This window comes from Bradyrhizobium betae (assembly GCF_004123905.1).
Lineage (GTDB): Bacteria > Pseudomonadota > Alphaproteobacteria > Rhizobiales > Xanthobacteraceae > Bradyrhizobium > Bradyrhizobium betae_A.
In genome coordinates this window covers 1-56,985 of sequence record NZ_MZXW01000015.1, presented here as the reverse complement: position 1 = coordinate 56,985, position 56,985 = coordinate 1, and the positions used below count along the sequence as shown (strand labels likewise).

Sequence of the window (56,985 nt, the reverse complement as noted above, 5' to 3'; positions counted from 1 at the left end):
CTGAGCCTCGGCGGTGAATATGGCGCCAGCGCCACTTATCTGAGCGAGGTCGCCGATCCCAAGCACCGCGGCTTCTATTCAAGCTTCCAATACGTCACGCTGATCGGCGGCCAGCTCACCGCCATCATCGTGCTGCTGCTCCTGCAAAAGGTCTTCCTGACGCCCGAGGAGCTGAAGGCCTGGGGCTGGCGCATCCCGTTTGCGATCGGCGCGGCTCTCGCGATCTTTGCCGCGGTGATGCGGCGCAATCTGCACGAGACCGAGGCTTTCGAAGAAGCCAAGAAGGTGGTGAAGCCGACCGGCTCGATCACCAATTTGCTGCGCTATCCACGTGAGCTGCTCCTGGTCGTGGGTCTCACCGCCGGCGGCACCGCGGCATTCTACACCTTCACCACCTACATGCAGACGTTTGTGAAACTCTCGGTCGGGCTGACCGAGGACCAGACCACCTTCGTCATCTTCGGCACGCTGATTTTCGCGACCGTCCTCCAGCCGATCTATGGCGCCATCTCCGACAGGATCGGCCGCAAGCCGCTGCTGATCTTCTTCGGCGTGGCCGGCACGCTTGCGACCGTGCCGCTGCTGATGACGCTGAAGGAGACGAAGTCGCCGTTCATGGCCTTCATCCTGATCTGCTGCGCGTGGCTGTTCGTCGCGGGCTACACCTCGATCAACGCGGTGGTGAAAGCCGAGCTGTTCCCGACCAATGTCCGTGCGCTCGGCGTCGGCCTGCCCTACGCGATTACGGTCTCGATCTTCGGCGGCACGGCGCCGGCGATCGCGCTCTATTTCAAGAGCATCGGGCACGAGGAATGGTTCTACTATTATCTTGCCGGCGTCATCTGCCTGTCACTGATCATCTATTCCACCATGCGCGACACCAAGCACGCCTCCGCGATGCATCGCCACGAGTAGCTTCATGGTTGACGAAACGCCGTCCGACAGCAAACTGACACGCTCCAAGGAAAAGTGGGCGCGCGAGGGCCGCTTTCTCACCGGCAAGATCGCACGCGCAGAGGACCAGCGCCTCCCGCCGGGCCAGCACCTGACCAAGGATTGGCCAGTGCTCGACCTCGGGGTCATGCCGCCGGTCTCGCACGAGCGCTGGAGGCTCGACGTCTACGGTGCGATCGAAAATCCCGTGTTCTGGACTTTTGCCGAGTTCACCGCGCAGAAGCAGTCGCAGTTCACCTCCGACATTCATTGCGTGACGACCTGGTCGCGCTACGACAATCAGTGGGAAGGACTCGCGACGCGCGAGCTGCTCGCGGCCTGCCAGCCGCGCGAGGATGCGCGCTTCGTGGTGCTGCATTCGTATGATGGCTACACCACCAACCTCGCGCTGGAAGACTTTGCCGCCGAGGACGCGCTGCTCGCCCATAGCTGGTCGGGCCAGCCGCTGACGGAAGAGCACGGCGGCCCGGTGCGGCTCGTCGTGCCGCATCTGTACTTCTGGAAGAGCGCCAAATGGCTTCAGGCCATCGAGTTCCTGACCGAAGACGCGCCGGGGTTCTGGGAAGTCCGCGGCTACCATAACCGCGGCGATCCCTGGGCCGAGCAGCGCTATTCGGACGATTAGATTCAAACACGAAACGGGGGAGCCCATGCCGACGGAACGCTTTCAATTCACAGGCGAAGGCGGCCATCAACTCGCGGCGGCGCTGGAACTGCCGGACAGCGAGCCCGCGGCCTACGCGCTGTTCGCGCATTGCTTCACTTGCGGCAAGGACACCCTGGCGGCCAAGCGTATCTCGGTCGCGCTCGCCGCCAAAGGCATCGCGGTGCTGCGCTTCGATTTCACTGGGCTAGGTTCCAGCGAGGGTGATTTCGCCAATTCGACGTTCTCCTCCAACGTCGCCGATCTCGTGCGCGCGGCCGATCATCTGCGCACGACACGCAAGGCGCCGTCGCTGCTGATCGGCCACAGCCTCGGTGGCGCCGCGATCCTCGCGGCAGCGGGACGAATCCCCGAGGCCAAGGCGGTCGCGACCATCGCGGCACCGTCCGATCCAGCTCACGTCACGGGTCTCTTCAAGGAGCATATCGACACCATCCGCGCTCAGGGTGAGGTCGAAGTCTCGCTCGCGGGACGCCCGTTCCGGATCAAGCGCGAATTCCTCGATGACATCGCCGAGCACGAGTTGATGAACGACATCACCGCGCTGCACAAGGCGCTGCTGGTGATGCAGTCGCCGGTCGACGACACCGTCGGCATCGACAATGCGACGAAGATTTTCGTGGCGGCGAAGCACCCCAAGAGCTTCGTCTCGCTCGACCACGCCGACCACCTGCTGAGCAAGCCGGCCGATGCACTCTACGCAGCCGAAATGATCGTCGCCTGGGCGGGCCGCTACATCGACACCGCAAAGTCAGCGAAAGTCTCGGATGTCGTAGAGGAGCCGCGCAGGGTCGTGGTGCAGGAGACCCGCAAGAGCAAGTTCAACCAGATCATCACCGTCGGGCCGCATCATCTGGTGGCGGACGAGCCGGTCGCGGCCGGCGGCGAAGATGCCGGTTCCGGCCCCTATGACTTCCTGCTCGCAGGGCTCGGCGCCTGCACCTCCATGACCATGCGCCTTTATGCCGACCGAAAATCGCTGCCGCTCGACCGCGTCACCGTCACGCTGAAGCATTCAAAAATCTACGCCAAGGACTGCGCGGAATGCGAGACGCGCGATGGCATGCTCGACCAAATCGAGCGCGACATCGCGATGGACGGCGCACTCGACGCCGAGCAGCGCAAGAGGCTCATGGAGATCGCCGACAAGTGCCCGGTGCACCGGACACTGACCTCCGAGATCCGGATCGTGACGAAGGCGGCGGACTGAACGCGCGGTCGCTAGAAGCAGGATGCCATCGTCCGCAGGGCCGCGCTGATCTCGTTCTCGCGCCACGCCGCAAAGCCGAGCAGCAGGCCGTGATCGCGCGGCCGTTCCAGCGCCAGGCCGGACAGCGCGCGAGTCACAACGCCCGCCTCGCCCAGCCGCTTGACCGCCGCCTGATCGGCGCGACCACGTTTGAGACGAGCCACGAGCTGGATGCCGCCCGAGGGCACTTCCACCGCGAGCACCTCGCCGAGATGGCGCTCCAGTCCCTCGACGAGATGATCGCGGCGCGCGTGATAGAGCCGGCGCATCCGGCGCAGATGCGCGAGAAAATGCCCGTCGGCAATGAACTCGGCCAACGCTTCCTGGATGTGGGCGGCGGCGATCAGCCCGATATGCCGTTGCGCAATCTCCAAAGCGCCGACCAGCGCCGGCGGCACGACGAGATAGCCTAGCCGGATGTCCGAGGTCATCGCCTTCGCGAAGGTGCCGACATAGAACACGCGGCCATGGGCGTCCAACCCCTGCAAGGCCGGCACCGGCCGGCTGTCGTAGTGAAATTCGCCGTCGTAATCGTCCTCCACGATCCAGGTCTTGCCCGGCTTGCCCAGCCTGAGAAATTCGATGCGGCGGGTCAGCGACATCAGCCGCCCGGTCGGGTGCTGGTGCGATGGCGTCATGAAGATCAGTTTTGGGGCCGCGACACCCGGCATCCGCTGCATGCCCTCCTCGTCCAGCCTGATGCCGCCCACGCGCGCACCGGAGGCGCGGAACGCAGCCGCCGCGCCCGGATAGCCGGGATCCTCGACCCAGACCTCCTCACCGGGTGTGATGAGCACGGCTGCAATGAGTGTCAGTGCGGCCTGCGCGCTCGGCAGGATCAGGATCTGGTCCGCCGTGGCGCGAACGCCTCTGCTGGCCGCGAGATATTGTGCGAGCGCCTCGCGCAGGCGTGGCCGGTTGACGGGGCCGAGCTCGCGCTTGGCTGCGCGCACAGCGCTGCGGCGCAGGCAGCGGGCCCAGATCTCGTTCGGAAACTCCCTTGCATCGCCATGTCCCGGACGCAACGGCTTCATCGGCGCCTGATAGGACATCGGCCAGTCCGCCTGCTTGAGCCTCGAAGCCCAGGGGGAGAGCCGCGGCGTGCCCGAGCGCACATGCGGCGTAGCGACGCCTGCTGCTTCGATGCGCTCATCGCCGTCGACCGTCACGACCGGGCGCCGCCCGTGCGACGCAGCCAGATATCCTTCGGCGGCAAGCTGCTCGAATGCGTAGGTGACGGTGTTGCGGGAGACACCGAGCTCGCTCGCGAGCCGACGGCTCGACGGCAACGCACGGCCCCTGCCGATGCGGCCGCTTCCAATCAGCTCCCTGAGCTGGCTCGCCAATTGGGCCACGAGCCCTTCCTCGCCGGTTCGCTTCAGCTCGATCAGCGCGGCGATCATGTCATCCGAAACTGGCACCCTATTCCTTCTCGATCTGGTTCTTTTTTAAGTACCAGGACGGATGCTATCCCGCCGAACTGGACTGCTTCAAGGATTTTGCGATGAACTCCCTGTCCTCCCGCACGGCCGTCGGCCTGTTCCTGATCGTCGTGCTGGCCTGGGGCGTGAACTGGTCGGTGACCAAGCAGCTCGTGCAGTTCCTCCCGCCGCTGTGGACGTCAGCGATCCGGAGCTGGATCGCGCTGGCTGCTTTGTTCGTGATCCTCGGATCGAGCAAAAATCTGGTGATCCCGGAGCGGCGCGACATTCCGGTGATCCTCAGCGTCGCGCTGCTGCACATGACGATATTCTCGGTCCTCGTTGCGGCCGGTGTGCGCTTCCTGCCCGCGAGCAAGGCCATCGTGCTCGGCTACACCACGCCGCTCTGGGTCGCGATCGCCGCGCCCCTGCTCGGGAAAGACACGTTGACCGCGCCAAAGCTCGCCGGTGCCCTGCTCGGGCTGGTCGGCCTCGCCGTGATCCTGAACCCGACGTCGATCGACTGGACCAATGGCAACGTCGTGCTCGGCGCCGGCATGGTCATCCTCGCCGCGATGTCCTGGGCTGCGAACATCATCTATATCAGCGCGCATCGCTGGATCGCATCTCCGCTTCAGCTGCTGATCTGGCAGGTGCTCGTGGCGAGCATCGTGCTGACGGGATCGGCTGTTATCACGGAGGGCCCGCCGCACACGGAATGGTCGTGGAAGCTCGTGCTGCTGTTCCTGTATTCCGGCCTGATCGGAACGGCGCTTGCCTATTGGGCGATGTCGATGGTCAACAAAAGCATCTCGGCGCTAACGACCTCGCTCGGCACCACCGGCACGCCGCTCGTCGGCATCGCCAGCGCTGCGATCCTGCTGGGCGAGCCGATCGACAAGAGCCTTGCTGTCGCAGCCGGACTGATCGTCGCCGGCATCGGCCTTGCGACGCTGGGCGATCGGCTGCTGCGCGGTCAGGCCACCGCGAGCGGCTGAACCCGCAAGCTGCCGCGCAAGCCCGCCGTCGTGCCAAGCAGGATGCCGGCGAACGCAACGAACGAGCCCAGCGCGAGCGTCGAGACCCCCGTGAGCCCCTGCCCGATCGAGCAGCCGAACGCCATCACGCCGCCGATCCCCATCAGCGCCGCGCCGGCGCCTGAGCGCAGCATGTGGCGCGGCGAGGAATACCCTTCGAGATGGAAGCGGCCCGTCGCGAGCGCGGTGACCAGGCTACCTGTGAGGACGCCGGCCACCGTCGCGATACCGAAGTTGAGCGTCAGGCCGGTCGAGAGCATGGCGTATTGCAGGGCATCGGCGATCGGCGCGACGAAGGTGAGCGAGGTCACCGGGACGGGGTTGAAGTCGTCGGCGCCGAGATAGCCGGTGACGTACCAGCCACCCGCAACGAGAAGACCGACGATCACGCCTGCCGCGATCTGGCCCGGCGAACGGCGGAAGGCCGGATGCGCGAACGCAAACAGGATCAGCGCAACGACGATTGCGGCCGCGGCCAGCACGCGCGATATCGCCTCGGTGGCACCGAGTGTCGCCAGCAGTGACGGCAGTGAATTGGCGCTGGCGGTGGTTTGCGAGGCCTGGACCAGTGCGATACGCGCCGGCGCGATCAGGCCCTTGAGCGTCATCTGCGCGGCGATGGCGAGCACGATCACGACGACGAAGGAGCGGAGATTGCCGCGGCCGAGCAGCACCAGCGAGCGCGAGCCGCAGCCGTTCGACAGCACCATACCGTAGCCGAACAGCAGGCCGCCAAGGAAGAGCACCGGCACTGAAAAGGATTGTTGCAGGTAGATCGACTTGCCGAGATCAACGACACCGTTGCCCGCGAGGAACTGGCTGGCGGCAATCGCTACGGCAATCGCCAGCGCGTAGGACCGCACCAGCCGCCCGTCTCCCTCCGCCAGAAAACCGCGCATGCTGCTCATCAGGCAGAAGCCGCTGAGCAGGCCGACAGAGCCGTAGATGAGACCGATGACAAGGCCGGCGAGAATGACGAGTTGGGCGGACGATTCCATTTGTTGTTCTCAAGCCTCTCGCCATTCTCCGTCATTGTGAGAGCAGCGAAGCAATACAGCCTGTCTCCGCGGATGCATTTCTGGATTGCTTCGCTGCGCTCGCAATGACGGTGTGTTACGGCTTCAGGATCACGCGGTCGCGCGACGAGCCGGCGACGGCGACATAAGCCTCCTTGGCCCGTTCCAGCGGATAGATCGCGTTTGCCTTGATCGGAAACGGCTTCAGATGTCCACTCGCAAAGCCCGGGCCGAGCTCGCGCAGCACCGCGCCTGTTGCGGCCGACGACAGCCCGAGCGTGTCGATGCCGACATAAGTGTGCTGTCCGCGATAGAATTCGAGGATGTTGAACTGCACGATGCGGTCGATCGCGGCGATCAGGATCTGGCGGCCGCGCAAGCCGAGCGATTTATGCGCCGCCTGGAAGTAGGGATCGCCCACGGTGTTGAAAACGATGTCGACACCCTTGCCGCCGGTCAATTCGCGCACGCGCGTGGCGACATCGGTCGTGGAAGCGTCGATCACCTCGATGGGCGCATTGCTATGGCCCTCATAGGCTTCCGCCTTGCGCACCACGCCAATCACGCGCGCGCCCTGCCACGTCGCAATCTGCACCGCTGCCTGGCCGACCTTGCCGTTGACGCCGAACACCAGGACGGTCTCGCCGCTCTTCGGCACACCGGCGCGCCGAAAACCTTCCATCGCGGTGACGAAGGGCACGCCGATGCCGGCGGCCTCCTCCCAAGACACCGTCGTCGGCTTCTCCACGACCGCATCGGCCTCCACGACGAGATGGCTCGCGTGCGTGCCGTCGCGGCGGATACCGAGATCGCCGGAGGAACCGAACACGTCGCGGCCGATCGTGCCGGCCGGCCCGTCGATCACCACGCCGGCGTAGTCGCGGCCGGGCGTGCGCGGAAACACAGCATAGGGCATCAGCCCGGTCGCGGCCTTGACGTCGGAGGGATTGACGGCGGCGGCCTTCATCTCGATCAGAAGATCGTTCGGACCGCGCGTGAGGCTATGATGCTCGACCACCGGCGCAATCGCGGCAGCGTTCTCGGCCTTGGCATTGAGGCGCACGCAGCGCGCTTCGACGGTTCTGCTATCGGCTGGTGACATGGAAAAGACCCGCGATTTCTCGCGGGCCTTGTCGCCTTTGAGGGCGGCCGAGTCAATCCGTCAAGTCAATCCGTCAAGTCAGTCCTTGGGCCGCTTGTCGTAGAGCCGCTTGGCCTTGCCGAGCGAGCGCTCGAGCGTGGCCGGCGCCACCACCCGCACGTTGGAGCTGATCCCGATCGTGTTCTTGATATGGGTCGAGATCCGGTCCGCATGATCGACGAGCCCCCTTCCGTCCCAGCTTTCGGGGCGCGCCTCGGCGATGATGGTCAGCTCGTCCATGCGGCCTTCGCGGGTCAGCTCCAGGATGAAGTGGCCGCCGCACCAGTCGGTCGCGAGCAGCACCTCCTCGATCTGGGTCGGGAACAGATTGACGCCGCGCAGGATGATCATGTCGTCCGAGCGTCCCGTCACCTTCTCCATCCGCCGCATGCCCGGCCGCGCCGTGCCCGGCAGCAGCCTTGTCAGGTCGCGGGTGCGATAGCGGATCACCGGGAACGCTTCCTTGGTGAGCGAGGTGAAGACCAGTTCGCCCTTCTCGCCGTCGGGCAGCACCGCGCCGGTCTGGGGATCGATCACTTCAGGATAAAAATGGTCCTCCCAGATGTGCAGGCCGTCCTTGGTCTCGATGCATTCCTGCGCGACGCCGGGCCCGATCACTTCGGATAGACCATAGATGTCGGTCGCATCCATGTCGAAGGCGTCCTCGATCTCGCCGCGCATCGCATTGGTCCAGGGCTCGGCGCCGAAAATGCCGACCTTGAGCGAGCATTGCCGCGGATCGAGTTTTTGCTTTTTGAACTCGTCGAGAATCGCGAGCATGTAGCTCGGCGTTACTGTGATAATATCAGGGCGAAAGTCGTTGATGAGCTGCACCTGCCGCTCGGTCATGCCGCCGGAGATTGGCACCACCGTGCAGCCGAGTTTCTCGGCGCCGTAATGCACGCCAAGTCCGCCCGTGAAGAGACCGTAGCCATAGGCATTGTGAATGATCATACCGGTGCGGCCACCGGCGGCACGGATCGAGCGCGCCATCACCTCCGACCAGGTGTCGATATCGCGTTGCGTATAGCCCACGACGATCGGCTTGCCCGTCGTACCGGACGAGGCATGCACGCGCACCAGCTTTTCACGCGGCACGGCAAACATGTTGAAGGGATAATTGTCGCGCAAATCCGTCTTCACGGTGAATGGAAATTTCGCGAGATCGGAGAGTTCGCGAAAGTCGGACGGATGCACGCCGGCCTTGTCGAAGGCCTTGCGATAATGCGCGACGTTCTCGTAGGCGTGCTTCAGCGACCAGGCCAGCCGCTGCGTCTGCAACGCCATGATCTCGTCGCGTGACGCGCGCTCGTGCGCGTCCATCTCGGCCCTATAGGCGTAACCGCCTTCCTTCAGCTTCGTCGAAGCCATTCTCGTTTCCCCACATTGACTCGTTCTTCTCTTTATTGCTCTTGCGTCGACAGCCACGTGCCCGGAATGACACGCGAATGCCCGCGGAATTCCGCAATGACGGTGTCGCCCGCCGTGACCCGCACGTCGTAGATACCGGAGCGACCGCTGCGGGTGACCTCCCGCGCTTTCGCAACGAGACGATCGCCGAGCTTGCCCGGCTTGATGAAGGTGATCTGGCCCTGCGCCGCCACCACGCGCTCGTTGTGCGAATTGCAGGCAAAGGCGAAAGCGGAATCGGCGAGCGTGAAGATGAAGCCGCCATGCGCGATGCGCTGGCCATTGACCATGTCAGGCCGCACCGTCATTGCCAACGTCGCAAAACCGGGGCCGACCTCGACGATCTCCATGCCGAGACCCTTTGAAGCATCATCCTCCGCCCACATCGCATCGGCGCAGGCGCGGGCAACATCTTCAGGCGACAGAGCAGCTTTGACGTTCACGCGCTTCTCCCGGCAAAATCCTTGCTCATGATGTTCTGCTGGTTGGCCAAAGCTGTCAAACATGGTCGTAATCGACCACGACGCGCTCGGAGGACGGCTTGGCCTGGCACGTCAGCACAAAACCGGCCTTCAGCTCCCAGGGCTCCAGCGAATAATTGATGTCCATAGGCGCCTCGCCCTCGACCAGTTTTGCGCGACAGGTCGAGCACATGCCGCCCTTGCAGGCGAAGGGCAGATCGACGCCGGCGCGCAGCGCAGCATCGAGGATCGCCTCGTCCTCGGCAACCGGCACATCGCGGCGCTTGCCGTCGATGATCAACGAGGCGATCGCCTTCGGCGGCGCGTCGGGCGCAACGACCTTCTTCGGCCGCGGCTTGCCGCCGAATTCCGAGACAAAGCGCTCGACATGGATGCGCTCATCCGCGATGCCGAGATCGCGGCAAGTCGCCTCGATGTCCTCGCTCATGCCGGTGGGACCGCAGATGAAGACGTGGTCGACGCTCTCGGCCGGCACCAGCGAGCGCAACAGCACCCTCACCTTGTCACCGTCGAGCCGGCCATGCAGGATCGGAATGTCCTGCTCCTCGCCGGAGATGACGTGGAAGATCGAGAGGCGATCGATGAAGCGATCCTTCAGCTCCTCGAGCGGTTCGAGGAACATGATGTTGTCGCTCGACCGGTTGCCGTAGAACAGGAAGAAGCGGCTGTCCGGCTCGCGCGCGAGGATGCCCTTGACGATCGACAGGATCGGCGTGATGCCGGAGCCGGCGGCAAAGCCGACATGGATACGCCCGGTCTCGGCTGGTGCGACCACGCCGAAGCGTCCGGTCGGCGTCATCACGTCGAGCTCGTCACCGCATTTCAGTTCATCCGCCGCCCAGCTCGAAAACGCGCCGCCGTCGACTTTCTTCACGGCGATACGGATCTCGCCGTCATCAGGGCCGGAGCAGATCGAATAGGAGCGCCGCACCTCTTCTCCGTCGAGCATGGCACGGAGCGTGAGGTACTGGCCGGGCGTGAAAGCGTAGTCGCCGGCGAGTTCTGCGGGGATGGTGAAGGTCATCGACAGGGCGTCGGACGCTTCGCGGCGGAGATCGTTGACGGCCAGGCGATGGAAGCGCGGTGCGGCTGCTGACATCAAGAACACTCTAAGTTTGGCTCACAGCCGTCATTGCGAGGAGCTCTTGCGACGAAGCAATCCAGACTGTCACTGCGGAGGCAGTCTGGATTGCTTCGCTTCGCTCGCAATGACGATGGGGTTGGCATTGCATATCCTCAATGACACTTGAAATAATCGAAGGGTTCGCGGCAGGCCTTGCAGCGCCACAGTGCCTTGCAGGAGGTTGAGCCGAATTCCGACAAAAGCTCGGTCTTGCCGGAGCCGCATTGCGGGCATGCGACGGCTTGCCCGCCGAACAGCGCGCGGCGGGAGCCTGAGGCTTGCGGCGGCGCGATGCCGTAGGCACGCAGCTTGCGGCGGCCCTCCTCGCTCATCCAGTCGGTGGTCCAGGCCGGCGACAGCACGGTGCGGACCTTTGGACCGCGGAAACCGGCGCGCTCCAGTGCGACCTCGATTTCGAACGCGATCATGTTCATGGCCGGGCAGCCCGAATAGGTCGGCGTGATCGCGACCTCGACATGATCGCCGTCAAGAACGACATCGCGGAGCACGCCGAGATCGGCGATGGTCAGCACCGGGATTTCGGGGTCCACGACGCTCGCCGCGGCGTCCCAGGCACGCTGGCGCAGGTCGCTATCGCGCTCCAGCACCGTCACCATGTCTGCCCCGGAAACGTGCGCTGCATCGATTGCAGCTCGGACAGGAGGTGACCGAGATGCTCACTGTGGCGGCCGGCGCGACCGCCCTGCTGCATCCAGTCGTTCTGCGGCAGCGTGAGCGTCGCTTCACCGACGACATCGGAGAGCGTCGTCAGCCAGCGCCCGCGCAAGGTGCCGGGATCGATGGCGATGCCAGCATGGATCAGGGCGCGTTCGCCGTCGTCGACGGCAAACATCTCGCCGGTGAACGCCCAGAGGTGATCTACTGCCGCCTGCGCTCGCCGATGGCTTTCGTCGGTGCCGTCGCCGAGCCGGATGATCCATTCCGAGGCGTGACGCAGATGATAGGCACTCTCCTTCTCCGACTTCGCGGCAATGGCCGCAAGCGTCGCGTCGCGCGAGGTCATCATTGCGCGCCAATAGAGATCGGCAAAGGCTGAATAGAAGAACTGCCGCACCAGCGTCTGGGCGAAATCGCCGTTCGGCTGCTCGACCAGCAGCAGATTGCGGTACTGTCTGACATCCCGCAGGTACGCGAGCTTGTCCTCGTCATTGTCTTTGCCTTCGGCCTTGGCGGCATAGGTATAGAGCTCGCGAGCCTGGCCGATGAGGTCGAGCGCGATGTTGGACAGCGCCATGTCCTCTTCCATCATCGGCGCATGCCCGCACCATTCCGACAGCCGATGACCGAGAATCAACGCGTCGTCGGCCCGGCGCAGCGCATAGAGCACCAGCGGCGTCTCGGAGACCTCAATGTTGGCGGCCGGCATCACATGTGCCCCACTTCTTCGGGCACTTCATAAAACGTCGGATGCCGGTAGATCTTCGACTCCGCCGGCTCGAACATCATCGCCTTCTCGGCGGGATCGCTCGCGGTGATCGCGGTCGACGGCACCACCCAGATCGACAGACCCTCGCCGCGTCGGGTGTAGATGTCGCGGGCGGCCTGCAGAGCCATGGTCGCGTCGCTCGCGTGCAGCGATCCGACATGCTTGTGCGCGAGCCCGTTGCGGCTGCGAATGAAGACTTCCCACAGCGGCGTGTTCGGCGTGGCCATCATGATCTCCCTATTCCGCGGCTTGTGCGGTCTGGCGGGCCTGACGCTTGGCCGCATAGACTGCTGCCGCCTCACGCACCCAGGCGCCCTCGTCATGCGACTTGCGGCGCGCGGCCATGCGGTCGCGGTTGCATGGGCCGTTGCCGGCGAGCACCTGCTTGAACTCTGTCCAGTCGATCTCGCTGTAGCGCCAGTGGCCTTCCGCATCCTGAATCATGCCCGGATCGGGAATGGTGAGCCCGAGATATTGCGCCTGCGGCACCGTGGCATCGACGAATTTCTGGCGCAGCTCGTCATTGGAGAAGCGCTTGATCTTCCATTTCGTCGAGGTGTCGCTGTGCTGGCTCGTCGCATCAGGCGGGCCGAACATCATCAGCACCGGCCACCACCAGCGATCCAGCGCATCCTGCGCCATCGCCTTCTGCTCGTCCGAGCCGCGGCACAGCGTCAGCATGATCTCGTAGCCTTGGCGCTGGTGGAACGACTCCTCCTTGCAGACGCGGATCATCGCGCGCGCATAGGGGCCGTAGGAGCACCGGCACAGCGGGATCTGGTTCATGATCGCAGCGCCGTCGACCAGCCAGCCAATGGTGCCGATGTCAGCCCAGGTCAGCGTCGGGTAATTGAAGATGGATGAGTATTTGGCCTTGCCCGCGAGCATGGCGTCAACCAGCTCCTCGCGCGAGGTGCCGAGTGTTTCGGCAGCGGCATAGAGATAGAGCCCGTGGCCGCACTCGTCCTGCACCTTGGCCAGCAGCGCCGCCTTGCGGCGCAGCGACGGCGCGCGCGTGATCCAGTTGCCTTCGGGCAGCATGCCGACGATCTCGGAATGGGCGTGCTGGGAGATCTGGCGGGTGAGCGTCTTGCGATAGGCCGCCGGCATCCAGTCGTTCGGCTCGATGCGCTCTTCGGCATCGATGCGCGCCTGGAACTGCGCGGCTCTGCCTGCGTCCTCAAGACTGCGATCGTCGGCCTCGGCCGTGTTCAGCGCCTGGGTATACATGCGCATCCTCCCGTTTTATTGGGAGGCAATATATAACAAGAATTACATCAGGCAAGATATTTCTGTAACATATAACTCAGGCGCCGAACCGCCTTTCCAAGAGTTTTCGCGCCGGCGGCAGCGCGCCTTTTTCATTGGTTCCATGGCCATCAAGCCATTGTTCCGACGGGACAAGCAGCGCGCGATAAATCTCGCCACAGAGGTCGCGGGCAGCCCTGCCCGGCCAGTCTGCGGGAAGCAGGCTCTGGGGCAGCAGCGGATCGCGCAGCACGACGCGGCGGTAGTGGTGGATCAGCAGGATGCGCGCGGTGAAGGCGTCGGCCTCGGACAAATCGGTGCCGCGCGCGATCGCGGCGCGCAGCGGTTCGAACGTCTTCATGAATTTCAAATAGGCGTCCGCGGTGCGGTCCAGCGGCCAGCTCGCGCTGAGCAGACGACGGCCGCTGTCATCCTCCGCCGAGACTTCGAGACGGATCGCGCCCGCAGCCTCGTCCGGCACCGGCACACCCGATGGCGCCACCCAGACGCCCGGCAGCGGACTGCCGAAGCCGGCGTTGCGCAACGCCTCGCGCGAGACGTCGCGGTCCTCGCCGTTCCCGATCAGAAGCAGCTCGAAGCGCCCGGTCCAGTCGGATGGCGGCGGATCGTAGATATGGCGCGTCGCGGCCTCGAACGTCTGACTGCCCTTGTCGGCCAGACGATAAAAGCTGTTGCGGCCGACCTTTTCGCGCGTCAGCCAGCCATCGGCCGCGAGCCGCGACATCGCCGTGCGCACCACGCCGCTGTCGATGTCCAGGCTCTCGAAGAATTCCAGCAGCGTACCGAGCCACACCGAGCCGCCGCGCGGCACGATGGCGTCGCCGAACACGGTGACGACGATGGAGCCGGTGCGCGACGGCTCGCGCTTGAGCTGGTCGATGATACGGGAGAGCGGATGCGCCATGCGCGAGGCATAGCGCGTTTGGTGCGGCGACGACAATGGACGGAAGCGACGCTGTTGCTCTCCCTCTCCCCGTTCTTGTGGGAAGAGGTGAGGAAGCACACTACCGATGCGGATCGGGATACGCCAGGCTCCGCCAGCCGCTGCGGTCGAACGGCCGCCACTGGCCTTCCTTCTGTGCGAGGCGGTCCGCAACCGCATAGACCACGGCGGGATGGTGACCCATGCCGCAATGGCTGCTTTCGACTTCGATGCTCTCGGTCTGCGCGCCCGACTTCTCCATGCAGCCCTGCCAGGCGCAGACGCCGTCGGTGCGACTGAAGATGGCGGTGGTCGGCACCGGCGGCGGGACGGCAAGCTCGCCGCCGAACTGCGGATCGACCTCGTTGGATTTCCGTCCGCTTGCCCACTCATAGACACGCCACGCATTGGTCGAATGGGGATCGCCGGCAAAGGGGCTACCCAGCGTGATCACCTGGCGGACGCGCTCGGGCATCATCTTGGCGAGCTGGCGCGCATAGAGGCCACCGAGGCTCCAGCCGACCAGGCTGATCTTGCGGCCGTGCGTATCGCTGAGCTCCTCGACCAGATCGACCATCGCGCGCTGCACGCCCTCGCGCAGACCGTAATTGCGGCCCTGGCGCCATCCGCTCACCGCGTAGCCCTTGCTGGTCAGAAAGCTGCGCAGCGCGCGCGTGGACGCGTCCGAGGCCACGAGGCCCGGCAGCACCAGCACCGGATGCCCATCGCCGCGCGGCGCGAGGCTCAGCAGCGGCAGCGCGCCGAGGAATGCGCCGAACTCGTGGATCGCGCGCCCTTCCAGAAACATCAGGGTACGGGACGGCGGACGCAGCGTCTGGGCAGTAGCGGTCATCAATGGATCCCCTGGAGAAGGCGCCGGCTGCGATGCCGGCAAATGGGCGTGAATTCCAATACGCCGGCTGCTTGAACGTTCCGCAGCGCAACATGAATCAGCTAGGCGGCTGGTTCCCGACATTCAACCCGGAGAGGCGCGGGGCGACAATAGGCGCGCGCGCTAATGCTAACGGGCGTGACGCAAAAGTCACAACAATCGGAGCAGGGATTCTACGGAGTAGAGCGCAAGGCCAGCGAGGCCGCCGATCAGCGAACCGTTGAAGCGGATGTATTGCAGGTCACGCCCGATATTGATTTCGATCAGCGAAATCAGCTGCGCCATGTCCCACGCCTTGACCTGGTCGGAGATGAAGGTCGAGACACCGCTCTTCTGGTCGGCGACGAAGCTGCGCAGCACCGCTACCAGGCCCTGGTTGATCTCGCCGCGCAGCTCGGCATCGCCGGCCAGCGCCTCGCCCGCAGCGACGAACATACCGGCGAGATGATGCTGAAGCACCTGCGTCTCACCGCTCGCGCTGCGCTCGATGAAGGAGCGCGTGTTGGCCCAGACGGTGCGGGCGAGATCGGCAAGCTCGGGCCGCGCCAAGAGATCGCGCTTCAATCCATCGATGCGGTCGATATAGGCCTGATCGGTGCCGAGCCGATCGACGAAGCTCAGCACCATGCGATCGAACTCGCCGCGGAACGGATGCTTGGGATCGCTGCGCACCTCATTGAAGAAAGCCGTCGCCGACGACACGATCTTGTTCACCAGAAACTTGTCCGCGCGATAGAGCCTGAGCAGGGTCGGCAACTCCGCGCGCACCTTCTCGCGGATCATCGCCATTGTCTCCGTCTGGTTCAGCGTCTCGTGCATCACGCGCAGGAGATCATCGAACAAAATCTGGTGCCGCCCCTCCGCCACGAAGCCGCGCAACGTGCCGGCGGCGAGAGGCGCGAGGTCGATCGCCTGGAGCTGCGAGGACATGCGGCGGATGATGAAGGTCATCAGGCCGGAGGTCTCGGTCGCGGACACAGCCTCCGGCAGCAGTCGCAATGCGAAGCGTGCGAGATCGTCGCTCCTTTTGCGGTCGCGCAACCAGTCGGCCACGAACGAGCCGAAATCGATCTCCGTCAGCTTGGCCTCGACCGGGCCGGCCTCGAGGAAATGCACCTGGATGAATTCGCCAAGCTTGTCGGCGATGCGGGCCTGGTTGCTCTGGATAATCGCGGTATGCGGGATCGGCAGGCCGAGCGGCCGCTTGAACAGCGCAACCACGGCATACCAGTCGGCGAGCCCCCCGATGGTCGCGGCCTCCGCGAAAGCCGCGATGAAGCCGCACACGGGATGCACGGGGAGAAGCCATTTCGCGACGACGAACAGCGCCAGCGTCGAGACGAGCACCAGCGTCGCCAGCGTTTTCACACGGCGCAGCTCGGCCGCGCGTTCGGCGTCGCCCGGAGTATCGAAGGAGGACGTGCTTGATGGAGTCATCACTGCATCACAGTACTCGTCATTGCGAGCGTAGCGAAGCAATCCAGACTGCCACCGCAGAAAGATTCTGGATTGCTTCGCTTCGCTCGCAATGACGGCGGTGCTACAAAAACAAAAGGCCCACCGAAGCGGGCCTCAAATTCAGTTTGTCGTCTCAGGCGCCAGATCAGGCGGTCTTGTTGTAGACCTTGGCAAAATTGTCCTGAGCGGACTTCGCACCGTTGGCGGCGAGCTTGCCGACATAGTCAGCCGTCGCCTTGGCACGCGAGACGAACACTTCGCCGCGGGCGCGGAGCAGGCTCGACTGGATCTCGACGGCTTCGCTGACCGACTTGGCGGACGCGAGCTTGTCGATACCGGCGAAGAACGCCTGGGCGTCTTCATAGATCGCCTGCTGGATGTTGCGGCTGATCTTGCCGGCTTCAGTGACGGACTCGTTCACCGCGTTCTCGACGGCGGCGGTCACGCGCTCGGAGCCAGCGAACACCTCGGCAGCACGGTCCTTGGCGGTATTGGCGGACTTCTTGACGAACTCGCGGGCGGCCTCGGGAACTTCCAGGTTCTGGATGTTCTTGAAAGCGTCCTTGAAGCCTTCGAAAGCGGTGTTGGTTTCGGTGGTCATGGGGTTCTCTCCATCCTCATTGTTTTGAGCTATGGGCTCACCCCGTCCGCATTGGCCCGGGGCACGACTTATATGGCATAGTTAATTGTGCGATGCAACAATCGTATTGCACTGCGATATCACGAAACCGTGAACAGCCTTAATGGGAGGCAATCTGGTGCTTCCGTAGCCAGTCGGGTTCCCGGGCGAAGCCTAATGCTGGACGGCGCCTGGCAGCCCGTAGGCCTCCATCTGGGCCTGGGCCTGCGCAATGTTGTGGCCGAGCACGACAATGTCGTGGGTTTTGCCATCGACGTCCCGCACATGGTCCCGCAACAGCGCCTCGGCCTTGAAGCCGAGGCTCTCGAACAGCGCGATCGCGGCCTGCTGGTCTACAGTCATCTGGACCGAGAGCTTTTCCAGACCGGCGCCGAGCGCGAGTGCAAAGGTCTCCTGCGACAGCGCCCGCCCCACCCCCTTCCCGCGTACGTCGACCGAGACCACCATGCGGATCTCGCCGACATGGGGCGACCACGAGTGCGGATCGCGCACCAGCGTGCCGCAGCCGACGACTTTAGCGTCCTTCACGGCAAGAAGGCTCGTGATCGCGCCGCGCTCGATCTCCTTGACCCAGGCCGACAGAACTTTTGGCTCGCTGATGTTACGCGGCAGGAAAAGGAGATCGTGAGGCGGCAGGCCCTTGCCGAAGGCGAGCACCGCGGCCTCGTCCGCGGGAGACATCACGCGGATCTCGATATCGCCGGCATCGGTCTTGACGTGACGCGGATAGGAACGCTGCTCACTCATATCGATCTCTTCCCTAGCCAGGAGTCCAGTTTCGGCCACAGCCGCTTCACCGCATTGGCGCCGGCGACCAGCGAGACATGACCGCCTTTCAGCATCACCTCTTCCTTGTCCTCGGACCCGATCTTGGCGATCAGGTGCTTGGCCGCATCATAGGGCACGATGTGATCGTGCTCGGCAACGGCGTGCAGGAATGGCACCTTGATGTCCTCGAGTTTCGCCGCGCGGCCGCCGACCGACATGGTGTCGTTAAACAGCTTGTTGTCCCACATCAGGTCTTTTGTGATTGCGCGGAAATATTCGCCGGCGAGCGGCAGCGTGTCGGTCGCCCAGCGGTCGAACATCCGGTAGGATTTCACGAATTCGTCATTCCAGATGTTCTCCCACAGCTGGATCTGGCTCACCGTGCGCGAGGCCGGGCGCAGCATCTCGAACGAGGACAGGATCATTTCCGGCGGCACGTTGCCGACGCTGTCGACGAGGTGGTCGACGTCGAAATAGCGGCGGTCGGAGAAATTGGAGAACAGCTTCATCTCGCGGAAATCGATCGGCGTGGTGAAGCAGATCAGATTCTTCATCGGCCCGTCCTTGTGGATCGAGCCGTAGAGCAGCGACAGCACCCCGCCGAAGCAATAGCCGATGATGGAAACGTCCTGCTCGCCGGAATCCTGTTGTACGCGGCGGACGCAATCCGGGATGAAGTCGAGGACGTAGTCCTCCATCCGCAGGCTCTTCTCCTCCGGCCGCGGCGCGCTCCAGTCGAGCATGTAGACGTCGTAGCCGCGTTTCAGGAGAAACTCGATGAAACTCTGCCCGGGCACGAGGTCGAGGATATAGCCGCGGTTGGTAGTGGCCATCACGATCAGCACCGGCACGCGGTAGATCTCGTCCGACATCGGCCGGTAGTGATAGAGGCTCATCGTGCCGCGCGAATGCAGCACGTCCTTCGGCGTCGAGCCGAGTGTGGGACCGGAGGTCGAGAAATACTCGACGCCCTTGATGCTGCGCTGGATGGCGCGCTGCACCTCGGACTGGATGCGCTCCGGGATGGATGCGAAATCAAGTCCCGTCGGCGCGTTCATTTTTGCTCTCCGCTTTCGGAGGGCGGACGCTTCGTCCGCGGCGGCCGCGATACCTCGTCGAAACTTTGCGAGATGCCGGAACTTGCCGCCATCTGGCTCAGTATCGACTTCATCTCGCCGATCTGGGATTCGATCGACTGCAGCCGTTCCGCGAGCGCCGTGACTTGCTCCCGGCTCGGCAGATTCATCGTGACGAGGTATTTCTCCATGAGCTCGCCAAGTTGCTTCTGAGCACCTGCAGCAACTCCGCCCGCACGGTTCACGACTTGCGAAAATTCGGGCGACGACATGGCCTGGTTGGCGAAGGAGTTGAACCCCTTCTCCATGTCCCCAACCATCTTCTGCCACATGGCGACGGGGTCGTTGATCTCTTTGGTCATCGGCGTCCTCCTGATATCGAGAGCTGCGATGCCCTTCTTTTTTCGCCATACCACACCGTTGCGAGGGAGCGGTCAACCGGCAGGTGTACGGTGCGGCGCACACGGCTTCTTTGCGGCGTGAAACCGTGCGATACAGCATGAACCAGCAGCGAGGGAACGAATCCGTGACCGCTCATCAGCCACCCCAAACCGTTCACGCCAACGGCATCGACATCTGCTACGAGATTTTTGGCAACGACAATGCCGAGCCGTTGCTGCTGATCATGGGGTTAGGCGCCCAGATGATCCATTGGGACGATGCATTCTGCGAACAGCTGGCCGTGCACGGCTTTCGCGTGATCCGCTTCGACAATCGCGACATCGGAAAGTCGAGCCATCTCACGGGCGGCAAGCGGCTGACGCCGCTCGAGCTGTTGAAACTGCGCTTCCTCAGGATTCCCGTGGCCGCGACCTACAAGCTGATCGACATGGCCAGGGATACGGTCGCCCTGATGGATGCGCTCGGCATCAAGTCGGCGCATCTGGTGGGGGCGTCCATGGGCGGCATGATCGCACAGGAGGCGACGCTGTCGTTCCCCGACCGCGTGCGCTCGCTCACCTCGATCATGTCGACGACAGGCAATCCACGCGTGCCGCCACCGACCCGCGAGGCCGCCGCGATGCTGATGGCGCCGCCGCCGCAGAGCAAGGAGGAGTTCATCGTCCGCTTCGGCCAGACCTGGAAGGTGCTGCGCGCGGGGTCGTTTCCGGAAGAGGAAGCGCTCGATCTCGATCGTGCCGAGCGCGTATTCGCGCGCGGGCTCAATCCGGCCGGTGTCGGCCGGCAGCTCCGCGCCGTGCTCGCCTCCGGCAGCCGCAAGGAACGGCTGCATGCGGTGACGACGCCGACGCTGGTGATCCACGGCACCGTCGATCCGCTGGTCCGTCCCGAAGGCGGCAAAGACACGGCGGAGTCCATTCCGGGCGCAAAGCTGTTGATGATCGATGGCATGGGCCACGCGCTGCCAATGCGTTTCTGGCCGGAGATCATCCGCGCCATCGACAAGCATGCGCATGGCGCGGCGGCAAAAGCGGCGTAGATCGACGACCCGGTCTCTTCGCGGTGACCATGTGAGCTACCGGTTACTCTCTTAACGGAGGCCGGCGCGAGAGCTATACAGGCCTCCCTCAATGGCAAGACAGAGGCTACGGCCTCTCGGAGTTCATATGCATCTCGTCGTCCGGTCCGTCGCAATGATTGCGACCTTCGTACTCATGGTGTCCTTCGGCAACGGTGCCGCGATGGCCGGCAGCGCTCAGGAAGAAGCCAACCGCACCGCCGTACTTGCCTTCTACGAGAAGGGTCTCAATCAGAAAGACGCGGATGCCGCCCTCGCCTATGTCGGCGACCGCTACGTCCAGCACAATCCAAATGCCCCGGATGGCCCCGACGGCTTCCGCAAGTTCATCAGCTTCCTGCGCGAGAAGTTTCCGAACTCGCACAGCGAGATCAAGCGCAGCTTCGTGGATGGCGACTACGTCATCCTCCACGTTCACGCGGTTCGCGAGCCCGGCACCAGGGGCAACGCGATCGTCGACATCTTCAAACTGGAGAACGGCAAGATCGTCGAGCACTGGGACGTCGTGCAGCCGATCCCGGAAAACCCTGCGAACAACAACACGATGTTCTAGCTCGCAGGGTGGGCAAACGCTCTTCGCGCGCCGTGCCCACCATCACTCCGCAACGACACCAAAAATGGCGGGCACGTTGCGCTTTGCCTACCCTACTGCTTCTTCGCCATCCAGATCACGTGGCGCGCGCCGCCGCCTCTGCCGGTGGCACGGACAGCGACTTCGTTGACATCGAAGCCGGCGCGCCCGAGGCGCTTGGTGAACGCAGGGTTTGGTCCTGACGACCAGACGGCCAGCACGCCGCCCGGCCGCAGCGCCGTCTTCGCCGCCGTCAATCCGCTCGCACTGTAGAGCGCATCATTGCCCTTCCGGGTCAGCCCTTCCGGTCCGTTGTCGACGTCGAGCAGGATGGCATCGAAGGCCGAGCGCTGCGCCCGAATGATTTCACCCACGTCGGTTTCCCGGATTTTCACCCTGACATCGTCGAGACTGTCGCCAAAGACCTCCGCCATCGGGCCGCGCGCCCAGGCAACCACCGCCGGCACGAGCTCGGAGACCACGATCTTGGCCTTGCTCCCAAACACGGTGAGCGCCGCACGCAAGGTAAAGCCCATACCGAGGCCGCCGATGAGGACGACGGGTTTTGCGACTGTCTCGATCTGCTTCGCCGCCAGCGTCGCCAGTGCGGCCTCGGAGCCCGACAGGCGGTTGTTCATCAGCTCGTTGGTGCCGAGCTTGATGGAGAACTCCTTGCCGCGCCGCATCAGGCGGAGCTCTTCGTCGGAGCCGGGGATTTTGGCGGTGTCGAGTTTTTCCCAGGGAATCATGCAGAAGCTTTAGCACGATTGGGCCGCCGGTCACCCGCCAGCCCAGACATCCAGCACATAGCGGTTCTTCGCGCCCATCTCCTCGATCCAGCGAGCACCGACAGCCGCATCGCTGCCGCTCTTCTCGCGATGGATCGCAACCAGTGCCGCCTTCACGTCAGGCTCCATCTTGCTGCCGTCGCCGCAGACATAGATGATCGCGCCCTGCTCGATCAACGGCCAGACCTTATCCTTCTGTGCGGCGAGCAAGTGCTGCACATAGGTCTTCGGACCGTCCGCGCGCGAGAACGCCGTGAACAGCTCGGTGATGCCGCTTGCCGCCAGTGCCCTCAATTCATCCGCGTAGAGAAAATCCTGGTCGGGATGGCGGCAGCCGAAGAACAGCATAGCCGGCCCGAGCGCGGCACCCCTCGCCTTGCGCGCGGCGCGCTCCTGGAGGAAGCCGCGGAATGGCGCCAGCCCCGTGCCCGGCCCGATCATGATAGCAGGCACGGACGGATCATCCGGGAGTCGGAATCCGGCCTTGGTCTCGCGAACGGTCGCGTAGATCGCATCGCCTGCGCGGCGATTGGCGAGATAGTTCGAGCAGATGCCCTTGTAGACGCCACGGCCCGAGGCCGCCAGCCCTTCGACCACGCCGACCGTGACGCTGCAACGCGCCGGATCGACCGACGGCGAGGACGAGATCGAGTAATAACGCGGCGCCAGCAGCGACAGCATTTCGAGGTAAACGTGGAACGGCAATTCGCAGGCCGGATGTTCGAGCAGCAGGTCGAACACCGATTTGCGTCTGGCGAGAATCTCGCTGCGGTAACGCTCGAGCGTTTCAGGCTCCTCGCCGACGAAGGCCAGTAGCTTCGGCTTGGTGACCGGGCAGCGGGTATGCTCGGCCATGATCTGGATCTGCTTGCGCGTCGCCACCTGCTGCAACTCCACGAACTCGCTGAGCAGACGGCCGACCGACACGGCGTCGCCCACCGGCAATTGCGCGCGACGGCCCTCGGCGACCTGGAGCTTGATCTGGTCGGCCGGCACGAAGCCGAAACGGCGGGCGACCGAATCCACCAGCGTCGGATCGTTGCGCGGGACGACGCTCAAATGATCGCCGACGCGATAGGTGACGTTGGACGGCAGCTGCACCTCGATATGGCGTGTCGAGCGCTCCGACGGATTCGACCCGCTCTTGTTCTGAAGCTCGTCATTGACCAGCACCTTCATCGCCACCGCACCGCCTTGCGCGACGATGGTGTTGACGGCGGTCACCGCAACAGGCTCGATCGCGTAGAGCGGATCATCTTCCGCGGTGCGGGTGAAATTCCAGTCGATGCCGAATTCCTTGGTCGCAATCTGGGCAGCCGCCGGGAACCATTTCTGGAACTGGCCGTCGAGATCGCTGCGCGCATCGCCCTCGCCGCGCGGATAAACCGCGCGTGCACCGTGCGCAGTCAATTTCTCGTCGATGAAGCGCGGCACCGATTGATAGGTCGCAGCCCAGTCGCTGTTGCCGCAGCCGAACACGGCGTAGCGCACATTGGCAAAGGCATCCTTGGGCAGATCGTCGCCGAGCCATTTGACGAACTGCGTCGCATTGTCCGGCGGTGCGCCGTTATAGGAGGCGCAGATGATCAGCACGCCACCCTCCTGGGGCAGCTTGCCGACGTAATCGTCGAGCGGGCCGAGATGCACGGCAAAGCCGTTGATCTCGGCGAGGTCGGCCATGCGCGTCGCAAGCTCCTCGGCCGTGCCGAGATTGGAGCCGTACAGCACGAGCATCGGCGTGTTATGGCCGGGCCGCGTGGTCGGCTGACGTGGCGCCCTCGGCGCCGAAACGGCAGCCGCGATGGGCCCACCATAGGCACCGCGCTCGCGATCGGCGCGCGGACGCACCTTGATCTTGAAGCCTTCCGGCTTCATCGTCAGCGTTTCCTTCAGGTGCATCTGATAGCGCTGGTGGTCGATCAGCTTGAAGCGCTGGAGGATCATGCCAAGCGCAAGCGCGGCCTCATGCATGGCAAAGCCGCGGCCGATGCAGGCGCGCTGGCCGTTGCCGAACGGCTTCCAGGCATTGATCGGCCGTTTTGCCTCGGCTTCACGGCTGAAATTCTCGGGATCGAAGGCATCGGGGTTGGGGCCCCAAACGCTGGGATCGCGATGCAGCGCCGTCACCAGAATGGTGGTGAACGTGCCCTTCCTGAGCTTGTACTTTCCGCCGGCGATGGTCTCGTCGTTGAGCGGCGAGATGCCGTAGGCCGGCGCCGGCGGCCACAGCCGCAGCGACTCCTTCAAAATCTGCGTGATGTAGGTGAGCTGCGTGACCTGCTGATAAGTCGGACGCACATCGACATTGGGACCGAGGACGCGATCGACCTCGTCATAGGCCTTCTTGAGGATGTCGGGGTGTTTCAGCAGCGCATAGATCGCGCACGACAACAGGCCGCTGGTGGTCTCGTGGCCGGCGATCAGGAACGTGTTGATCTGGTAGCGGATGTTGACGTCGTCGAGCTGCTCGCCGGTCGAGCGGTCGACGCCGGTCATCATCGCGGCGAGCATGTCCTTCTTGTCGTCGATCCCCTCTGCGTTCTTGCGCCGCTCGGCGATGATCTCGTCGACCATCTTGTTCATGAAGGCGACGTCTTCGCCCATGGTCTTGCGCCGCTTCTGCATCCAGAGCTGCTCGAACGGCAGGCCACGCGTCATCATGATGGTTTCGAGCGAGCGCACCAGCGACTCGACGAAGGGATGGTAGTCGCGGCGGTAGAACGAATTGAAGCGGTATTCGAAGCCGCACAGGCCGATCGTATCCAGCGTCAGCGCCGTCATGTCGTGGACGACGTCGATCTCGTCGTCGGCGTTGAGCCGCTCCCATTTGTTGACGAGCTGCTCGGCGATATCGACCATGCTCGGATGGTAGGACTGCATGGCGCGGTTGCCGAAGGGCTGGAGCAGGATGTTATGCGCCTTGCTCCAGTTCGGCTCGCGGGTGTCCGCGGTGAACAGGCCGTCGCCGCCGACCGCACGCACGCGCCGCAGCGCGCCGCGCACCGTTTTGTCGAAACGTTTTTCGTCGGAGAGCTCATCGACGAGATCGTGGCCGGAGACGACGACGATCGGCGAGCCCATCATGTCGAGCCAGAAGATCGGGCCCAGCTCCTTCGCAAGCCGGGCCAAATGCTGCACCGGCGCAGCCGAGTCCAGCGACAGCATGTTGCCGACGACAGGCTTGGTCGGCGGCTGCGGAATCGGATCCAGACGGTTCTTGGATGACATTAAAAGTGCTTCCCCCTTAGTAGCCTCGTCATTGCGAGGAGCTCTTGCGAGGAAGCAATCCAGATTTCCACTACCGCGAGCTTTCTGGATTGCTTCGCTACCGCCTTCGCTCTTCGAGCTACGGCGGACAAGTCACTCACAATGACGAATTAGCCAAACCGCCTTCTACGCCATTCGATCAGCTTGGCGCTGACCTCCTCCGGCTTCTCCTGCTGCGTCCAATGACCGCTGTCGCGGACCAGATATTTTTCGAGATCTGGAATCAGCTTGTCCATGCCGTCGGCGGAAGACGGCGGCAACACCGCGTCGTTCTCGGCCATGATCATTAGCGACGGCACGCGCACCGTATGATCGAGTCCTTCGGCGCGCATCCAGTTGCGCGACATGTTGCGGTACCAATTGATGCCGCCGGTGAAGCCCGTTCTGGTGAAATTCTCGACGAACACTTTTTTCTCTTCCGGTGACAGGATCGGCGTGCGCGGATCGTGCTTCGCGTCATAAGCCGCAATCATCTGTGGAAACGCCAGATTGACCCGCGGCGAAGCGCCCACGCCGGCAATCACTTCCTCAGCCGCCGCATCGGGCGGGCGCGGCGCCGGCTTGCGCATGAATGCGTCGAAGGTCTGCTCGACGCGACTGCCAAAGATCCTGTCGGGTTCACGCGCCGGATCCTGGAACTGTACAATGTACATCTTCTCGCCGAAGCGTGCGCGCAACAGCTCGATCGGATCGGCCCAGGCACGGTTGGTATGGGGGGTGTTGATGCCGACCACACCAGCGACCCGATCGACGTGCCGCAACGGCATCTGCCAGACGATGAACCCACCCCAGTCGTGGCCGACGAAGATTGCCTTGTCGATTTTGAGATGATCGAGCAGGCCGACCAGATCGCCAGTCAGGTGCTCAATATCGTAGGCCTCGACCGGCTCGGGCCGATCGGTCGCACCATAGCCGCGCTGATCGGGTGCGATCACGCGGATGCCGGCCTCGCTCAGCGCCTTGATCTGGTGGCGCCAGGAGAAGGCGAGTTCGGGCCAGCCGTGGCACAGCACGATCGGCGGGGTGTCCGTGACCGGGCCCGCCTCGTAATAGCCCATGCGGATTCCGTTCGTCTGCACGAACTTGAGCGGCGGCATTTCAATCATCACGACTCCCCTATTCCGCGGCGCCTCTGATGTTCGCCGCCGGCGGCGTGTAGGCCGCTTCCAGCGCGGCAAACTCCTCCGGCAGCATGTCGCACATCACCTGCACATGCGGAATGATGTTGGCGCCGACGATGAAGCCGAAATCGAGCTGGTCGCGATAGCTCTGCACGGTGATGTTGAGCGCCTGCCCATGCGTGGAGATCGACACCGGGAAGATGTGCAGCAGTTCGGCACCCGCAGCGTAGAGCGTCTGCCGCGGCCCCGGCACGTTGGACACCGTGATGTTGGCCGCCGGCGGCAGCACGTTCGACAAGTCGGAGCGGCTGTAAAGCAGCGCCATGATCTGCACGATGATCGGTGCACCCAGCATCGAAATGTTGGAAACCTGCGGCATCAACGCCCGCAGCGGATGCGACATTTCCTTGGATTTGGTCGATTGCGCAATAATGGCTTCCAGCCGCGCCTTGGGATCGTCGATGTCGGTCGCGATCGAGCAGATCATGCCGAACACCTGATTGTTGGCCTCGGTGTTGCCCTCCTCGCGCAGCGAGATCGGCACAGCCGCAGTCAGCGATTTTGCCGGCAGCGTGGCATACTGCTTGAGGTAGCGCCGGACCACGCCAGAGGCGAGCGCGAGCACGACGTCGTTGAGCTTGCCGCCGGCCTGCTTGGCTAGCGCCTTGGATCGCGACAACGAGATCGAGACACCGGCAAAGCTGCGCTCGGACGAGATCGATTTGTTCAGCATGGTCGGCGGCGACACCATGCTGGCGAGGCTTTCTCGCGACTTCGGATCGGAGATCTTGCCAAGCACCTCGGAGACACTCTTGACCATGGTCGGGATGTTGCCGGCGAAGCGCACCGCGCTCTCGATCTGGTACATCGCGTTGTCGAACAGGATCGAGCCGATGTCGCTCTTGCCGGTGCGCGGCAGTTGCAAATTCTTCGCCGCGGCCGAGGCGTCGAGCGGCTGAGTGAAGAGCTGCTGATAGGAATCGAGCAAATTGGCCGCGATGTCGCGCGGCTCCTGTCCGGGTTTGCTGCCCGCCGCCGGCGGATCGACCTGCCGCGGGACCGGAGAGATGTCGTAGATCATGTTGGTCAGCGCCGCGCCAGCGCCGCCGTCGATGGCCGCATGATGCATCTTGGAGTAGAGCCCGACCTCGTTGTCCTTCATGCCCTCGAACACGTAAAACTCCCAGAGCGGACGCGCGCGGTTCAGGAGTTTTGCGTGCATCCAGCCGACGATGCGTTCGAGCGTGGCGCGGTCGCGCGGCTGCGGCAGGCTGGCGCGGAAGATGTGACGGTCGATGTCGAACTGATCGTCCTCGACCCAGGAGGGATGATCGATGTCGAGCGGCGCCTTCTCCAGCCGCGCTTTGAGGATCGGCGCGACGTGCAGGCGCGAGACGATCATCGCCTTGAAGTCTTCGAAGAAGTCGCCCTTGTAGTCGTCGGGCAGGCGAAAGATCGCCATGCTGCCGACATGCATCGGCATCTCAGGCGTTTCCAGATAAAGAAATGATGCGTCCAGCGACGACAGCTTCTTACCGTCAGCCATAGTTCCCTCCCGAGAGTCTTGACGGGCGCCTTCAGGCGCTTCTCGTCAGGCCGATACTGCCCGCTCCGGCGGGGCATATGCAATGGCAAACGGACCCGCCCGGTCAAATGGCCAGAACTCCCCCTCCGGTTGCGCCAGGCGGTCCGCCACGGCCCACAGCGCCGCGGGGTTCACACCGAGCCCGATATGGCTCGCCAGATGCACCTCGATATTCTCGGCGCGGTCGGAGGAACGCAGCAGGCAGGTCCGCCAGTTCACGACGCCGTCGGCGCGCGAATAGATCGACGTCGCCGGCACCGGCAGATCGCCGGCGATCGCCTCGCGCAGTTCGGCAAAATCCTCGACCCGCTCGCCGGACAGCGCCTCGTAGAGCCGCGTGGCGTTGGTCGCCCGCACGTCGTTGGCAAACGGACTGCCAAGCGTGACGACATAACGGACCATCTCGGGTGCCTGGAGCGCGAGATCCCGGGCATAGACGCCGCCAAGGCTCCACCCGACCAGGCTGACCTTGCGCCCGCTCGCGGCGTGGATCTCGGCGAGGCGGGCGCGCAAGGCTTCCCGCATCCGCCCGAGCCCACCGAGATTGCGGCCCATCCGCCAGGCATGCGCCTCATAGCCGAGCTCGCCGAGATAGCGCCGCATCGGCGCCATCGAGAGATCGCTGGCGAGAAAGCCCGGTAGCGCCAGCACCGGATGGCCATCGCCCCTGGGCGCGCGCATCAGGAGCGGCGACAGCAACAGGCTTGCATTGAACTCCAGAAGTCCGCGGGCTTCGGCGAGCAGCAAACCAAGGCCCGGCGGACGAAGCCGGCCTGAATCCTGCGGCCCGTCCGGCCCGGACGGCATTATTTCTTCTTGTCGCTGCTACGTGAGCTGCCGAGGCCGGCCATGGTGACGAACATGTCCTGAAACCGCTCGGCGATCTTGGGATCGAAGGTGAACCAGCTCTGGATCAGCGATTCCGGCGAGACCTTTTCGATGTTGGACATCATCTGCTGCTGCAGCTTGTCCATCACGGCGTTCTGCATCGGCATCACGTCGGGTAATCCGAAGAACTGGCGGGCCTCGAGGGGGGTGCAGTCGATTTCGATATTAACTTTCATGTCCCCTCCGGACGAGATTCGAGCGGCCTGCCGCAGTATCGCCGCGACATGGTGTGCAACGCAAGCGACCTGAGGCTGGCGGCTGGGCCCCGGTTTTCAAGATCGGCAAGTATGGTCAACCAAATCGCTTCGCCGGGCAGCCTGCGAGGCCTTTCCAGGTTTATTCCCCGGGCAGGTCGAAAGTTGAATATCGCCGCCTGACCTTTCGCCCCCAAATTGCCGGTCAGCATTGCTGCACAGCGGTGCAACTTGGCGCGTTCCTTGCTGGAATGGCGCTTGCACGGGTCGAGAACTCTGGGCAACATGGATCGATCGGCCCCACCGAACAATCAAAAATGACGGTGCGGGCAAGTGGAGAGGGTCAAGAATGTTAGTCGGACGAAGTCTGTTTGCGGCGACGCTCGCCGGTGCGCTTGCGTTGGCGATCTCGCCGGCGTCGAGCCAGACGCTGCGCTACGCCAACCAGGGTGAGCTGAAATCGCTCGACCCCTACACGCTGAACGAGTCGACCACCAGTGCGCATCTCGGTCATGTCTATGAGGGCCTGGTGGCCCGCGGCAAGGACCTGAAGATCATCCCGGCGCTCGCCGAAAGCTGGGAGACCCCGGAGCCGACCCGCTGGCGCTTTCACCTGCGCAAGGACGTGAAGTTCCACAACGGCGATCCCTTCACCGCTGATGACGTGGTGTTCTCGGCCGAGCGCGTGCGAGCCAAAGGTTCGAATTTTCAGAGCCGCGTTCCCGCCGATGCCAAGGTCGTCAAGATCGACGATTACACCGTTGATTTCGTCCTGACCTCGCCCAATCCGATCCTGACGGCACTGTGGGCGACCTGGTACATCATGGACAAAAAATGGGCAGAGGCGAACGATGCGGTGGCACCGACGCCCGCAGCCGCGACGACCCCGAGCTATGCCTCGCTCCATGAAAACGGCACCGGAGCCTTCACCATCGAGAGCCATCAGCCGGGCGTGAAGACCGTCTACAAGGCCAACCCGAACTGGTGGCGCAAGCCGGAGCATAATCTGAAGGAGATCATCTTCACGCCGATCGCAAACCCGGCCACGCGTGTCGCGGCCCTGTTGTCCGGCGAAGTCGACGTGATCGAGCCGGTTCCGGTGCAGGACATCGAGCGCGTCAAGGCGAGCCCCAACGCAACCGTGCTGACGGGACCTGAGCTCCGCACCATCTTCGTCGGCATGGATCAGGCGCGCGACGAGCTCCTCTATTCCAACATCAAGGGCAAGAACCCGTTCAAGGACGTTCGCGTTCGTGAAGCGGTTTACCGGGCGATCGACGTCGACCTGATCAAGAATCGCGTCATGCGCGGCCTGTCCACGCCATCCGCTTTGATGGTCGCCCCGGAGATCTTTGCCGCGAAGGACCTCACCCGGCCGAAGTTCGATCCCGACGCTGCCAAGAAGCTTCTGGCGGACGCCGGCTATGCCGACGGTTTCGAGGTGACGATGGACTGCCCGAATGATCGCTACGTCAACGACGCCGCGATCTGCCAGGCCATCGTCGGCATGCTTGCCCGCATCAACATCAAGGTGGATTTGCTGGCGCAACCGAAGGCCCAGTATTTCGCCAAGGTGCTGAAGCCCGGCGGTTACAAAACTTCGCTGTACATGCTGGGCTGGACTCCCGATACGCTCGACTCCCAGAACGTGCTGCACGACATCATGGGTTGCCGGGATGACCCGAAGGATCCCAACCGCGGCGAAGCCAATCTCGCCGGTTATTGCAACAGGCAGTTCGACGAGCTCGCCGACAAGGTTCTCGTGGAATCCGATACGGCCAAGCGCGATCAACTGATCAAGCAGGCTTTCGAGGTCTCGATGAAGGACTGGGCCTATGTGCCGCTGCACCAGCAGGCGCTCGCCTGGGGCGTGTCGAAGAAGGTGAAGCTGACCCAGCGTGCGGACAACATGGTCATGCTCTACTGGGCGACCAAACAGGACGAGTAGGTGTTGACAAGTTGTGAAGTCCCGGGAGCTCCGGCTTCCGGGACTTGCTGTTTCGGGCTAACGCGATGATGCGTGCCGCTGAAGAGATGTGAAAGGAACAGATGCTCGCTTTCACACTGCGCCGGGCCATCCAGGCCATTGGCGTCATGATCGCCGTCGGGATCATCTCGTTCTCGATGTTTCGCTTCGCCGGCGATCCCGTCAATCAGATGGTCGGGATGGATACGTCGGGCGCCGAGCGCGCCGCGATCCGCAAGTCGCTCGGTCTCGACGATCCCGTGATCGTGCAATTCGGTCGCTATATCGGCAACGCCGCGCAGTTCAAGTTCGGCGTGTCCTATCAGTTCCGCCTGCCCGTCACCAATCTCTTGATGGAGCGGATGCCGGCTACGCTGGAGCTGGCCATCGTTGCCACGATCTTCGCCATGGTCAGCGGCATCCTGATGGGCGTCTATTCCGCGCTGCGTCGCGACAGCTGGCTCGCACATGTCTTCCAGGCCGTCTCGCTGATCGGCATCTCGCTGCCGACCTTCCTGATCGGCGTTCTCATGATCTACCTGTTCTCGGTGACCCTCGGCTGGCTGCCCTCGTTCGGACGGGGTGATGTCGTCCATATCGGCTGGTGGACGACAGGCCTCCTGACGCTTTCGGGGCTGAAGGCGCTGATCATGCCTTCGATCACGCTCGGCCTGTTCCAGATGACCTTGATCATGCGGCTGGTGCGCGCCGAAATGCTCGAAGTCATGCGCACCGACTACATCCGCTTTGCCCGCGCCCGCGGGCTGACCACGCGGGCGATCCATTTCGGTCACGCGCTGCGCAACACGCTGGTTCCCGTGATCACCGTCGCGGGCCTGCAATTTGGCTCGGTCATTGCTTTTGCCATCATCACCGAGACCGTGTTCCAGTGGCCGGGCATGGGGCTCCTGTTCGTGCAGGCCGTTCAGAATGTCGATATCCCGATCATGGCAGCCTATCTGATGATGGTCTCCCTGATCTTCGTCACCATCAATCTCGTGGTTGATATCCTCTACACCATCGTCGATCCGCGGCTGCGCTCGACGGTCAGCCGGGCGCATTGAGATGAGCGAAGCCGTCGTTCCGCACACTGCCGAGACACGTGCTGCCGCCGCACCCGGCTGGTTCAGGCGCGCGCTCGATAGCGATTTGTTCTATTCGTTCCGTCGCTCCAAGATCACCATGATCGCAGCGGCCGTAACGCTGCTGTTCTTCCTGATCGCGATCTTTGCCTCGGTGTTGTCGGTACAGAATCCGTTCGATCCGGCGCAGCTCCAGCTGATGAATTCCCGCATCTCGCCGCTCTGGACCGCTGACGGCCAGAGCCCGTTCCTGCTCGGCACCGACGAGCAGGGTCGCGACGTGCTGTCCGCGATCCTCTACGGCCTGCGTATCTCGCTCCTCGTCGGCGTGCTCGGCGTAGTCCTCTCCGGCGCGATCGGCATCCTGCTCGGGCTGACGGCCGGCTATTTCGGCGGCGCCGTCGACGGACTGATCATGCGCATCGCCGACGTGCAGCTTTCGTTTCCGGCCATCCTGATCGCACTCCTGATCAACGGCATCGCCAAATCGGTGTTCGGCAACAAGCTCGACGAGATGAGCATGCTGGCCGTGCTGGTCTTCGCCATCGGCCTGAGCTTCTGGGTGCAGTATGCCCGCACAGTGCGCGGCTCTGTGCTGGTCGAGAAGAACAAGGACTATGTCGCCGCCGCGCAGCTGATCGGCCTGCCTGCCCCCGTGATCATGCTGCGCCACGTGCTGCCGAACACGATGGGGCCGATCCTCGTCATCGCCACCATCAATCTCGCGCTCGCCATCATCACCGAAGCGACACTATCATTCCTCGGCTCGGGCATGCCCGAGACCATGCCGTCGCTGGGCACGCTGATCCGCATCGGCAACGGCTATCTGTTCGCAGGCGAATGGTGGATCGTCGCATTTCCCGGCATCGCACTCGCGGCGCTCATCCTGTCGATCAACCTGCTCGGCGACTGGCTGCGCGACGCCCTCAACCCAAAGCTTCGATGAGTATGCAGCGTTCATGACCGAACCCGTTCTCTCCGTACGCAATCTCCAGGTGGAGTTCGCCGCCCGCCGCGGCACGTTGCGCGCCATCGACGGCGTCTCCTTCGACATCGCCAAGGGCGAGGTGTTGGGGGTGGTCGGCGAATCCGGCGCCGGCAAGTCCGTCACGGGCCTCGCGGTGATCGGCCTGATCGATCCGCCCGGCCGCATTGCCGGCGGCGAGATTCGTCTCGCCGGCTTGCGCATCGACAATCTGCCGCCGGAGGAGATGCGCCGTATCCGGGGCAAGCGCATCGGCATGATCTTCCAGGATCCGCTCACCTCGCTCAATCCGCTGTACAAGGTCGGCGACCAGCTCGTCGAGACGATCCGGACCCACCTCAATCTGTCCGAGACGGCCGCCCGCCGCCGCGCCATCGACCTGCTCGCCGAAGTCGGCATTCCCGCGCCGGAGAAGCGCATCGACGGCTATCCCCACGAGTTCTCCGGCGGCATGCGCCAGCGCGTCGTGATTGCGCTTGCGATCTGCGCCGAGCCGGAGCTGATCATCGCGGACGAGCCGACCACCGCGCTCGACGTCTCCGTGCAGGCGCAGATCATCTCGCTGATCAAGCGGCTGGGCCGTGACCACGGCACGGCCGTGATGCTGGTGACCCACGACATGGGCGTGATCGCCGAGACCTCGGACCGCGTGGCCGTCATGTATGCCGGCCGTGTCGCCGAGATCGGCCCGGTGCAGGACGTCGTGAAGAACCCACTGCACCCCTACGCCAAGGGCCTGATGGGCGCGATCCCGACGCTTGCCGGCGACGACAAGCGTCTGGTGCAGATCCCCGGCTCGATGCCGCGGCTGTCGGCGATCCCGCGCGGCTGCTCGTTCAATCCGCGCTGCGCATCCGCCTTCGATCGCTGCCGGATCGATAGGCCGGAGCCGCTGCCGCGCGGCACACAGTCGGTTGCCTGCCATCTCTACGACACTGTCCCGGCGGAGAGCGCGGCATGAGCACGCCCTTCGTTCAGGCCACAAATCTGCGCCGCGTCTTCGACGTCTCGAAGCCATGGCTCAACCGCGTGCTCGAAGGGGGGCAGCTCGAATATCTCAAGGCCGTCGATCACGTCACCTTCGACATCAGGAAGGGCGAGACTTTTGCGCTGGTCGGCGAGTCCGGCTCGGGCAAAACCACGGTGGCGCGCATGGTCGTCGGCCTGTTGCCGCCGAGTTCCGGCGACGTCCTGATCGACGGCGTCTCGATGACCGATCCGCGGCAGGCCCAGGCGCGGCGCAAGCTGCGCCGCCGCATCCAGATGATCTTCCAGGATCCCTATGCAAGCCTGAACCCACACTTCCGCGTCGATGCCATCATCTCCGAGCCGATCCGCGCCTTCGACCTGATCCAGGGCGAGCGCGACATCCAGACCCGCGTCGGCGAACTTCTCAGTCTCGTCGGCCTGCATCCGGACGACCGGCTGAAATTCCCGCACGAATTCTCCGGCGGCCAGCGCCAGCGCATTGCGATCGCCCGGGCGCTTGCCTCCGAAGCCGAATTCATCGTCTGCGACGAGCCGACCTCGGCACTCGACGTCTCCGTTCAGGCGCAGATCCTGAACCTGATGCGCGACCTCCAGGACAAGTTCGGCCTGACCTACATGTTCATCAGTCACAACCTCGCCGTGGTCCGCCACATGGCGAGCCGCGTCGGCGTGATGTATCTTGGCCGCATCGTCGAGATCGCCGAGGGCCGCGAACTGTTTGCCCGGCCGCGCATGCCCTACACCAAGATGCTATTGGGCGCCGTGCCCGATCTCGCCATGAGCGGCCGCCAGCGCATTCCGGTGAAGGGCGAGATCCCGAACCCGATCAATCCGCCCCCCGGCTGCGCCTTCAATCCGCGATGCCCGCTGGCGTTCGATCTGTGCCGCAAGGAAGCCCCGGAACTGATCGACGGCGTCGCCTGTCACGCAGTGAACACCGCGCCGGTCCCAGCGTGACGCGTGCGTGCCATGCGGCCTGTGCATTTGGCATCCCAGCATCGGCTGTGATCAATTGCGCGCGCCGCAAATGAGGTAGCCATGGCCAGCAACGTCAATCCCGATCCTTTCACGACGCGCCCCGAGATCGAGGGCACGTTCGGGGTCGTCGCCACCACACACTGGATCGCGACCGCCGTCGGCATGGCCGTCCTCGAAAAGGGCGGCAACGCCTTCGATGCCGGCGTCGCCACCGCCTTCACGCTCCAGGTTGTCGAGCCACATCTGAACGGTCCCGGCGGCGACGTGCCTATTATCGTCCATGACGTGAAGCGCGGCCGCACCGAGGTGATCTGCGGCCAGGGCCCGGCGCCGGCGCGCGCCACCATCGCGCACTACAAGAGCGAAGGCCTCGACATGGTGCCCGGCACCGGCCTGCTCGCGGCCTGTGTCCCCGGCACCTTCGAATCCTGGATGATGCTGCTCCGCGACTACGGCACGATGCGCGTGCGCGACGTGCTGGAGCCCGCGATCTCTTATGCGCGCGACGGCTATCCGCTGGTCGAGCGCGCCTGCGCCACGATCCAGACTGTCGAGCAATTGTTCCGCAAGCATTGGCCGACGTCGGCCGCAGTCTATCTGCCAAACGGCGAAGTGCCGAGGCCCGGCACGCTCTTCACCAACAAGACGCTGGCCGCGACCTACGCCCGGATTCTCAGCGAAGCCGAGAGCGGTGGTGGAGGCCGCGACGCCGAGATCGAGCGTGCGCGCAAAGCTTGGTCGCAAGGTTTTGTCGCGGAAGCCATCGACAAGTTCTGCCGGACCCAAGAGGTGATGGACGTCAGCGGCTCGCCGCATCGCGGCGTCCTCTCCGCCGACGACATGGCACGCTGGCAGCCAACCATCGAGGCCCCACTCACCTACGACTATGGCCGCTACACCGTCTGCAAGGCCGGCGTCTGGAGCCAGGGCCCCGTGACGCTCCAACAGCTCGCGCTCTTGAAGGGATTTGCGCTCGACGGGCTCGACCCGACCGGGCCGGAATTCATCCATCTCCAGATCGAATGCGCAAAGCTCGCCTTCGCCGACCGCGAAAAATTCTACGGCGATCCCAAGTTCAGCGAGATCCCGATCGCAACGCTGCTGTCGGACGCCTATAACGACGAACGCCGCAAGTTGGTTACCGAGAAAGCTTCGCTCGATCTCCGGCCCGGCGCGGTCGAGGGCCTTGGTGGCGTGGTCAAGCTGCGCCGCGCCGAAGGCCAGCGCGAGGCCGTGGGCGCGCTCGGCGCCGGCGAACCGACGGTTGGGCGCTTTGGCGAAGTGCGCGGCGACACCGTGCATTTCGACATCATCGACAAAGCCGGCAACATGGTCTCGTCGACACCGTCCGGCGGTTGGCTGCAATCCTCGCCTGTCATTCCCGAGCTGGGTTTCTGCCTCGGTAGCCGCGCCCAAATGTTCGATCTGGAGGAGAACCAACCGAGCTCGCTCGCGCCGGGCAAGCGGCCGCGCACGACGCTGTCGCCGACCATGGCGCTACGCGACGGCGAGCCGTATCTGGCCTGGGGCTCGCCCGGCGGCGACCAGCAGGATCAGTGGATCACGCAATTTTTTCTGCGCCACGTCCATTGCAACCTTAATCTCCAGGAGGCCATCGACGCGCCGGCCTGGCACTCCGAGCATTTCCCGATCTCGTTCTGGCCGCGCACCGCCCGTCCCGGCGTGCTCGTGGTCGAGAACCGCGTGCCGAAGGCGACGATCGAGAACCTTCGCGAGCGCGGGCATATCGTCGAGGTCGGCCCCGACTGGTCCGAAGGCCGCCTCACCGCCGCCTCGCGCGTCGGGGTGCGCCGACGCGCCGCCGCCAATCCGCGCGGCATGCAGGGCTACGCCGCAGGGCGCTGAAGGCAGCACATGACCTGGTCGATCATTGCGCGAGATTCTGCCACCGGCCAGTTCGGCATTGCGGTCGCGACCCGCTTCTTCGCCGTCGGGGCGCGCGTGCCCTATATCGCCGCCGGCCTCGGCGCGATCGCGACGCAGGCCTTCGTCAATCCCTATTACGGCATCGACGGCGTCAAGCTGCTGCGTGACGGCCTGAACGCACATGACGTGCTCGCCGCCTTGCTCGCGACCGACGATGGCCGCGAGAGCCGGCAGATCCACATCATGGATGCCAGCGGCGAGATCGCCGCGCATACGGGGCGCGACTGCGTCGACTGGTGCGGGCACATCGCCGGTAGCGGCTTCTCCATTGCCGGCAATATGCTCGCGGGCGCCGACGTGCTCGACGAGACCGCAAAAACCTATATCGCCAATGACAGCCTGCCCTTCCCGGCCCGCCTGCTCGCGGCGATGCGTGCGGGCGAGGCAGCCGGCGGCGACAAGCGCGGCAAGCAATCCGCGGCCTTGCTGATCCATGGCGAGGAGGAATGGCCGGTGCTGGACATTCGCGCCGACGATCATCCCGATCCGCTCGGCGAGCTCGAACGACTCGAAAAGGTCAGCCACGAGCTCTGGGTGCATTTCCGCTCTTCCATGCCGACGCGGCGGAACCCGGCCGGCAACACCGATCGCAGCATCATCGACGCCAGCATCGCCGCAGCGCGTGCAAGGTCATCATGAGCGCGAGCCCCCTCATCGAGATTAGGGATCTCCGTATCCGCTTTCACGGTGACGATGGCCGCGTCACCCACGCGGTCGACGGCGTCGATCTCAGCGTCGCCAATGGCGCCACGCTCGGTCTCGTCGGCGAATCCGGCTGCGGCAAGAGCGTGACGTCGCTCGCAATCATGGGATTGCTACCAAAGCAGAGCGCGGAAATATCAGGCGCGATCCGCTTCGACGGCTTTGATCTGCTGAAGACTCCTGACCAGACGCTGCGCGATCTGCGCGGCAACCGGCTCGCGATGATTTTTCAGGAGCCGATGACCTCGCTCAACCCGAGCTTTACAATCGGCGACCAGATCATCGAAACGATTTTGCGTCATCGCGGCGGCTCGCGGAAGAGCGCGCGCCAGCGGGCGATCGAGCTGCTGCGGCGCGTCCACATTCCCTCGCCCGAGCGGCGCATCGACGAATACCCGCATAAGCTCTCCGGCGGCATGCGCCAGCGCGTCATGATCGCGATGGCGCTGGCCTGCGATCCGCGCCTGCTGATCGCGGACGAGCCGACCACCGCACTCGACGTCACCCTGCAGGCGCAGATCCTGGAGCTGATGCGCGAATTGAAGGCGGCAAGCGGCGCCGCGATCATCCTGATCACGCACGATCTCGGCGTGGTCGCCGAAGTCTGCGACGAGGTCGCGGTGATGTATGCCGGCGAGATCGTCGAGCGCGCGCCGGTGGACGAATTGTTCGCCACGCCGCAGCACCCCTACACGGTCGGCCTGCTCGGCTCGATCCCGCGACTCGACCATCGCGCCGAGCAGCTTGCGACCATCGAAGGCATGGTGCCGAACATGGCGCAGCCGCCAGCCGGCTGCCGCTTCGCCGCGCGCTGTCCGTTCGTGCTCGAGGCCTGCACCAGGGCGCAGCCGCCGCTGGTTGAAGTCAGCCCTGGCCACCTTTCGCGCTGCATCCGCGCGCCGCTCGAACTGTTGGTGTCGTGATGGCGCTGCTCGAGGTCGAAGGCCTGGTCAAGCATTTCGTCGCCGAGCGCTCGCTGTTCGGCCGGGCGCTGGCGCATGTCAAGGCGGTCGACGGCGTGTCCTTCTCGCTCGAAGCCGGAATGACGCTGGCGCTGGTCGGCGAATCCGGCTGCGGCAAATCCACCGTCAGCCGCCTGGTGCTGCGGCTGATCGAGCCGGATGAGGGTGCGATCCGCTTCGAGGGCCGCGATCTCCTCTCGCTCGACGCCAACACGCTGCGTGCCTTCCGCCGCGAGGCGCAGATCATCTTTCAGGACCCCTACGCCTCGCTCAACCCGCGCATGACGGTCGGCCAGATCCTGACCGAGCCGCTGGCGCTGCACAACCTCGTGCCATCGGCGCAGCGGCACGAGCGCGTCGCGGAAATCTTGCGGCTGGTTGGGCTAGAGCCGCGGCTCGCGCGACGCTATCCGCACGAATTCTCCGGCGGCCAGCGCCAGCGCATCGCGATTGCCCGCGCGCTCGCGGTCGAGCCGAAACTGATCATCTGCGACGAGCCGGTCTCGGCGCTGGACGTCTCGATCCGCTCGCAAATCCTCAATCTGCTGCGCGAGCTTCAGGACCGGCTTGGGCTGGCTTATATTTTCGTCTCGCACGACCTCGCCGTGGTCAAGCACATCGCCGACCACGTCGCGGTGATGAACCTCGGCCAGATCGTCGAGACGGCCGAGGCGGACGCGCTGTTCGCAGCACCCGGCCATCCCTATAGTCGGGCGCTGCTGTCCGCGATCCCGGTGCCTAAACCGCAGGCAAAGCGCAGCCGGATTGTGCTGCAAGGGGAGATCCCCAGCGCGCTCAATCCGCCGCCGGGGTGCCGCTTCCACACCCGTTGCCCCTATGTCATCGACCGCTGCCGCAGCGAAATGCCACAGCTCGTCCCGGATGGCATCGGACATGCAACGGCCTGCCACCGAACGTCGGAACTGCCGTCCTCCGCGGCGATCGTCCCGTCCGACGGCGGCTTTTCGCCGGTCCTGGAAAAATTGGTCGCCGCCTTCAGCGGCAGCCCGGAAGCAGTCCGCGGCGGCGGGGTTAGTTCATTGGGGACGGACCCGGCCTAGCCCGCGAAACAGAGGTTGAGAGCGATGAGCTTTGTGCGTTTGACAATCCTGGCGTCGGCCCTGCTGACGTCGCTCGCGGGCGCAGTCCAAGCCCAGACCACGCTTCGCATCGGCATCGCCGAGGACCCCGACATCCTCGATCCCAGCATCGGCCGCACCTATGTCGGCCGCATCGTATTCTCCGCCTTCTGCGACAAGCTGTTCGATATCGACGAGAAGCTCAACGTCGTGCCGCAACTTGCGCTGTCCCACGAGACCTCGGCCGACGGCAAGGAGATGACGATCAAGCTCCGGCCTGGCGTCAAATTCCACGACGGCGAGCCGCTGGACGCGGAAGCCGCGAAATTCTCGATCGAGCGTCACATGACGCTGCCCGGATCGTTCCGCAAATCCGAGCTCGCCAGCGTCGATCATGTCGAGGTGGTCGATCCCCTGACCATCAAGCTGGTGCTCAAGACGCCCTACTCGCCCTTGATTGCCCAGCTCACCGACCGCTCGGGCATGATGATGTCGCCCAAGGCGGCAAAGGAAGCCGGCGACAAGTTCGGCCTGCACCCGGTCTGCGCCGGCCCCTACAAATTCGTCGAGCGCGTCCAGCAGGACCGCATGGTGTTCGAGAAATTCGCCGACTACTGGAACAAGGACAACGTCCATATCGACCGCGTCGTATTCCTGCCGATCATCGACGCCACCGTCCGTCTCGCCAATTTGAAGTCCGGCGGGCTCGATCTGATCGAGCGCGTGCTGGCGACCGACATCAAGGACGTGCGCGCCGATTCCAAGCTGGTGCTGTCGACGGCACCGGAGCTCGGCTATCTCGGCCTGACCGTCAACATCGGCAACGACAAGACCAAGGGGCCGCTGAGCCAGTCCGCGAAGGTGCGCCAGGCGCTCGACCTGTCGATCGATCGCGAGGCGCTCAACCAGGTCGTCTTCAACGGCGAATTCACGCCCGGCAATCAATGGGTCAGCCCGACCCATCCCTATTACCAGAAGGCGTTCCCGGTCCACGGCCGCGATATCGCGAAGGCGAAGGCGCTATTGAAGGAAGCCGGCGTCAGCCTCCCCGTGACAGTCGACTACATGGTCCCCAAGGGGACGGAGTATGAGGCCGTTGCGCAGGTCGTACAGTCGATGGCCGCGGAAGCGGGTTTCGACATCAAGATTCGCGTCGTTGAATTCGCGACCACCTTCAAGCAGGCGCAAGCCGGCGAATTTCAGATCTTCCAGATCAACTGGAGCGGCCGCATCGATCCTGACGGCAACTCCTACATCTTCATGCGCAGCAAGGCCCCTCAGAATGACGGCGTCTATTCCAACCCTGACGCCGACAAGCTCCTGGAAGACGGACGAGCGACCTCCAACGTCGACGAGCGCAAGGCGATCTATGAGAAGTTGACCAAGATCCTGCTCGACGATCTGCCCATCATTTACATCTACCACCGCAAGCTCCTGATCGCACACACGACCAAGCTCCAGGGCTACAGGCAGATGCCGGACGGCCTGGTGCGCGTGGTCGGGCTGAAGTTCAAATGATTGCGGCTGCGCCTGGGACGCGAGCCCGGCCATGCTGAATTTCCTCGCCCGCCGCATCGCGCAGATCGTGCCGACCCTGTTCTTCGTGTCGGTGCTGATCTTCTCGCTCCAGCAATTGCTGCCCGGTGATCCCGCGCTGGTGATGGCCGGAGAGGAGCGCGATCCCGCCGTGATCGAGCAGATCCGCCAGCAATACCGGCTCGATCAACCGATCCCGGTGCAGTACGTCTACTGGCTCAAGGGCGTGCTGTCGGGCAATTTCGGCGAGTCGTTGCGCAACAAGATGCCGGTGCGCGAGCTGATCGCACAAAAGTTGCCGGTGACGCTCCAGCTCGGCTCGATGGCGTTCCTGTTTGCGTTCCTGATCGGCGTTCCCGCCGGGATCGTCTCCGCGGTGAAAAAGGGCACAGCGTGGGACTACGGCGCCAGTTTGTTCGCGCTGTGGGGCCTCTCGACGCCGAATTTCTGGCTCGGAATCCTCATGATCTTCCTGTTCTCCATCGAGCTCGGCTGGCTGCCGGCCTCGGGCTATGTGCCGCTCACCGAGAACTGGCGCGCCAGCCTCGCCGCCACCATCATGCCGGCGTTCGTGCTCGGCAACGCGATTTCCGCGATCCTGATGCGGCATACCCGCAGCGCGATGCTCCAGGTGCTTGAGAGCGATTATGTCCGCACCGCGCGCGCCAAGGGCCTCTCCGAACGCTCGGTCATCCTGAAGCACGCGATGCGCAACGCGCTGACACCGATCATCACGCTCGGCGCGCTCGAGCTCGGCACGCTGCTGTCGGGCGCGGTGCTGACCGAACAGATCTTCTCCATTCCCGGCTTCGGCAAGCTGATCGTGGACGCCGTGTTCAACCGCGACTATGCGGTCGTGCAAGGCGTGGTGCTGGTGACGGCCACGGTCTACATCACCCTGAACCTCGTGGCCGACGTGGCTTATATCCTCGTCAATCCGCGGCTGAGAGGCTAGGCGATGACCGACGCAGCACTACCCGCCGGTACCGCCACGCAGGCCTATGAGCTGGACAGCCCGGCCCGTCGCGCCCGGCGGCGGCTGTTCAAGCGCAAGGCCGCCGTGTTCGGGCTCGTCGTGATCACGGCGTTCATTCTGCTTGCTGCGCTCGCCCCACTCGTCGTGCCCTATGATCCCATCGCGACGAGCTGGAGTCTGGTGCGCAAGCCGCCGACCGCGGCGCACTGGCTAGGCACTGACGAACTCGGCCGCGACATCCTGAGCCGTGTCGTCTATGGCGCGCGGGCGTCCCTGATGGCGGGTCTGATCTCGGTCGCGATCGCGCTCGGGATCGGCGTGCCCCTTGGTCTCCTCGCCGGCTATCGTGGCGGCTTTGTCGACGCGCTGATCAGCCGGATCACGGATGCGATGCTGGCCTGCCCGTTCCTGATCCTCGCAATCGCGCTCGCGGCGTTCCTCGGCCCGAGCCTCGGCAATGCCATGATCGCGATCGGCATCTCGGCCACCCCGATCTTCATCCGCCTCACCCGCGGCCAGGTGCTGGTCGTCAAGGCCGAGGATTATGTCGAGGCGGCGCGCGCGCTCGGCAATCCCGGCTGGCGGATCGCGTTCGCGCATATCCTGCCGAACATCCTGCCGGCGCTTCTGGTGCAGGCCACGCTCTCGATCGCGGCTGCCATCATCGCGGAAGCCGCGCTGTCCTTCCTCGGCCTCGGTCAGCAGCCGCCGGCGCCGTCCTGGGGCAGCATGCTCAACGCGGCGCAGCGCTTCCTGACCCAGGCACCCTGGATGGCGATCTGGCCGGGGCTCGCGATCTTCCTCGTGGTGCTGTCGCTGAACCTGCTCGGCGACGGCCTGCGCGACGCGCTCGACCCGCGCCAGCGCTAAATCACCATCTCCCGCATCACGCGGCGGCAATCCATCTCGTATTCGAGATCGACCACCGGCGGCCGGGCGAAATGCCAGGTCAGGCCGGAGCGCAGCGCGCCGCGGCGGACCAGTTCGTCGACCAGCGCGTGGTGAAAGTCGTGCACGGAATAGGCCTGCACGCCGGTCGTGTCTTTCCAGCCGAAGCCGAACGCCGCCATGCGGTTCTCCATCTGCGAGGTCGTGGTGAAGCGCACCTTCTCGCGCAGGCCTTCCGGACTGAGGTCTCGGTAGCGCACGGTGCGCTCGACATAGGTGCCGCTGCCCTCGCGTGCCTCGGCACCACCAGCGATAACAAAGCTCGGGCTCTTCGAGGTCGTTGGGCGCGTGAAGGAGAACGCATAGAACGACGGCTCGGACGGTGGATCGATCTCGGGGCAGACATTGCTGCGCGCCACCGGATTGTTGGTGCCGTCAAAAATGCCCCATTCGGACAGCGTCTTCACATAATGCAGGTTGAACGCGCGAAAGCCCTCTTCGCTGAAGGCCGCCGGCGAGCGCAGCTCGCAGGCGCAGAACGCCGTCAGCGGCCGCCCTGCCTCCTGAATATACTTTGCCGCCAGTGCAAATCCCTCGGCCAGCAGCACCGGCCGATCGAAGCGGACACGCTCGATCTCATAACCGTCGTCCGCAGCAGCACCCGCCGAATACTGGAACACGGACGGAATGAAACGATAATTGCCGGCAGAGAAGTCACTGACCATCTCGAACTCCTAGTCCAGTTGCATGCGAATGTCCTTGGCGCCGTTGAGCAGGCGCTTCAGGTGAAAGCCGGCCAGGGAATCGTCGGCGTGCATGCCGACCAGCGCGGCAAAGGCCGGCATGGCGGCGGCGTCACCGGCCTCCATCTTGGCGAAAGCCTCGGAATAGAGCGCCGTCTCCGGCGCATCGAATCTGGCCTGCGTCAGCGGCTCGAACGCCTGCAACGGCTCGCTGCGGCCACGCAGCATCAGCTCACCCACGGGACGGCCTTGAAAATTCTCGGCCGCCTTGGCGACGCCGGCACTGACGCAGATGCGCGTTCCCAGCTGCTTGTTGGCCGCTTCCAGCCGCGCTGCGATGTTGATGGAGTCCCCATAGGCGGTGTAGTCGAAGAAGCGGTTGCCGCCGAAATTTCCGACCAGTGCCGGCCCGACGTGAATACCAATGCGCGTGGCGCCGAAACTCACGCCCTTGGCCTTCTGGCGCGCGCAAAAATCCTGCGCCCAGGCATCGAGATCGTGGGCGCAGGCGACCGCACGCGTCGCATAATCGGGCTGGTCGCCGGGCGCGTTGAACAACACCAGGAGCGCGTCGCCGATGATCTTTGCGACCGTCCCTTCATGTGCGAACACGATTTCGGTCATTCCGCCGACATATTCGCTGAGAAGCGCGCCCAGCGTCTCCGGCGGCGCGGTCTCGACCAGCGAGGTGAAGCCGGTGATGTCAGTGAAGATGGTCGCGACATCGCGCCACTGCACCTCGATTCCCTCACCGTCTCCGCTTGCCGCCAGACGCTTGGCGAGCTCGGGCGAGAAATGACGCGACAGCGCCGCCTGGGCGCGCTCCGCCTCCATCTGCCGGCGCCGCACCTCGCGCAGCATCTCGATGTGGCGCATGGTCTTCGAAATCGTGGCTTCCAGGTCGACGAAGTCGATCGGCTTGGTCAGGAAGTCGAACGCACCGCGGTTCATGGCCGTGCGGATGTTGCTCATATCGCCATAGGCCGAGACAATGATGGTCGACTTCTTGTCTTCCGCCTCCTGGAGCTTGGCCAGCAGCGACAGTCCATCCATCCTGGGCATGTTGATATCGGACACCACCATATCGACATGCGGATTGTGCTCGAGCGATTGCAGCGCCTCGAGGCCGTCGCGCGCGAACATGATGTCGACGTCCCCGTCGCGGATCTGCCTGCGGAACTTCTGCAGGACCAGCGCCTCGAGGTCCGGCTCGTCGTCGACGAAGAGGATGGTCGCGGTCATGCGGCTTGCTCGAGCCTCGTGTCGATCTGCTGCCGCAGCAGCGCAAAATCGATCGGCTTGGTCAGGAGCCCGACGGCGCCGCGCTCGATCGCCTTCCTGCGCGTCTCCGCGTCGCCATAGGCCGTGATCATGATGACGGGAACATCCGGATGCTCGGCACGCACCTTGGGCAGCATGTCGAGCCCGCTCATGCCGGGCATGTTGATGTCCGACAGGATCAGGATCAGCGAGGGATCACGCACCTCGGCGGCGCGCTTCAGCGCTTCGGGCGCGGACGCAGCAAACTCCATCTGGAAGCGGCCGGCGCGCAGGTCGCGCCGGAACTGCTGCCGGAACAGTGCCTCGACGTCGGGTTCGTCGTCGACGACCAGGATGTAAACGTTCAACTCTTGCCTCCGGGAGTGCCGCCTGCCGCCATCACGCGCGGCAGGATGATGATGAATTCCGTGAATACACCGGGCTTGGTATCCACGTCGATCGTGCCGCCATGCTGCTTCACGACGATGTCATGGCTCATGGACAGGCCGAGCCCGGTGCCCTCGCCGGCCGGCTTGGTGGTGAAGAAGGGATTGAACATCTTCTCCTTCACGTCAGGTGGAATGCCGGTGCCGTTGTCGCGAATCCGGATCTCGACGCTGCCACCAAGATTTTTCGTCGCTGCACGCAGGGTAGGCTCGAAGGTACCCGCAGCGCTTTCCTTGCGTTTGGCAGAAGCATAGAAGCCGTTCGAGATCAGGTTGAGGAAGACGCGCGCGATCTCCTGCGGATAGATGTCGACCATGCCGGCTGCGGGGTCGAAGTCGCGCTCGAGCGTGACGTTGAAGGCAGGTCGTTCGGCACGCGCGCCGTGATAGGCGAGATTGAGGCTCTCCTCCACGACCGCATTGATGTCGCTGGGGCGATGCTCGCCGGAGCCCTCGCGCGAATGCAGCAGCATGTTCCTGACGATGGAATCGGCGCGCTTGCCGTGCTGCACGACCTTTTCGAGATTGCTCTTGAGCATGCCGGTCAGTTCGTCGACCTCCTCCTTCGTCTTGCCGTCAAGCGAGGCCGCTTGCAGGGCCTCGTTGAGCTCGTCGATCAGCTCGGTCGAGACCGAGGAGAAATTGTTGACGAAATTCAGCGGGTTCTTGATCTCATGGGCGATGCCCGCGGTGAGCTGGCCGAGCGATGCCAGCTTCTCGGTCTGAACCAGGCGATCCTGGGCGGCGCGAAGGTCGTTCAGGGATTGCCGCAGCTCTGCGGTCCGCTGCTCGACCTTGTTCTCGAGGTCGGCATAGGATTCCTGCAGGCGCGCGCCCATGTCGTTGAACTGGTCGGCGAGCCCTTCGAGCTCGTCGCCGGTCTTGATCGATATCCGCTGCGCGAAATCGCCGCTGCCGATGCGCTCGGCGCCACTCCGTAACGCCTGGATCGGCCCGACCATGCGGCGCGCCAGAAAAATCCCGGCAAGGACCGCGAAGATCGAGGCCGCGAACAACACGATCGCAAGCCGCTGCAGCGAAGCATAGAGCGCCGCATAGGCCTCCTCGACCGGCAACTCGACGAACATCGTCCAATGCATCGGCGCGATCGGAGCCGATGCGGTCAGCACCTTCTGCCCCTGGATGTTGCGCGCTTCGGGAAGCACGTCGGAGATGGTGCCGCCTTCGGCCTGCGCGGCGCGCACCTGCGCGAGGCCGGACATGTCGGTGTTGCGCAGGACCAGGCTGATATCGGGATGCGCGATCAGGCGCCCCTCCGGGCCGACCACATAGGCGTGTCCGTGCTCGCCGACCTTGATCTGGGACACGACGTCCCAGATCAGCTTGAGATTGACCTCCGCGATGCTGACGCCGGCATCCTTGCGCGCGCCGGCCAGCGCCAGCGTCATGTAGGGCTCTGAGTCCCTGCGGAAATAGACCGGCCCGTAATAGACCTTGTGCGCGACCGCCTCGGTGAACTTTGGGTCGGCCGACAGATCGATCCCGCTGTCGATCGCGTCCATGGCCAGCCGCGAGACCCGCAGGCGCTCCTTGCCGGTCGAATCCACCTGGGCGAGTTCGGTGATCGCGGGGACCTGACGCAACAGACGCAGCGCGTCGAACCGGCGCTGCTCGATCGAGCCCCCCGACCAGGGCAGCTGCGTGGTCCAGCCGAGCTGGCTCTCGATCTCCTTGACGAACTGGCCGATCTTGGCTGCCGCCGCCTCGGCCTGCTCATGCTGAACCCGGATCAGCGCGGCCTTGTGCTCCCGATAATAGAAGAAGACCTCGAACAGGCCGTTGGCAAGCAGCGCAATGGCGACGACGGCCACGAACAGCGCGACATATTTGGTGAACAGCCGCGTCCTGATCCGCGGCCCCGCCGCTTCGCCGGACCCGACGCCATCCGCGGCCGCGCTCGGCAGCGCCCTGGGTTGCGGGGTATCGGGGTGGAGGGAGAGGCTCATCCCACCATACCTAGCAAGAAGGCCGGACGTTGTCTCTCGCCAGCGCGGGAAGGGCTCGCCCTAAAGCATGATCCGGAAAAGTGCGAAGCGGTTTTCCGAAAAGATCATGCGCAAACAACAACCTAAAGCGCGATGACGATTCATCCCAATCTCATTGCGCTTTAGGCCTGACGGCGGCCGCCGCGCCGGGGCACATAAAAAGCGGCGGCAACGGACTGGCCGCTACCGCCCCTCTTGTCCGATTGTTGCGGCCTCAGGTCGGCCGCAGCGCCTTGGCGTTGAGGTCGAGATCGTTGACCTGCTTGTTCCGCTCAGAATCGGCCGCCGCACGGTGGTCGGTTGCCAGCACCACATAGACCGCCGGCAGCACGAACAGCGTGAACAGGGTGCCGATCGACATGCCGGCGACGACCACGAGGCCGATCGAGAAGCGGCTGGCCGCGCCCGCGCCGGTCGCGGTCAGGAGCGGGATCAGGCCGGTCACCATCGCCGCCGTGGTCATCAGGATCGGCCGGAGACGAATGCGGGCCGACATCTCGATCGCGGACCGGCGATCGAGCCGCTCGTTGATCTGGAGCTCGTTGGCGAACTCCACCATCAGGATGCCGTGCTTGGTGATCAGGCCGACCAGGGTTAGCAGACCGACCTGGGTGTAGATGTTCATGGTTGCCATGCCGAAGAACAGCGGGATCAGTGCGCCGACGATCGCCATCGGCACCGAGATCATGATGACGAGCGGATCGCGAAGACTCTCGAACTGAGCCGCCAGCACCAGGAAGATGATGATCAGTGCGAAGCCGAAAGTGATCGCGAGCTGGTTGCCTTCCTGCACATACTGTCGGGAGTCGGCGAGGTAGTCATGGCTGAAGCCCTGCGGCAGATTCTTGGCCTCGCCTTCGAGGAAGTCGACCGCAGCACCGACGGTGACACCGGGCATCGGCACGGCCGAGAAGGTCGCCGAATTGAGCTGATTGTAATGCGTCAGCGAATTCGGATCGGTCCTGGTCTCGATCGACACCACCGTCGACAACGGAAGCTGCTGGCCGGTGTTGGTCGACACGTAGTAGCCGCCGAGCGATTCCGGCGAGAGCCGCTGGCCGCGCGGCACTTGCGGGATCACCTGATAGGAGCGGCCCTCCAGATTGAAGCGGTTGATGTAGTTGCCGCCCAGCAGCACCGCCAGCGCACTGCCGACATTCTGCATGTTGACGCCGAGGTCCTGGGCCTTGGTACGGTCGATCTTCACCGTCACGGTCGGCTGGTTGTAGGCGAGGTCACTGTCGGAAACGATGAACATGCCGCTCTTGCGCGCGGCGGCCTTCAACTTCTCCATCTGCTCGTAGACGGCCTGGAAGCCCGCGGTCGAGTTGATCACCATCTGCACCGGCAGACCGCCCGGCCCACCCGGCAGCGGCGGCAAATTGAACGCAAAGGCCTGGACGCCCTCGATCTTGGAAAGCTCGGCCTGGACCAGTGGCTTCAGCGCAATCGAGGAACGCTTGCGTTCGTCCCACGGCTTCAGCAGCATGCCCGCGATACCGCCCTGCGGCCCGTTGATGCCGTTCAGCACGAAACGCAGATCGGTTTCGGCGAACTTCTGGAATTCCTTGTCGAGCTTCTCGCCGTAGAAATCGACATAGTCGATGTTGGCGTATTTCGGCGCCTTGGTCACCGCGAACACGATTCCCTGGTCCTCCTCAGGCGCCAGCTCCTTCGAGGTGTGCATGTAGAGGAAGCCCACGAGCCCGAGGATCGTCACCGCGAACAGGCCGGTGATGGACTTGTAGTCAAGCGAGCGGTCGAGCCTGCGGCCGTACCAGCGCGTCAGGGCGCCAAATACCCCGTTCACGAGCTTTGCAAACCGGCCCTCCTCCGTGTTCTTCAGCAACACCGAGCACATCATCGGCGACAGCGTCAGCGCGATCACGCCCGACACGATCACGGAGCCCGCGAGCGTGAAGGCGAATTCGCGGAACAGCGAGCCGGTCAGGCCACCGAGGAAGCCGATCGGGGCATACACGGCGGCAAGCGTGATGGTCATCGAGATGACCGGACCGACGATTTCCCGCGCACCTTCCAATGACGCCTGTACCGGTGTCTTCCCTTCCTCCAGATGCCGATGGATGTTCTCCACCACCACGATGGCGTCGTCGACGACGAGACCGATCGCGAGCACCATCGCAAGCAGCGTCAGCAGGTTGAAGCTGAAGCCCAGCATCAGCATCAGCGTGCAGACGCCGATCATCGACAGAGGAATCGTGACAACCGGAATGATAACGGAGCGGAACGACGCCAGGAACAGGAAGATCACCACGATGACGATGATGATGGCTTCGCCCAGCGTCTTCTCGACCTCGTCGATCGAGGACTGAATGAACTTGGTCGAATCGTAGGCGACCTTCATCTTCATCGACGGCGGCAGGTTACGCTCGAGCTCCGGGAACAGCGCGCGCACGCCCTTGACCAGCGTCAACGGGTTGCCTTGCGGAGTCGCCTGCACGCCGATGAAGATCGCGTGCTCGCCGTTGAAGGCTACGCTCGCATCGGTGGTCTGCGCGGCAAGCTCGACGGACGCGATGTCCTCCATCCGCACGAAGCCGCCGTCCTTGGCCTTGACGATCATCTTCTTGAACTGGTTGACGTCGGTCAGGCCCGTATTCGTCGAGATGTTCGAGACGATCAAATAGCCCTTGGTCTGGCCCGCCGCGGACTGGAAGTTGTTGGCGGCGATAGCAGCCGACACATCCGCTGGCGATACGTTGCGGCCGGCCATCTTCATGGGATCGAGCCACAGCCGCATCGCAAAATTCTGGGCGCCGAGGATGTCGGCGGACGCGACGCCATCGACGGTCGACAGCACCGGCTGCACCACGCGCGTCAAATAGTCGGAGATCGCCGAGCCCGACAGCTCGTCGGACGAGAAGCCGAGATACATCACCGCCGTAGTCTGGCCCGTGGTCTTGGTGACGATCGGGTCGTTGGATTCCTTCGGAATCAGATATTTGACCGAGTTCGTCTTGGCCAGCACCTCGGTGAGCGCCTGGTTCGGATCGAAATTCAGCTTGATGTAGACCTGGATCGTCGAGGTGCCGAGCACCGAGGACGAGGTCATGTAATCGACGCCTTCGGCCGAGGCGACGGCCTGCTCGATCGGCGTGGTGATGAAGCCCTGGATCAGGTCGGCGGACGCGCCGGGATAGACGGTCGTGATGTTGATGACCGTGTTCGACAGTTTTGGATATTGTCGGATCGGCAGCGTCGTCGCCGCGCGCAGGCCGATCAGAAGGATCAGCAGGCTGACGACGACCGACAGGACCGGGCGTTTGATGAAAATGTCGGTAAAGCGCATCGCGGCGATCTCGGTTTCGTTGACTTGCAAAGCGCGTGACCCGGCCGTGCCGGATCACGCTGCGACGTGTGCGGCGTCAGTATCGCGGCGGCTGCGCCGGGATAGCCGGCGCCGGGTCGGTCGAAATCGACACCGCCGAGCCCGATTGCAGCTTGAGCTGGCCGACGGCGACGACCTTGTCGCCCGGCTTCAGACCTTTGACGATTTCAGCACGACCATCGACCCGGTTGCCGGTCTGCACGAATGTGCGCACCGCGGAGAGGCTGGTCTTGCCGTCCTCTTCCTTCTTCTCGGTGATCACGAACACGGAGTCGCCGTACAGCGTGTAGTCGACCGCTGTCTCCGGCACGGTGACCACCGCCGGCTTGTCCGGCAGCACCACCGTCGTGGTCACGAACATGCCGGGCTTCAGGATCTTCTCCGGATTGGCAACCGTCGCCTGCACGCGGATGTTGCGGGTGTCGGTGGCGATCTGCGGCTCGATCGTGGTGATCTTGGCGTCGAAGGTGCGGCCCGGATAGGCGTCGACCTTGAGCCGGACCGGCTGGCCGACCTTGAGGTTGCCCGAGTCCTTTTCCGTCACGGTGAAGTTGGCCCACAGCACCGACAGATCAGTCAGCGACACGATGGCCGTGCCGGCCGTCAGATACTGGCCGACCTCGACCTTGCGGACGCCGAGATCGCCGGAGAACGGCGCGCGGACCAGCTTCTGCGAGATCAATGCCTCGGTCTTGGCGATGCCGGCCAGCGCCTGGTCGTAGGCGGCCTGCGCGGAATCGACCGTTGCCTGCGGGCCGAACTGGCGCGATGCCAGTTGCTTGGCGCGATCGAGCGACAGCTGCGCGACGGTCGACTGCGCCTTGTAGTTGGCGAGGTCGCCCTGATCCGGCGCGTCGAACAGCTGCACCAGCGGCGTGCCGGCCTCGACATGGGTGCCCGGCTCGAACTTGATCTCGGTGACGCGGCCGTTGACGTCGGCACTGACATCGACCTGGTGAACGGCGGCAAGGCCGCCGACCGCGGTGAGCAGGTTCGGCACCACCTCCGACTTCGCTTCGGCTGCGCTGACGGCGGTCGGCGGCGGCTTGTTGTTGGCGAAGAACTGCTTGATCATCTGGCCGCGGAAATAATTGAACCAGACGAGACCACCGACCAGCACGCCGAGCAGCGTGCCGACGATGATGAACCAGAGCACCGGCCGGACCGGACGCTTGGGAGCCTTGTTGTCGATCGGTTGGCCCGAAATCTTGTGTTCGGCTACGATGTTCATGTCATGCACTCTCTGCAATCGCGGTCTTGCCCGCACCCACGGCCTGATCGTGGCTCAAATGCGAAGCAATTGCGGCGTCGTTAAGTCCGATACCCCTCAGGAGAAACTCACACAGCTGCCGCTCGAGGTCGTTCGCCTTGCCATACGCGAGGCAAGGCGCGGCCGGCAGCCTGGTCAGCGCAGCCGTCATCAGCGTGTGATGCGCAAACCAGAACAGGTTGAGCGGATCGCCGCTGAATGGCCGCGCGTCACTGCTGGCAACCGCACGCTCGAGCGAGGCGACGAAGATAGCTCCGATCAGCTTCTCGATCTTGGCATATAGCAGACGGGCGAATTCGCCATCATCCAAATGACTCGTGGCCATCAGTCGCAGGCGCTGCGCTTCTTCCTGGTCGGGACCGTCAGCGATGTGGAGGAAGTGCTGGACCATGGCGCGGATCAGCTCGACCAGAGCAGCCGTCGACGGCTGCCGCTCGAGCAGCTCCATCAAGGCCGGGTCCGCCTCGCACTCGTCACTGAGGATCTCGGCGTAGAGCGCCGCCTTGGACGGGAAATGCTTGAACAGCAGCGCCTCGGAAATGGCAGCGGCGGCCGCCACGCTCTTCGTCGTGGTGCCGGTATAGCCGTGTCGGGCGAAGCAGCGTTTCGCGGCACCGAGGATCAATTGACGCCTCAGGTCGCTCGTCATACGCAATGAGCTCATGCTAGTGAGTAAGCACTCACCCACGCAAAAGTCAAGCATTATGCTGCATCGCAACCTGAAAGCGTTGTAAAATCAGTGGAAATTGGCCCGCCTGCACGGCTCGCGAGCAGCACGACGCCCGCAGGCAAACCGTGTGGGCCTAGATCGGCTGGAAGCCGAGGTCGCCGCGGATCCGGTTGACGATGTAGGTCCCGTCCCGGCTCGGCAGGATCCGCTCAAGGCTGGCGCTGTCGATCTTCACATTGGCAAATCGCGGGCCGGCCGAAACGTCGTGGACGGCTTTGGCGAAGGCCTCGACCTCGGCCATGGTCGAGATCGACTCACTGTGCTGGATCCCGCAGGCCCGGGCGACGCCGACGAGGTCGGCGGCGGCCGAGGTATGGCTGGTCTGGCCGCCGGTCTCGCCATAGGCCTCGTTATCGAGCACCACGATCGAGAGGTTGGACGGTTTTTGCAGGCCGATGGTGGCAAGGCTGCCCATGCCCATCAGCATCTCACCGTCGCCGGTGATGACCAGCACCGGCAGCGTCGGCTGCGCCAGCGCCAAGCCCAGCCCGATCATCGCGGCGCCGCCCATGCCGCCCCAGAGATAGAAATTGCGGGCGTGGTCGCCGGCCGCGCAAATGTCGTTGGTGGAGGCCCCGAGGCCGCCGATCGCAACGACGTCCTTGCGGTTCGCAAGCAGCGTCGAGACCACCTGCCGGCGGTCGAGGAGATTGGCCTTGCTCATTTGGTGAAAACCTTGGCGCCGATCAGGCGCTGCGACAGCAGGACAGCGGTGGGCGTCAGCGCGTTGTAGGCCTGCGCCGCGGCCGCCTCCAGCACGGCCGGCACCTCCGCCGCATTCGAGGCGCGCAGCACCTTGACGCCCGAGAGCTCGAACACGCCCTGCGTGGTCGATCCCATCGGCACTTGCCAAGGATTGAACTCGCCCCACTCGCCGCGCATGGTCACGAGGGTGAGGAACGGAAAGCGCAGGATCGGAATCAGCGACAGCATGTTGATGCAATTGCCGACGCCGCTCGACTGCATGAGAAGCACGCCGCGCTGTCCGCCGGTCCAGGCGCCGGCGAGCAGCGCCACGCCCTCCTCCTCCGTCGTCAGCGGGATGCCGCGCATCGTGGACGAACCCAGCACGCGCTGGATCAGTTTTGAATGACCGGCATCGGGCACGTAAGGCACCTGCCGGACGTCGAAGCGTTGCAACGTTGCGAAAATATCGTCGGGCCAAAGAGTACTGGACTCAGGGACCGTGTCGGCAGCATCAGCGCGGGCGTGCATTTTCCTGTCCGGTCGGCTTGCAAATCAGGGCGTGACTGTAGACGGTGATCTGCGCGGCTCGAAAGAGCGAAAACAGCATATCGGTCTCAACCGGCGAGTATGGCGGATGAACGCAAGTGCGAAAGAGCTGGCGGCCCATTTCGATCTGGAGAAGCTGACCGCGGAATTTTACGCCGATCCCTACCCCACTTATCGTGCACTGCGGGAGAACGAACCCGTCAAGCGCCTGCCAAACGGCACCGTGTTCCTGACCCGCTATGACGACCTCGTCACCACCTACAAGAACACAAAATCGTTCAGCTCGGACAAGAAGCGCGAGTTCGCGCCGAAATACGGCGATACCCCGCTCTACGAGCACCACACCACGAGCCTCGTCTTCAACGATCCGCCGGCGCACACCCGCGTGCGACGCCTGATCATGGGCGCGCTGTCGCCGCGCGCGATCGCCGGCATGGAGCCTGATATCGTCAAGCTGGTCGACGGCCTGCTCGACGCCATCGCCACCAAGGGCCAATGCGAGTTGATCGAGGATTTCGCCGCCTCCATTCCCATCGAGGTCATCGGCAATCTGCTCGATGTCCCCCACGACGAGCGCGCGCCGCTGCGCGACTGGTCGCTGGCGATTTTGGGAGCGCTCGAACCTGTCGTGTCGCCCGAAGTCGCCGCGCGCGGCAACAAGGCCGTGACGGACTTCCTCGCCTATCTCGAAACGCTGGTCGCGCGCCGGCGCGAGAAGCCGGGCAATCCCGAGCGCGACGTACTGACGCGGTTGATCCAGGGTGAAGAGAACGGCGAGCGGCTGACCGAGAAGGAGCTGCTGCACAACTGCATCTTCCTGCTCAACGCCGGCCACGAGACCACCACCAACCTGATCGGCAACGGCTTGGTCGCGCTGCACCGGAACCCGGATCAGAAGCAACGGCTCATCGACAACCCCGACATGATCAAGACCGCTGTCGAGGAGATGCTGCGCTACGAGAGCTCGAACCAGCTCGGCAACCGCATGACCACGGAGCGCGTCGAGCTCGGCGGCGTCATGCTCGACGCCGGCACGTCGGTGACGCTGTGCATTGGAGCTGCCAACCGCGACCCCGCGCAGTTTCCCGACCCGGAGAGCTTCGACGTCGCGCGCTCGCCGAACCGGCATCTCGCCTTCGCCACCGGCGCGCATCAATGCGCGGGCATGGCGCTGGCGCGGCTGGAAGGGGCGATTGCGATCTCGCGTTTCCTGGCGCGCTTCCCGAACTATGCCGTGAGCGGCGCGCCGGTGCGGGGCGGACGCGTGCGGTTCCGCGGTTTTTTGAACGTCCCTTGCGCGATCGGGTGAGGCCTCAAACAAAAAAGTCGAAAACAACCCCATGCACAGTAGACGGCGGATCGGCGAACGATGCCCTGTGGCTCCGCAGAACCATTTGACATTTCGGGCAAATCGGGCCGCACCGCGCCATCGACGCATGAAGGCTTCCAAACGGGCAAACTGATGCCCAAATCAATTTGAGCGGGGCCGGTACAGCCGGTTGACGCCGGCGCGCAGCCATGGAGTGACGACAGATGAGCTCGTCGGTTATTGATTTCCTCGCCACAGAAGCGCGCTTCGGCGCCCATAATTACGCGCCGATCGGGGTCGTCCTGTCGCGTGGCGAAGGCGTCTGGGTCTGGGATACCGAAGACAACCGTTATCTCGATTGCCTCTCGGCCTATTCGGCGGTCAACCAGGGCCACTGCCACCCCAGGATCCTGGCGGCGATGATGGAACAGGCACGCAGGCTGACGCTCACCTCGCGCGCCTTCCACAACGACCAGCTCGCCCCGTTCTACGAAGAGATCGCGGCGTTGACCGGCTCCCACAAGGTGCTGCCGATGAACAGTGGCGCCGAGGCGGTCGAAAGCGCGATCAAGTCGGTGCGCAAATGGGGCTATGAGGTGAAGGGCGTGCCGGACGGCCAGGCCGAGATCATCGTCTGCGCCGACAATTTCCATGGACGCACGCTGGGCGTCGTCGGCTTTTCAACCGACCCCGAGACGCGCAAGCACTTTGGGCCGTTCGCCCCGGGCTTCAAGATCATCCCGTTCGGCGACGCCGCGGCGCTGCAAGAAGCGATCACGCCGAACACCGTCGCCTTCCTGGTCGAGCCGATCCAGGGCGAAGCCGGTGTCATCATTCCTCCAGCCGGCTATTTCAACGAGGTGCGGGAGCTCTGCACGGCCAACAATGTGATGCTGGTGCTCGACGAGATCCAGACCGGGCTCGGCCGCACCGGCAAGCTGCTCGCCGAACAGCATGAGGGAATCGAGGCGGACGTGACGCTGCTCGGCAAGGCCCTGTCCGGCGGCTTCTATCCGGTGTCGGCCGTGCTCTCGAACAACGACGTGCTCGGCACACTGCGACCCGGGCAGCACGGCTCGACCTTCGGCGGCAACCCGCTTGCCTGCGCGGTGGCGCGTGCGGCGATGCGCGTGCTGGTCGAGGAAGGCATGATCGAGAACGCGGCCAGGCAGGGCGCGCGCTTTCTGCAAGGCTTGAAAGACATCCGCGCCAACACCATCCGCGAGGTGCGCGGGCGCGGCTTGATGCTGGCGGTCGAGCTGCATCCCGAGGCCGGCCGCGCACGCCGCTACTGCGAGGCGCTCCAGGGCAAGGGCATCCTCGCCAAGGACACCCATGAGCACACGATCCGAATCGCCCCGCCGCTGGTGATCACCGGCGACCAGGTCGACTGGGCGCTGGAGCGGTTCGCCACGACCCTGACGCAGGATTTCTCTTGAGGAGGCGTGCGTCGGAAGATCGGTCACAACCCATAAATCTGTCAGCGCACGGCTTGCCAGAGTCCGCTATGCCTCGATAGCGACCAAATTCTGCAGCGCAGCCAAATGACGCGAAGGGCCGATTGTGTTGAAAAAGGCGACTGTTGCGACGCAGAGGGATCAGTGATTCAGTCAGTCTAATTGGCAGGACTGAAGATCATGATGGGACATCGGCAAGTCGAACAGGCTGCGTTGTTCTACGAGTTC

At 64.1% G+C, this 56,985-nt stretch carries 52 protein-coding genes (1 of these 52 only partly in view); 20 read left to right on the top strand and 32 right to left on the bottom strand.

Going from position 1 to position 56,985, the window contains the following annotated elements:
* The 3 genes in view from B5V03_RS08140 to B5V03_RS08130 are tightly spaced (at most 25 nt apart) and all read left to right on the top strand, a layout consistent with a single transcriptional unit that may run on beyond the window.
* Positions 1–915 carry the 3' portion of an MFS transporter gene (locus tag B5V03_RS08140; RefSeq protein ID WP_129268953.1) on the top strand. 408 nt of this gene lie to the left of the window's left edge, so only the last 915 of its 1,323 coding nucleotides appear in the window; the start codon falls outside the window, past its left edge; its stop codon occupies positions 913–915.
* A 4-nt stretch (positions 916–919) separates the two neighbouring features.
* Positions 920–1,579, top strand: coding sequence for a sulfite oxidase-like oxidoreductase (locus B5V03_RS08135; RefSeq protein ID WP_129268951.1), 660 nt, complete (start codon positions 920–922; stop codon positions 1,577–1,579).
* A gap of 25 nt (positions 1,580–1,604) precedes the next feature.
* The gene (locus B5V03_RS08130) at positions 1,605–2,828 is read left to right on the top strand and encodes a bifunctional alpha/beta hydrolase/OsmC family protein (protein WP_129268949.1); all 1,224 of its coding nucleotides are present in this window, start codon (positions 1,605–1,607) and stop codon (positions 2,826–2,828) included.
* An 11-nt stretch (positions 2,829–2,839) separates the two neighbouring features.
* On the opposite strand, the gene B5V03_RS08125 is transcribed toward B5V03_RS08130, so the two are convergent.
* Positions 2,840–4,270 carry a PLP-dependent aminotransferase family protein gene (locus B5V03_RS08125; protein WP_206736134.1) on the bottom strand — a complete coding sequence of 477 codons (1,431 nt, stop codon included), beginning with the start codon at positions 4,268–4,270 and terminating at the stop codon, positions 2,840–2,842.
* A 101-nt stretch (positions 4,271–4,371) separates the two neighbouring features.
* On the opposite strand from B5V03_RS08125, the gene B5V03_RS08120 reads away from it, so the two are divergent.
* A complete protein-coding gene (locus B5V03_RS08120) occupies positions 4,372–5,286 on the top strand; it encodes a DMT family transporter (protein ID WP_129268945.1) in 915 nt (304 codons plus the stop codon).
* Here the strand turns inward: B5V03_RS08120 and B5V03_RS08115 are convergent.
* The 16 genes from B5V03_RS08115 to B5V03_RS08040 all read right to left on the bottom strand — a co-directional run bounded on the left by B5V03_RS08115 (position 5,265) and on the right by B5V03_RS08040 (position 19,331).
* Positions 5,265–6,323: a YeeE/YedE family protein gene (locus tag B5V03_RS08115; RefSeq protein ID WP_129268943.1), complete on the bottom strand. Its 1,059-nt coding sequence runs from the start codon at positions 6,321–6,323 to the stop codon at positions 5,265–5,267. The genes B5V03_RS08120 and B5V03_RS08115 overlap by 22 nt on opposite strands.
* Before the next feature lie 115 nt (positions 6,324–6,438).
* Positions 6,439–7,443 (bottom strand): quinone oxidoreductase family protein, encoded by a 1,005-nt coding sequence (locus B5V03_RS08110; protein WP_129268941.1) that lies wholly within the window; start codon positions 7,441–7,443, stop codon positions 6,439–6,441.
* Between the two features lie 78 nt (positions 7,444–7,521).
* Complete coding sequence (gene paaK / locus B5V03_RS08105; RefSeq protein WP_129268939.1) at positions 7,522–8,853, bottom strand: phenylacetate--CoA ligase PaaK; 1,332 nt, start codon at positions 8,851–8,853, stop codon at positions 7,522–7,524.
* 32 nt (positions 8,854–8,885) lie between these two features.
* On the bottom strand, positions 8,886–9,335 hold the full coding sequence (gene paaI / locus B5V03_RS08100; protein WP_164987870.1) for a hydroxyphenylacetyl-CoA thioesterase PaaI: 450 nt from the start codon (positions 9,333–9,335) through the stop codon (positions 8,886–8,888).
* A 55-nt stretch (positions 9,336–9,390) separates the two neighbouring features.
* Positions 9,391–10,473, bottom strand: coding sequence for a 1,2-phenylacetyl-CoA epoxidase subunit PaaE (gene paaE, locus B5V03_RS08095; RefSeq protein WP_129268935.1), 1,083 nt, complete (start codon positions 10,471–10,473; stop codon positions 9,391–9,393).
* 137 nt (positions 10,474–10,610) lie between these two features.
* Positions 10,611–11,114, bottom strand: a complete 504-nt coding sequence (gene paaD, locus B5V03_RS08090; RefSeq protein WP_129268933.1) for a 1,2-phenylacetyl-CoA epoxidase subunit PaaD — start codon at positions 11,112–11,114, stop codon at positions 10,611–10,613.
* Entirely contained in the window at positions 11,108–11,884 is a 777-nt protein-coding gene (gene paaC, locus B5V03_RS08085; protein ID WP_164987869.1) for a 1,2-phenylacetyl-CoA epoxidase subunit PaaC, read from the bottom strand. Before paaC ends, paaD begins: the two co-directional genes overlap by 7 nt.
* Entirely contained in the window at positions 11,884–12,171 is a 288-nt protein-coding gene (gene paaB, locus B5V03_RS08080) for a 1,2-phenylacetyl-CoA epoxidase subunit PaaB (RefSeq protein WP_028143420.1), read from the bottom strand. The genes paaC and paaB overlap by 1 nt, the downstream gene beginning before the upstream one ends.
* Before the next feature lie 10 nt (positions 12,172–12,181).
* Positions 12,182–13,174, bottom strand: a complete 993-nt coding sequence (gene paaA / locus B5V03_RS08075; RefSeq protein WP_164987868.1) for a 1,2-phenylacetyl-CoA epoxidase subunit PaaA — start codon at positions 13,172–13,174, stop codon at positions 12,182–12,184.
* Between the two features lie 76 nt (positions 13,175–13,250).
* Positions 13,251–14,117 (bottom strand): phenylacetic acid degradation operon negative regulatory protein PaaX, encoded by an 867-nt coding sequence (gene paaX, locus B5V03_RS08070; RefSeq protein ID WP_129268927.1) that lies wholly within the window; start codon positions 14,115–14,117, stop codon positions 13,251–13,253.
* A gap of 100 nt (positions 14,118–14,217) precedes the next feature.
* Positions 14,218–14,988, bottom strand: coding sequence for an esterase/lipase family protein (locus B5V03_RS08065; RefSeq protein ID WP_129268925.1), 771 nt, complete (start codon positions 14,986–14,988; stop codon positions 14,218–14,220).
* A 189-nt stretch (positions 14,989–15,177) separates the two neighbouring features.
* Positions 15,178–16,464 carry a DUF445 domain-containing protein gene (locus B5V03_RS08060; protein WP_129268923.1) on the bottom strand — a complete coding sequence of 429 codons (1,287 nt, stop codon included), beginning with the start codon at positions 16,462–16,464 and terminating at the stop codon, positions 15,178–15,180.
* 166 nt (positions 16,465–16,630) lie between these two features.
* Positions 16,631–17,086, bottom strand: a complete 456-nt coding sequence (locus B5V03_RS08055) for a phasin (RefSeq protein WP_129268921.1) — start codon at positions 17,084–17,086, stop codon at positions 16,631–16,633.
* 192 nt (positions 17,087–17,278) lie between these two features.
* A complete protein-coding gene (locus tag B5V03_RS08050) occupies positions 17,279–17,872 on the bottom strand; it encodes a GNAT family N-acetyltransferase (RefSeq protein WP_164987867.1) in 594 nt (197 codons plus the stop codon).
* Positions 17,869–18,951, bottom strand: a complete 1,083-nt coding sequence (locus B5V03_RS08045; protein WP_129268917.1) for a PHA/PHB synthase family protein — start codon at positions 18,949–18,951, stop codon at positions 17,869–17,871. The genes B5V03_RS08050 and B5V03_RS08045 overlap by 4 nt, the downstream gene beginning before the upstream one ends.
* Entirely contained in the window at positions 18,948–19,331 is a 384-nt protein-coding gene (locus tag B5V03_RS08040; protein ID WP_129268915.1) for a hypothetical protein, read from the bottom strand. Before B5V03_RS08040 ends, B5V03_RS08045 begins: the two co-directional genes overlap by 4 nt.
* A gap of 164 nt (positions 19,332–19,495) precedes the next feature.
* Between B5V03_RS08040 and B5V03_RS08035 the strand changes: the two genes are divergently transcribed.
* On the top strand, positions 19,496–20,410 hold the full coding sequence (locus B5V03_RS08035; protein WP_129268913.1) for an alpha/beta fold hydrolase: 915 nt from the start codon (positions 19,496–19,498) through the stop codon (positions 20,408–20,410).
* Positions 20,411–20,537: 127 nt separating this feature from the next.
* On the top strand, positions 20,538–21,002 hold the full coding sequence (locus B5V03_RS08030) for a nuclear transport factor 2 family protein (protein ID WP_129268911.1): 465 nt from the start codon (positions 20,538–20,540) through the stop codon (positions 21,000–21,002).
* 92 nt (positions 21,003–21,094) lie between these two features.
* On the opposite strand, the gene B5V03_RS08025 is transcribed toward B5V03_RS08030, so the two are convergent.
* From B5V03_RS08025 to B5V03_RS08000, 6 genes are all read right to left on the bottom strand, one after another.
* A complete protein-coding gene (locus B5V03_RS08025; RefSeq protein ID WP_129268909.1) occupies positions 21,095–21,769 on the bottom strand; it encodes a spermidine synthase in 675 nt (224 codons plus the stop codon).
* Positions 21,770–21,799: 30 nt separating this feature from the next.
* Positions 21,800–25,036 carry a bifunctional cytochrome P450/NADPH--P450 reductase gene (locus tag B5V03_RS08020; protein ID WP_129268907.1) on the bottom strand — a complete coding sequence of 1,079 codons (3,237 nt, stop codon included), beginning with the start codon at positions 25,034–25,036 and terminating at the stop codon, positions 21,800–21,802.
* Between the two features lie 149 nt (positions 25,037–25,185).
* On the bottom strand, positions 25,186–26,181 hold the full coding sequence (locus tag B5V03_RS08015; RefSeq protein WP_129268905.1) for an alpha/beta fold hydrolase: 996 nt from the start codon (positions 26,179–26,181) through the stop codon (positions 25,186–25,188).
* Between the two features lie 10 nt (positions 26,182–26,191).
* Positions 26,192–27,742: a wax ester/triacylglycerol synthase family O-acyltransferase gene (locus B5V03_RS08010; RefSeq protein WP_129268903.1), complete on the bottom strand. Its 1,551-nt coding sequence runs from the start codon at positions 27,740–27,742 to the stop codon at positions 26,192–26,194.
* Between the two features lie 45 nt (positions 27,743–27,787).
* Positions 27,788–28,588: an esterase/lipase family protein gene (locus B5V03_RS08005; RefSeq protein ID WP_129268901.1), complete on the bottom strand. Its 801-nt coding sequence runs from the start codon at positions 28,586–28,588 to the stop codon at positions 27,788–27,790.
* A complete protein-coding gene (locus B5V03_RS08000) occupies positions 28,588–28,845 on the bottom strand; it encodes a DUF6489 family protein (protein ID WP_129268899.1) in 258 nt (85 codons plus the stop codon). The genes B5V03_RS08005 and B5V03_RS08000 overlap by 1 nt, the downstream gene beginning before the upstream one ends.
* Positions 28,846–29,212: 367 nt before the next feature.
* Between B5V03_RS08000 and B5V03_RS07995 the strand changes: the two genes are divergently transcribed.
* From B5V03_RS07995 to B5V03_RS07940, 12 genes are all read left to right on the top strand, one after another.
* Entirely contained in the window at positions 29,213–30,811 is a 1,599-nt protein-coding gene (locus tag B5V03_RS07995; RefSeq protein ID WP_129268897.1) for an ABC transporter substrate-binding protein, read from the top strand.
* 101 nt (positions 30,812–30,912) lie between these two features.
* Positions 30,913–31,893, top strand: a complete 981-nt coding sequence (locus B5V03_RS07990) for an ABC transporter permease (protein ID WP_129268895.1) — start codon at positions 30,913–30,915, stop codon at positions 31,891–31,893.
* Position 31,894: 1 nt separating this feature from the next.
* Positions 31,895–32,857 carry an ABC transporter permease gene (locus B5V03_RS07985; RefSeq protein WP_129268893.1) on the top strand — a complete coding sequence of 321 codons (963 nt, stop codon included), beginning with the start codon at positions 31,895–31,897 and terminating at the stop codon, positions 32,855–32,857.
* A gap of 13 nt (positions 32,858–32,870) precedes the next feature.
* Complete coding sequence (locus B5V03_RS07980) at positions 32,871–33,857, top strand: ABC transporter ATP-binding protein (RefSeq protein ID WP_129268891.1); 987 nt, start codon at positions 32,871–32,873, stop codon at positions 33,855–33,857.
* Positions 33,854–34,843: an ABC transporter ATP-binding protein gene (locus B5V03_RS07975; RefSeq protein WP_129268889.1), complete on the top strand. Its 990-nt coding sequence runs from the start codon at positions 33,854–33,856 to the stop codon at positions 34,841–34,843. Before B5V03_RS07980 ends, B5V03_RS07975 begins: the two co-directional genes overlap by 4 nt.
* Before the next feature lie 81 nt (positions 34,844–34,924).
* On the top strand, positions 34,925–36,730 hold the full coding sequence (locus B5V03_RS07970) for a gamma-glutamyltransferase family protein (protein WP_129268887.1): 1,806 nt from the start codon (positions 34,925–34,927) through the stop codon (positions 36,728–36,730).
* A 9-nt stretch (positions 36,731–36,739) separates the two neighbouring features.
* Positions 36,740–37,450, top strand: a complete 711-nt coding sequence (locus tag B5V03_RS07965) for a DUF1028 domain-containing protein (protein WP_129268885.1) — start codon at positions 36,740–36,742, stop codon at positions 37,448–37,450.
* A complete protein-coding gene (locus tag B5V03_RS07960; RefSeq protein WP_129268883.1) occupies positions 37,447–38,436 on the top strand; it encodes an ABC transporter ATP-binding protein in 990 nt (329 codons plus the stop codon). The genes B5V03_RS07965 and B5V03_RS07960 overlap by 4 nt, the downstream gene beginning before the upstream one ends.
* A complete protein-coding gene (locus B5V03_RS07955) occupies positions 38,436–39,536 on the top strand; it encodes an ABC transporter ATP-binding protein (RefSeq protein WP_164987865.1) in 1,101 nt (366 codons plus the stop codon). The genes B5V03_RS07960 and B5V03_RS07955 overlap by 1 nt, the downstream gene beginning before the upstream one ends.
* Positions 39,537–39,560: 24 nt before the next feature.
* Positions 39,561–41,072, top strand: coding sequence for an ABC transporter substrate-binding protein (locus B5V03_RS07950; protein WP_129268879.1), 1,512 nt, complete (start codon positions 39,561–39,563; stop codon positions 41,070–41,072).
* Positions 41,073–41,103: 31 nt separating this feature from the next.
* Positions 41,104–42,045 (top strand): ABC transporter permease, encoded by a 942-nt coding sequence (locus B5V03_RS07945; protein WP_129268877.1) that lies wholly within the window; start codon positions 41,104–41,106, stop codon positions 42,043–42,045.
* A gap of 3 nt (positions 42,046–42,048) precedes the next feature.
* Positions 42,049–42,936 carry an ABC transporter permease gene (locus tag B5V03_RS07940; RefSeq protein ID WP_129268875.1) on the top strand — a complete coding sequence of 296 codons (888 nt, stop codon included), beginning with the start codon at positions 42,049–42,051 and terminating at the stop codon, positions 42,934–42,936.
* Here B5V03_RS07940 and cnbZ read toward each other — a convergent pair.
* The 9 genes from cnbZ to B5V03_RS07895 all read right to left on the bottom strand — a co-directional run bounded on the left by cnbZ (position 42,933) and on the right by B5V03_RS07895 (position 53,973).
* Complete coding sequence (gene cnbZ / locus B5V03_RS07935; RefSeq protein WP_129268873.1) at positions 42,933–43,679, bottom strand: 2-amino-5-chloromuconate deaminase CnbZ; 747 nt, start codon at positions 43,677–43,679, stop codon at positions 42,933–42,935. The genes B5V03_RS07940 and cnbZ overlap by 4 nt on opposite strands.
* Before the next feature lie 9 nt (positions 43,680–43,688).
* Positions 43,689–44,939, bottom strand: coding sequence for an adenylate/guanylate cyclase domain-containing protein (locus B5V03_RS07930; protein WP_129268871.1), 1,251 nt, complete (start codon positions 44,937–44,939; stop codon positions 43,689–43,691).
* Positions 44,936–45,325, bottom strand: a complete 390-nt coding sequence (locus B5V03_RS07925) for a response regulator (RefSeq protein ID WP_129268869.1) — start codon at positions 45,323–45,325, stop codon at positions 44,936–44,938. Before B5V03_RS07925 ends, B5V03_RS07930 begins: the two co-directional genes overlap by 4 nt.
* Positions 45,322–47,370, bottom strand: coding sequence for a sensor histidine kinase (locus B5V03_RS07920; protein WP_129268867.1), 2,049 nt, complete (start codon positions 47,368–47,370; stop codon positions 45,322–45,324). The genes B5V03_RS07925 and B5V03_RS07920 overlap by 4 nt, the downstream gene beginning before the upstream one ends.
* 253 nt (positions 47,371–47,623) lie before the next feature.
* Complete coding sequence (locus B5V03_RS07915; RefSeq protein WP_129269677.1) at positions 47,624–50,719, bottom strand: MexW/MexI family multidrug efflux RND transporter permease subunit; 3,096 nt, start codon at positions 50,717–50,719, stop codon at positions 47,624–47,626.
* A gap of 76 nt (positions 50,720–50,795) precedes the next feature.
* Positions 50,796–51,989: an efflux RND transporter periplasmic adaptor subunit gene (locus B5V03_RS07910; RefSeq protein WP_129268865.1), complete on the bottom strand. Its 1,194-nt coding sequence runs from the start codon at positions 51,987–51,989 to the stop codon at positions 50,796–50,798.
* A gap of 1 nt (position 51,990) precedes the next feature.
* Positions 51,991–52,692 (bottom strand): TetR/AcrR family transcriptional regulator, encoded by a 702-nt coding sequence (locus tag B5V03_RS07905; RefSeq protein WP_129269675.1) that lies wholly within the window; start codon positions 52,690–52,692, stop codon positions 51,991–51,993.
* Positions 52,693–52,831: 139 nt separating this feature from the next.
* Positions 52,832–53,422: a thiamine pyrophosphate-dependent enzyme gene (locus B5V03_RS07900; protein ID WP_129268863.1), complete on the bottom strand. Its 591-nt coding sequence runs from the start codon at positions 53,420–53,422 to the stop codon at positions 52,832–52,834.
* Positions 53,419–53,973, bottom strand: coding sequence for a phosphonopyruvate decarboxylase (locus B5V03_RS07895; protein WP_129268861.1), 555 nt, complete (start codon positions 53,971–53,973; stop codon positions 53,419–53,421). Before B5V03_RS07895 ends, B5V03_RS07900 begins: the two co-directional genes overlap by 4 nt.
* 106 nt (positions 53,974–54,079) lie before the next feature.
* Here B5V03_RS07895 and B5V03_RS07890 point away from each other — a divergent pair, with 106 nt between their 5' ends.
* Positions 54,080–55,300 (top strand): cytochrome P450, encoded by a 1,221-nt coding sequence (locus B5V03_RS07890; RefSeq protein WP_129268859.1) that lies wholly within the window; start codon positions 54,080–54,082, stop codon positions 55,298–55,300.
* A gap of 224 nt (positions 55,301–55,524) precedes the next feature.
* Complete coding sequence (rocD, locus tag B5V03_RS07885; RefSeq protein WP_129268857.1) at positions 55,525–56,739, top strand: ornithine--oxo-acid transaminase; 1,215 nt, start codon at positions 55,525–55,527, stop codon at positions 56,737–56,739.
* The last annotated feature ends 246 nt before the right edge of the window (positions 56,740–56,985 follow it).

Excerpts from the sequence above, each read along its gene's own strand:
- B5V03_RS08135 (WP_129268951.1), top strand. The coding sequence starts at position 920 with ATGGTTGACGAAACGCCGTCCGACAGCAAACTGACACGCTCCAAGGAA.
- B5V03_RS07900 (WP_129268863.1), bottom strand. The coding sequence starts at position 53,422 with ATGAGCAAGGCCAATCTCCTCGACCGCCGGCAGGTGGTCTCGACGCTG.
- paaK (WP_129268939.1), bottom strand. The coding sequence starts at position 8,853 with ATGGCTTCGACGAAGCTGAAGGAAGGCGGTTACGCCTATAGGGCCGAG.
- B5V03_RS08060 (WP_129268923.1), bottom strand. The coding sequence starts at position 16,464 with ATGACTCCATCAAGCACGTCCTCCTTCGATACTCCGGGCGACGCCGAA.
- B5V03_RS07905 (WP_129269675.1), bottom strand. The coding sequence starts at position 52,692 with ATGAGCTCATTGCGTATGACGAGCGACCTGAGGCGTCAATTGATCCTC.
- B5V03_RS07945 (WP_129268877.1), top strand. The coding sequence starts at position 41,104 with ATGCTGAATTTCCTCGCCCGCCGCATCGCGCAGATCGTGCCGACCCTG.
- B5V03_RS07940 (WP_129268875.1), top strand. The coding sequence starts at position 42,049 with ATGACCGACGCAGCACTACCCGCCGGTACCGCCACGCAGGCCTATGAG.
- B5V03_RS08010 (WP_129268903.1), bottom strand. The coding sequence starts at position 27,742 with ATGGCTGACGGTAAGAAGCTGTCGTCGCTGGACGCATCATTTCTTTAT.
- B5V03_RS07985 (WP_129268893.1), top strand. The coding sequence starts at position 31,895 with ATGAGCGAAGCCGTCGTTCCGCACACTGCCGAGACACGTGCTGCCGCC.
- B5V03_RS07975 (WP_129268889.1), top strand. The coding sequence starts at position 33,854 with ATGAGCACGCCCTTCGTTCAGGCCACAAATCTGCGCCGCGTCTTCGAC.
- rocD (WP_129268857.1), top strand. The coding sequence starts at position 55,525 with ATGAGCTCGTCGGTTATTGATTTCCTCGCCACAGAAGCGCGCTTCGGC.
- B5V03_RS08115 (WP_129268943.1), bottom strand. The coding sequence starts at position 6,323 with ATGGAATCGTCCGCCCAACTCGTCATTCTCGCCGGCCTTGTCATCGGT.
- B5V03_RS07930 (WP_129268871.1), bottom strand. The coding sequence starts at position 44,939 with ATGACCGCGACCATCCTCTTCGTCGACGACGAGCCGGACCTCGAGGCG.
- B5V03_RS07955 (WP_164987865.1), top strand. The coding sequence starts at position 38,436 with ATGGCGCTGCTCGAGGTCGAAGGCCTGGTCAAGCATTTCGTCGCCGAG.
- B5V03_RS07990 (WP_129268895.1), top strand. The coding sequence starts at position 30,913 with ATGCTCGCTTTCACACTGCGCCGGGCCATCCAGGCCATTGGCGTCATG.
- paaE (WP_129268935.1), bottom strand. The coding sequence starts at position 10,473 with ATGTCAGCAGCCGCACCGCGCTTCCATCGCCTGGCCGTCAACGATCTC.
- paaC (WP_164987869.1), bottom strand. The coding sequence starts at position 11,884 with ATGCCGGCCGCCAACATTGAGGTCTCCGAGACGCCGCTGGTGCTCTAT.
- B5V03_RS08005 (WP_129268901.1), bottom strand. The coding sequence starts at position 28,588 with ATGCCGTCCGGGCCGGACGGGCCGCAGGATTCAGGCCGGCTTCGTCCG.
- B5V03_RS08040 (WP_129268915.1), bottom strand. The coding sequence starts at position 19,331 with ATGACCAAAGAGATCAACGACCCCGTCGCCATGTGGCAGAAGATGGTT.
- B5V03_RS07920 (WP_129268867.1), bottom strand. The coding sequence starts at position 47,370 with ATGAGCCTCTCCCTCCACCCCGATACCCCGCAACCCAGGGCGCTGCCG.
- B5V03_RS08130 (WP_129268949.1), top strand. The coding sequence starts at position 1,605 with ATGCCGACGGAACGCTTTCAATTCACAGGCGAAGGCGGCCATCAACTC.
- B5V03_RS07980 (WP_129268891.1), top strand. The coding sequence starts at position 32,871 with ATGACCGAACCCGTTCTCTCCGTACGCAATCTCCAGGTGGAGTTCGCC.
- B5V03_RS08050 (WP_164987867.1), bottom strand. The coding sequence starts at position 17,872 with ATGAGTGAGCAGCGTTCCTATCCGCGTCACGTCAAGACCGATGCCGGC.
- B5V03_RS07995 (WP_129268897.1), top strand. The coding sequence starts at position 29,213 with ATGTTAGTCGGACGAAGTCTGTTTGCGGCGACGCTCGCCGGTGCGCTT.
- B5V03_RS07950 (WP_129268879.1), top strand. The coding sequence starts at position 39,561 with ATGAGCTTTGTGCGTTTGACAATCCTGGCGTCGGCCCTGCTGACGTCG.
- paaA (WP_164987868.1), bottom strand. The coding sequence starts at position 13,174 with ATGTATACCCAGGCGCTGAACACGGCCGAGGCCGACGATCGCAGTCTT.
- B5V03_RS08025 (WP_129268909.1), bottom strand. The coding sequence starts at position 21,769 with ATGATTCCCTGGGAAAAACTCGACACCGCCAAAATCCCCGGCTCCGAC.
- B5V03_RS08020 (WP_129268907.1), bottom strand. The coding sequence starts at position 25,036 with ATGTCATCCAAGAACCGTCTGGATCCGATTCCGCAGCCGCCGACCAAG.
- B5V03_RS07960 (WP_129268883.1), top strand. The coding sequence starts at position 37,447 with ATGAGCGCGAGCCCCCTCATCGAGATTAGGGATCTCCGTATCCGCTTT.
- cnbZ (WP_129268873.1), bottom strand. The coding sequence starts at position 43,679 with ATGGTCAGTGACTTCTCTGCCGGCAATTATCGTTTCATTCCGTCCGTG.
- B5V03_RS07915 (WP_129269677.1), bottom strand. The coding sequence starts at position 50,719 with ATGCGCTTTACCGACATTTTCATCAAACGCCCGGTCCTGTCGGTCGTC.
- B5V03_RS08015 (WP_129268905.1), bottom strand. The coding sequence starts at position 26,181 with ATGATTGAAATGCCGCCGCTCAAGTTCGTGCAGACGAACGGAATCCGC.
- B5V03_RS08045 (WP_129268917.1), bottom strand. The coding sequence starts at position 18,951 with ATGAACGCGCCGACGGGACTTGATTTCGCATCCATCCCGGAGCGCATC.
- B5V03_RS07895 (WP_129268861.1), bottom strand. The coding sequence starts at position 53,973 with ATGCACGCCCGCGCTGATGCTGCCGACACGGTCCCTGAGTCCAGTACT.
- B5V03_RS08065 (WP_129268925.1), bottom strand. The coding sequence starts at position 14,988 with ATGACCGCTACTGCCCAGACGCTGCGTCCGCCGTCCCGTACCCTGATG.
- B5V03_RS08120 (WP_129268945.1), top strand. The coding sequence starts at position 4,372 with ATGAACTCCCTGTCCTCCCGCACGGCCGTCGGCCTGTTCCTGATCGTC.
- paaX (WP_129268927.1), bottom strand. The coding sequence starts at position 14,117 with ATGGCGCATCCGCTCTCCCGTATCATCGACCAGCTCAAGCGCGAGCCG.
- B5V03_RS08110 (WP_129268941.1), bottom strand. The coding sequence starts at position 7,443 with ATGTCACCAGCCGATAGCAGAACCGTCGAAGCGCGCTGCGTGCGCCTC.
- B5V03_RS08030 (WP_129268911.1), top strand. The coding sequence starts at position 20,538 with ATGCATCTCGTCGTCCGGTCCGTCGCAATGATTGCGACCTTCGTACTC.
- paaD (WP_129268933.1), bottom strand. The coding sequence starts at position 11,114 with ATGGTGACGGTGCTGGAGCGCGATAGCGACCTGCGCCAGCGTGCCTGG.
- B5V03_RS07965 (WP_129268885.1), top strand. The coding sequence starts at position 36,740 with ATGACCTGGTCGATCATTGCGCGAGATTCTGCCACCGGCCAGTTCGGC.
- B5V03_RS08000 (WP_129268899.1), bottom strand. The coding sequence starts at position 28,845 with ATGAAAGTTAATATCGAAATCGACTGCACCCCCCTCGAGGCCCGCCAG.
- B5V03_RS07890 (WP_129268859.1), top strand. The coding sequence starts at position 54,080 with ATGAACGCAAGTGCGAAAGAGCTGGCGGCCCATTTCGATCTGGAGAAG.
- paaB (WP_028143420.1), bottom strand. The coding sequence starts at position 12,171 with ATGGCCACGCCGAACACGCCGCTGTGGGAAGTCTTCATTCGCAGCCGC.
- B5V03_RS08125 (WP_206736134.1), bottom strand. The coding sequence starts at position 4,270 with ATGATCGCCGCGCTGATCGAGCTGAAGCGAACCGGCGAGGAAGGGCTC.
- B5V03_RS08055 (WP_129268921.1), bottom strand. The coding sequence starts at position 17,086 with ATGACCACCGAAACCAACACCGCTTTCGAAGGCTTCAAGGACGCTTTC.
- B5V03_RS07910 (WP_129268865.1), bottom strand. The coding sequence starts at position 51,989 with ATGAACATCGTAGCCGAACACAAGATTTCGGGCCAACCGATCGACAAC.
- B5V03_RS07970 (WP_129268887.1), top strand. The coding sequence starts at position 34,925 with ATGGCCAGCAACGTCAATCCCGATCCTTTCACGACGCGCCCCGAGATC.